Annotated in this window: 56 protein-coding genes and 1 pseudogene (2 of these 57 running past the window's edge); 24 read left to right on the plus strand and 33 right to left on the minus strand. The window is 59.5% G+C overall.

The window, feature by feature from the left end; genetic code table 11:
- Nucleotides 1–297: the 5' end (the start) of an anti-sigma factor family protein gene (locus ASC74_RS06640; protein ID WP_056740284.1), read on the minus strand. 456 nt of this gene lie to the left of the window's left edge; the window shows 297 of its 753 coding nt (coding positions 1–297); the start codon lies at nt 295–297; its stop codon lies beyond the left edge, outside the window.
- Nucleotides 294–800 carry an RNA polymerase sigma factor gene (locus ASC74_RS06645; protein ID WP_056740286.1) on the minus strand — a complete coding sequence of 169 codons (507 nt, stop codon included), beginning with the start codon at nt 798–800 and terminating at the stop codon, nt 294–296. Before ASC74_RS06645 ends, ASC74_RS06640 begins: the two co-directional genes overlap by 4 nt.
- Before the next feature lie 160 nt (nt 801–960).
- Between ASC74_RS06645 and ASC74_RS06650 the strand changes: the two genes are divergently transcribed.
- Entirely contained in the window at nt 961–2,049 is a 1,089-nt protein-coding gene (locus ASC74_RS06650; protein ID WP_056740287.1) for a catalase family peroxidase, read from the plus strand.
- Nucleotides 2,046–2,591: a cytochrome b gene (locus tag ASC74_RS06655; protein WP_056740290.1), complete on the plus strand. Its 546-nt coding sequence runs from the start codon at nt 2,046–2,048 to the stop codon at nt 2,589–2,591. Before ASC74_RS06650 ends, ASC74_RS06655 begins: the two co-directional genes overlap by 4 nt.
- A 617-nt stretch (nt 2,592–3,208) precedes the next feature.
- Here ASC74_RS06655 and ASC74_RS06660 read toward each other — a convergent pair.
- From ASC74_RS06660 to ASC74_RS06670, 4 genes and pseudogenes are all read right to left on the minus strand, one after another.
- Nucleotides 3,209–4,189: IS110 family transposase (locus ASC74_RS06660; protein WP_082555779.1), on the minus strand; the 981-nt coding region annotated here is incomplete at its 5' end.
- 81 nt (nt 4,190–4,270) lie between these two features.
- Nucleotides 4,271–4,419 (minus strand): annotated as a pseudogene (locus ASC74_RS32575) (IS110 family transposase); the annotation flags it as partial.
- 240 nt (nt 4,420–4,659) lie between these two features.
- Nucleotides 4,660–5,811 carry a M14 family metallopeptidase gene (locus ASC74_RS06665; protein WP_046047550.1) on the minus strand — a complete coding sequence of 384 codons (1,152 nt, stop codon included), beginning with the start codon at nt 5,809–5,811 and terminating at the stop codon, nt 4,660–4,662.
- Nucleotides 5,812–6,294: 483 nt separating this feature from the next.
- Entirely contained in the window at nt 6,295–6,636 is a 342-nt protein-coding gene (locus ASC74_RS06670) for a DUF6124 family protein (RefSeq protein WP_056740294.1), read from the minus strand.
- Nucleotides 6,637–6,765: 129 nt separating this feature from the next.
- Here ASC74_RS06670 and ASC74_RS06675 point away from each other — a divergent pair, with 129 nt between their 5' ends.
- The gene (locus ASC74_RS06675; protein WP_056740295.1) at nt 6,766–7,416 is read left to right on the plus strand and encodes a LexA family protein; all 651 of its coding nucleotides are present in this window, start codon (nt 6,766–6,768) and stop codon (nt 7,414–7,416) included.
- Nucleotides 7,417–7,455: 39 nt separating this feature from the next.
- On the opposite strand, the gene ASC74_RS06680 is transcribed toward ASC74_RS06675, so the two are convergent.
- From ASC74_RS06680 to ASC74_RS06695, 4 genes are read right to left on the minus strand one after another with little or no spacing between them, the layout of a single operon-like run.
- Nucleotides 7,456–9,411, minus strand: a complete 1,956-nt coding sequence (locus ASC74_RS06680; protein ID WP_056740297.1) for an acetyl/propionyl/methylcrotonyl-CoA carboxylase subunit alpha — start codon at nt 9,409–9,411, stop codon at nt 7,456–7,458.
- Nucleotides 9,411–10,226: a gamma-carboxygeranoyl-CoA hydratase gene (locus ASC74_RS06685; protein WP_056740299.1), complete on the minus strand. Its 816-nt coding sequence runs from the start codon at nt 10,224–10,226 to the stop codon at nt 9,411–9,413. The genes ASC74_RS06680 and ASC74_RS06685 overlap by 1 nt, the downstream gene beginning before the upstream one ends.
- Nucleotides 10,227–10,239: 13 nt before the next feature.
- Nucleotides 10,240–11,847: a carboxyl transferase domain-containing protein gene (locus ASC74_RS06690; RefSeq protein WP_056740300.1), complete on the minus strand. Its 1,608-nt coding sequence runs from the start codon at nt 11,845–11,847 to the stop codon at nt 10,240–10,242.
- 12 nt (nt 11,848–11,859) lie between these two features.
- Nucleotides 11,860–13,023: an isovaleryl-CoA dehydrogenase gene (locus tag ASC74_RS06695; protein ID WP_046047545.1), complete on the minus strand. Its 1,164-nt coding sequence runs from the start codon at nt 13,021–13,023 to the stop codon at nt 11,860–11,862.
- Between the two features lie 204 nt (nt 13,024–13,227).
- Between ASC74_RS06695 and ASC74_RS06700 the strand changes: the two genes are divergently transcribed.
- Nucleotides 13,228–14,925 (plus strand): AMP-binding protein, encoded by a 1,698-nt coding sequence (locus ASC74_RS06700; protein ID WP_056740302.1) that lies wholly within the window; start codon nt 13,228–13,230, stop codon nt 14,923–14,925.
- A gap of 674 nt (nt 14,926–15,599) precedes the next feature.
- Here the strand turns inward: ASC74_RS06700 and ASC74_RS06705 are convergent.
- The 3 genes from ASC74_RS06705 to ASC74_RS06715 form a co-directional block, all read right to left on the minus strand.
- A complete protein-coding gene (locus ASC74_RS06705) occupies nt 15,600–16,499 on the minus strand; it encodes a hydroxymethylglutaryl-CoA lyase (RefSeq protein ID WP_056740304.1) in 900 nt (299 codons plus the stop codon).
- A gap of 25 nt (nt 16,500–16,524) precedes the next feature.
- Entirely contained in the window at nt 16,525–16,926 is a 402-nt protein-coding gene (locus ASC74_RS06710; protein ID WP_056740306.1) for a MerR family transcriptional regulator, read from the minus strand.
- 189 nt (nt 16,927–17,115) lie between these two features.
- Nucleotides 17,116–18,045: a LysR family transcriptional regulator gene (locus tag ASC74_RS06715; RefSeq protein WP_046047541.1), complete on the minus strand. Its 930-nt coding sequence runs from the start codon at nt 18,043–18,045 to the stop codon at nt 17,116–17,118.
- A 165-nt stretch (nt 18,046–18,210) separates the two neighbouring features.
- Here ASC74_RS06715 and ASC74_RS06720 point away from each other — a divergent pair, with 165 nt between their 5' ends.
- Nucleotides 18,211–19,440, plus strand: a complete 1,230-nt coding sequence (locus ASC74_RS06720) for an acyl-CoA dehydrogenase (RefSeq protein WP_033057213.1) — start codon at nt 18,211–18,213, stop codon at nt 19,438–19,440.
- A 42-nt stretch (nt 19,441–19,482) separates the two neighbouring features.
- Here the strand turns inward: ASC74_RS06720 and ASC74_RS06725 are convergent, their stop codons facing one another.
- The gene (locus ASC74_RS06725; protein ID WP_056740309.1) at nt 19,483–20,289 is read right to left on the minus strand and encodes a TatD family hydrolase; all 807 of its coding nucleotides are present in this window, start codon (nt 20,287–20,289) and stop codon (nt 19,483–19,485) included.
- Between the two features lie 235 nt (nt 20,290–20,524).
- Here ASC74_RS06725 and ASC74_RS06730 point away from each other — a divergent pair, with 235 nt between their 5' ends.
- The 3 genes from ASC74_RS06730 (at nt 20,525) to ASC74_RS06740 (ending at nt 23,040) form a co-directional block, all read left to right on the plus strand.
- Complete coding sequence (locus ASC74_RS06730) at nt 20,525–21,946, plus strand: transglycosylase SLT domain-containing protein (protein ID WP_056740311.1); 1,422 nt, start codon at nt 20,525–20,527, stop codon at nt 21,944–21,946.
- A gap of 103 nt (nt 21,947–22,049) precedes the next feature.
- Nucleotides 22,050–22,484, plus strand: a complete 435-nt coding sequence (locus tag ASC74_RS06735; RefSeq protein ID WP_046047537.1) for a DoxX family protein — start codon at nt 22,050–22,052, stop codon at nt 22,482–22,484.
- 247 nt (nt 22,485–22,731) lie between these two features.
- Entirely contained in the window at nt 22,732–23,040 is a 309-nt protein-coding gene (locus tag ASC74_RS06740) for a hypothetical protein (protein ID WP_056740313.1), read from the plus strand.
- An 18-nt stretch (nt 23,041–23,058) separates the two neighbouring features.
- On the opposite strand, the gene greB is transcribed toward ASC74_RS06740, so the two are convergent.
- Genes greB through ASC74_RS06755 form a run of 3 tightly spaced genes read right to left on the minus strand, consistent with a single transcriptional unit; the run spans nt 23,059 to nt 26,778 of the window.
- The gene (greB, locus tag ASC74_RS06745; RefSeq protein WP_033057207.1) at nt 23,059–23,556 is read right to left on the minus strand and encodes a transcription elongation factor GreB; all 498 of its coding nucleotides are present in this window, start codon (nt 23,554–23,556) and stop codon (nt 23,059–23,061) included.
- Between the two features lie 34 nt (nt 23,557–23,590).
- Nucleotides 23,591–26,095, minus strand: a complete 2,505-nt coding sequence (locus ASC74_RS06750) for an ABC transporter permease (RefSeq protein ID WP_056740315.1) — start codon at nt 26,093–26,095, stop codon at nt 23,591–23,593.
- The gene (locus ASC74_RS06755; RefSeq protein ID WP_056740318.1) at nt 26,095–26,778 is read right to left on the minus strand and encodes an ABC transporter ATP-binding protein; all 684 of its coding nucleotides are present in this window, start codon (nt 26,776–26,778) and stop codon (nt 26,095–26,097) included. The genes ASC74_RS06750 and ASC74_RS06755 overlap by 1 nt, the downstream gene beginning before the upstream one ends.
- A gap of 10 nt (nt 26,779–26,788) precedes the next feature.
- Here ASC74_RS06755 and ASC74_RS06760 point away from each other — a divergent pair, with 10 nt between their 5' ends.
- From ASC74_RS06760 to ASC74_RS06770, 3 genes are all read left to right on the plus strand, one after another.
- The gene (locus ASC74_RS06760; protein ID WP_056740320.1) at nt 26,789–27,394 is read left to right on the plus strand and encodes an arylesterase; all 606 of its coding nucleotides are present in this window, start codon (nt 26,789–26,791) and stop codon (nt 27,392–27,394) included.
- A 56-nt stretch (nt 27,395–27,450) separates the two neighbouring features.
- Nucleotides 27,451–27,744 carry a hypothetical protein gene (locus ASC74_RS06765; RefSeq protein ID WP_003226812.1) on the plus strand — a complete coding sequence of 98 codons (294 nt, stop codon included), beginning with the start codon at nt 27,451–27,453 and terminating at the stop codon, nt 27,742–27,744.
- A 102-nt stretch (nt 27,745–27,846) separates the two neighbouring features.
- Nucleotides 27,847–28,818 carry a L,D-transpeptidase family protein gene (locus ASC74_RS06770; protein ID WP_056740322.1) on the plus strand — a complete coding sequence of 324 codons (972 nt, stop codon included), beginning with the start codon at nt 27,847–27,849 and terminating at the stop codon, nt 28,816–28,818.
- Between the two features lie 124 nt (nt 28,819–28,942).
- Here the strand turns inward: ASC74_RS06770 and oprI are convergent, their stop codons facing one another.
- A complete protein-coding gene (gene oprI / locus ASC74_RS06775) occupies nt 28,943–29,194 on the minus strand; it encodes an outer membrane lipoprotei OprI (RefSeq protein WP_002553018.1) in 252 nt (83 codons plus the stop codon).
- A gap of 641 nt (nt 29,195–29,835) precedes the next feature.
- Between oprI and ASC74_RS06780 the strand changes: the two genes are divergently transcribed.
- On the plus strand, nt 29,836–30,123 hold the full coding sequence (locus ASC74_RS06780; RefSeq protein ID WP_008057026.1) for a GNAT family N-acetyltransferase: 288 nt from the start codon (nt 29,836–29,838) through the stop codon (nt 30,121–30,123).
- A gap of 71 nt (nt 30,124–30,194) precedes the next feature.
- Here the strand turns inward: ASC74_RS06780 and ASC74_RS06785 are convergent, their stop codons facing one another.
- Both ASC74_RS06785 and ASC74_RS06790 read right to left on the minus strand, forming a co-directional pair.
- The gene (locus ASC74_RS06785) at nt 30,195–31,271 is read right to left on the minus strand and encodes a 3-deoxy-7-phosphoheptulonate synthase (RefSeq protein ID WP_056740324.1); all 1,077 of its coding nucleotides are present in this window, start codon (nt 31,269–31,271) and stop codon (nt 30,195–30,197) included.
- A gap of 128 nt (nt 31,272–31,399) precedes the next feature.
- Nucleotides 31,400–31,843 (minus strand): PilZ domain-containing protein, encoded by a 444-nt coding sequence (locus ASC74_RS06790; RefSeq protein ID WP_056740326.1) that lies wholly within the window; start codon nt 31,841–31,843, stop codon nt 31,400–31,402.
- Here ASC74_RS06790 and ASC74_RS06795 point away from each other — a divergent pair.
- From ASC74_RS06795 to cysB, 5 genes are all read left to right on the plus strand, one after another.
- Nucleotides 31,842–32,228, plus strand: coding sequence for a thioredoxin family protein (locus ASC74_RS06795; RefSeq protein ID WP_056740327.1), 387 nt, complete (start codon nt 31,842–31,844; stop codon nt 32,226–32,228). The two genes, ASC74_RS06790 and ASC74_RS06795, sit on opposite strands and share 2 nt — an antisense overlap.
- The gene (locus ASC74_RS06800; protein ID WP_056740329.1) at nt 32,225–33,181 is read left to right on the plus strand and encodes a putative 2-dehydropantoate 2-reductase; all 957 of its coding nucleotides are present in this window, start codon (nt 32,225–32,227) and stop codon (nt 33,179–33,181) included. The genes ASC74_RS06795 and ASC74_RS06800 overlap by 4 nt, the downstream gene beginning before the upstream one ends.
- Before the next feature lie 25 nt (nt 33,182–33,206).
- Nucleotides 33,207–34,112 (plus strand): 5'-nucleotidase, encoded by a 906-nt coding sequence (locus ASC74_RS06805; protein ID WP_056740331.1) that lies wholly within the window; start codon nt 33,207–33,209, stop codon nt 34,110–34,112.
- A 94-nt stretch (nt 34,113–34,206) separates the two neighbouring features.
- Nucleotides 34,207–34,710: a universal stress protein gene (locus tag ASC74_RS06810; RefSeq protein ID WP_056740333.1), complete on the plus strand. Its 504-nt coding sequence runs from the start codon at nt 34,207–34,209 to the stop codon at nt 34,708–34,710.
- 149 nt (nt 34,711–34,859) lie between these two features.
- Entirely contained in the window at nt 34,860–35,834 is a 975-nt protein-coding gene (gene cysB, locus ASC74_RS06815; RefSeq protein WP_008148549.1) for an HTH-type transcriptional regulator CysB, read from the plus strand.
- 16 nt (nt 35,835–35,850) lie between these two features.
- Here cysB and ASC74_RS06820 read toward each other — a convergent pair whose 3' ends face one another.
- Nucleotides 35,851–36,333 carry a GreA/GreB family elongation factor gene (locus ASC74_RS06820; protein ID WP_056740335.1) on the minus strand — a complete coding sequence of 161 codons (483 nt, stop codon included), beginning with the start codon at nt 36,331–36,333 and terminating at the stop codon, nt 35,851–35,853.
- A gap of 14 nt (nt 36,334–36,347) precedes the next feature.
- Nucleotides 36,348–36,758, minus strand: a complete 411-nt coding sequence (locus ASC74_RS06825; protein ID WP_056740336.1) for a hypothetical protein — start codon at nt 36,756–36,758, stop codon at nt 36,348–36,350.
- A 124-nt stretch (nt 36,759–36,882) separates the two neighbouring features.
- Between ASC74_RS06825 and earP the strand changes: the two genes are divergently transcribed.
- A complete protein-coding gene (gene earP / locus ASC74_RS06830; RefSeq protein ID WP_056740337.1) occupies nt 36,883–38,025 on the plus strand; it encodes an elongation factor P maturation arginine rhamnosyltransferase EarP in 1,143 nt (380 codons plus the stop codon).
- Between the two features lie 48 nt (nt 38,026–38,073).
- The gene (locus tag ASC74_RS06835; protein WP_028619992.1) at nt 38,074–38,643 is read left to right on the plus strand and encodes an elongation factor P; all 570 of its coding nucleotides are present in this window, start codon (nt 38,074–38,076) and stop codon (nt 38,641–38,643) included.
- A gap of 180 nt (nt 38,644–38,823) precedes the next feature.
- Here the strand turns inward: ASC74_RS06835 and ASC74_RS06840 are convergent, their stop codons facing one another.
- The 4 genes from ASC74_RS06840 to ASC74_RS06855 form a co-directional block, all read right to left on the minus strand.
- Nucleotides 38,824–39,840 (minus strand): alpha/beta hydrolase, encoded by a 1,017-nt coding sequence (locus ASC74_RS06840; RefSeq protein ID WP_056740338.1) that lies wholly within the window; start codon nt 39,838–39,840, stop codon nt 38,824–38,826.
- A gap of 34 nt (nt 39,841–39,874) precedes the next feature.
- Nucleotides 39,875–40,294: an organic hydroperoxide resistance protein gene (locus tag ASC74_RS06845; RefSeq protein WP_027925717.1), complete on the minus strand. Its 420-nt coding sequence runs from the start codon at nt 40,292–40,294 to the stop codon at nt 39,875–39,877.
- Between the two features lie 346 nt (nt 40,295–40,640).
- Nucleotides 40,641–41,102: a MarR family winged helix-turn-helix transcriptional regulator gene (locus ASC74_RS06850; RefSeq protein ID WP_056740460.1), complete on the minus strand. Its 462-nt coding sequence runs from the start codon at nt 41,100–41,102 to the stop codon at nt 40,641–40,643.
- A gap of 69 nt (nt 41,103–41,171) precedes the next feature.
- Nucleotides 41,172–42,128, minus strand: a complete 957-nt coding sequence (locus ASC74_RS06855) for a LysR family transcriptional regulator (RefSeq protein WP_056740339.1) — start codon at nt 42,126–42,128, stop codon at nt 41,172–41,174.
- 112 nt (nt 42,129–42,240) lie between these two features.
- On the opposite strand from ASC74_RS06855, the gene ASC74_RS06860 reads away from it, so the two are divergent.
- A complete protein-coding gene (locus ASC74_RS06860) occupies nt 42,241–42,990 on the plus strand; it encodes a sulfite exporter TauE/SafE family protein (protein WP_056740340.1) in 750 nt (249 codons plus the stop codon).
- Here the strand turns inward: ASC74_RS06860 and ASC74_RS06865 are convergent.
- The gene (locus ASC74_RS06865; RefSeq protein WP_056740341.1) at nt 42,980–43,834 is read right to left on the minus strand and encodes a LysR substrate-binding domain-containing protein; all 855 of its coding nucleotides are present in this window, start codon (nt 43,832–43,834) and stop codon (nt 42,980–42,982) included. The genes ASC74_RS06860 and ASC74_RS06865 overlap by 11 nt on opposite strands.
- A gap of 95 nt (nt 43,835–43,929) precedes the next feature.
- Here ASC74_RS06865 and ASC74_RS06870 point away from each other — a divergent pair, with 95 nt between their 5' ends.
- Together ASC74_RS06870 and ASC74_RS06875 are read left to right on the plus strand one after the other, a co-directional pair.
- Nucleotides 43,930–44,145 carry a DUF1127 domain-containing protein gene (locus ASC74_RS06870; RefSeq protein ID WP_033057173.1) on the plus strand — a complete coding sequence of 72 codons (216 nt, stop codon included), beginning with the start codon at nt 43,930–43,932 and terminating at the stop codon, nt 44,143–44,145.
- Between the two features lie 64 nt (nt 44,146–44,209).
- A complete protein-coding gene (locus ASC74_RS06875; RefSeq protein ID WP_056740342.1) occupies nt 44,210–45,439 on the plus strand; it encodes a winged helix-turn-helix domain-containing protein in 1,230 nt (409 codons plus the stop codon).
- A gap of 104 nt (nt 45,440–45,543) precedes the next feature.
- Here ASC74_RS06875 and ASC74_RS06880 read toward each other — a convergent pair whose 3' ends face one another.
- Nucleotides 45,544–46,890, minus strand: coding sequence for a class II 3-deoxy-7-phosphoheptulonate synthase (locus tag ASC74_RS06880; RefSeq protein WP_056740344.1), 1,347 nt, complete (start codon nt 46,888–46,890; stop codon nt 45,544–45,546).
- Between the two features lie 149 nt (nt 46,891–47,039).
- Between ASC74_RS06880 and ASC74_RS06885 the strand changes: the two genes are divergently transcribed.
- Complete coding sequence (locus tag ASC74_RS06885) at nt 47,040–47,795, plus strand: spermidine synthase (protein WP_046047519.1); 756 nt, start codon at nt 47,040–47,042, stop codon at nt 47,793–47,795.
- A gap of 94 nt (nt 47,796–47,889) precedes the next feature.
- Here ASC74_RS06885 and ASC74_RS06890 read toward each other — a convergent pair whose 3' ends face one another.
- Nucleotides 47,890–48,681, minus strand: coding sequence for a crotonase/enoyl-CoA hydratase family protein (locus ASC74_RS06890; protein WP_056740346.1), 792 nt, complete (start codon nt 48,679–48,681; stop codon nt 47,890–47,892).
- A gap of 421 nt (nt 48,682–49,102) precedes the next feature.
- Here ASC74_RS06890 and ASC74_RS06895 point away from each other — a divergent pair, with 421 nt between their 5' ends.
- Nucleotides 49,103–50,776 (plus strand): DEAD/DEAH box helicase, encoded by a 1,674-nt coding sequence (locus tag ASC74_RS06895; protein ID WP_008146183.1) that lies wholly within the window; start codon nt 49,103–49,105, stop codon nt 50,774–50,776.
- Between the two features lie 235 nt (nt 50,777–51,011).
- On the opposite strand, the gene ASC74_RS06900 is transcribed toward ASC74_RS06895, so the two are convergent.
- The 4 genes from ASC74_RS06900 to ASC74_RS06910 all read right to left on the minus strand — a co-directional run.
- Entirely contained in the window at nt 51,012–53,171 is a 2,160-nt protein-coding gene (locus ASC74_RS06900) for a mechanosensitive ion channel family protein (RefSeq protein WP_056740348.1), read from the minus strand.
- Nucleotides 53,172–53,249: 78 nt separating this feature from the next.
- Nucleotides 53,250–53,426, minus strand: a complete 177-nt coding sequence (locus ASC74_RS31820; protein WP_177338837.1) for a hypothetical protein — start codon at nt 53,424–53,426, stop codon at nt 53,250–53,252.
- A 149-nt stretch (nt 53,427–53,575) separates the two neighbouring features.
- Nucleotides 53,576–54,865: a M18 family aminopeptidase gene (locus ASC74_RS06905; RefSeq protein ID WP_056740350.1), complete on the minus strand. Its 1,290-nt coding sequence runs from the start codon at nt 54,863–54,865 to the stop codon at nt 53,576–53,578.
- 106 nt (nt 54,866–54,971) lie between these two features.
- On the minus strand, nt 54,972–55,674 hold the 3' portion of the coding sequence (locus ASC74_RS06910) for a hypothetical protein (protein ID WP_056740352.1). Its footprint extends 140 nt past the window's final position; the window shows 703 of its 843 coding nt (coding positions 141–843); its start codon lies off the right edge, out of view; its stop codon occupies nt 54,972–54,974.

The following is a 55,674-nucleotide window of genomic DNA, read 5'->3' on the forward strand; positions in this document are numbered from 1 at the left end:
GAACCCGCCGACGCTGACCGCGATCAGCAACACGGCAGCGCTGGCCAGGTGACGGCGAGATTGTCGTTTGAGGCGTTGGCGAATCAGCGCCGGGTCGAGGTCCGGATTGGCCGGTTGCTGCAGGGCACCGCTCAATGCCGCGCGCAATTGCTGGGCGTCCTGCTGCCAGGCACGCACTTGGGCAGCCACCTCAGCGTTGCTGGCCAGAAAAGTTTCCATCAGACGTCGGTCGGCATCGCTGAGTTGCTGGTCGACATAAGCGTGCAGGTCACGCTCGCTTGGGGGCAGGCTGATCATTTGAATCTCCGCAGAGAAGGGCGGGTGATTTCGCCGTCGCTCAACTGGCGCAAGGCTTGGCGGGCACGGGACAGGCGGGACATTACGGTGCCGGTGGGGACGTCGAGAATCTCGGCGACCTCTTTGTAACTCAAGCCTTCGACCGAGACCCAGAGCAGCAGGGCACGTTGTTCAGTGCTGAGTTGATCGAAGGCTTTCAGGGTCGATTGGGCGATCACGGTGCGTTCCACCGACGGCTGTGAATCGTCACGACCGGTAAAGAATTCGAGCATCCGCGCATAACGCCGGGAGCGCCGGTGAGCATCGAGAAACTGTCTATACAGAATCGAAAACAGCCAGGCGCGCAAGTCGCCCTCGGGGCGTTTGTCGCCCCAACTCGACAGCGCGCGCTCAAGGCAAGACTGCACCAGGTCGTCGGCGCTGCTGGGATTGCGCGTCAACGACACGGCAAACCGGCGCAATCTGGGAATGATTTCTCGCAGTTGTTCGTCGATATCGTTCATGAAGTTCTGGCTAGTCACTACGCTTGAGTGTCTAGGAAGACGCCCGGCAGTCGAGGTTATTCCACGCCTGAAAAAATAAATACCGGGCGAGGGAATAAACCAGCGCGGGGTGCGTCTGCTTGATCCTTCTCACTTGTGGCCGATGGCCCTGGAGTCTTTCATGGTAGATCGCTCATCACCGCCAACCCGGCCACCCTTGAGTGCCGCGAGCCTGACGTTACGTCTGGCCGGTATCGCTGTGGTGGTTGCCGCCCTGGCCGGGGCTTTTGCCTACGTCAACGGCACCTTTGACCCACAGCGCCTGACCCCGAAAAAACTGATCAATGTGCTGGAAACCAACAACGGCGTGCACCCGGGCTTCCGGCGTAACCACTCCAAAGGCGTGTGCGTGATCGGACATTTCGAGAGCAGCGGTGAGGCGCGCAGCTATTCCAGCGCTCAGGTGTTCAATGTAGCGCGGACCCCGGTGGTCGGGCGTTTCGCATTGCCGGCCGGTAATCCTTATGCGCCAGACAACAGCGTGCCAATCCGCAGCCTGGCACTGCGCTTCACCCAGGCCAACGGCCAGCAATGGCGCACCGGGATGAACAGCATGCCGGTGTTCCCGGTGGGCACGCCCGAAGCGTTCTACCAATTGCAGCAGGCCCAGTCGTCGGATCCGGCCACCGGCAAGCCGAACCCGGCTGCCGTGCCAGCGTTCTTCGGTTCGCATCCGGAAGCTGCACCGTTCCTGGCCTGGATCAAAACCGCCAAGCCGTCGGCCAGCTACGTGACGGAAACCTACAACAGCGTCAATGCGTTTTACCTGGTGAACGCTGCGGGACAACGGCAGGCGGTGCGCTGGAGTATGGTGCCCGTCGCTCAGGATGCAGCGGGTGCTACGGCGCCTGAAGGGGGTGAATTCCTGGAGAAAGACCTGGTTCAGCGTATTTCCGCAGGGCCGCTGCGTTGGCAGCTGAACATCACACTGGCCAACCCTGGCGATCCGGTCAACGACGCCAGCAAGGCTTGGCCCGACGGTCGCAAAGTGTTGAACGCCGGCACGTTGGTGCTCGAAAGCACCCAGCCACAACTCAATGGCGAATGCCGGGACATCAACTACGACCCGCTGGTACTGCCCGCTGGTATCGAAGGTTCCGACGACCCTTTGCTCGCCGCTCGTTCAGCGGGGTACGCCACTTCCTACTTGCGTCGTACCAGCGAAGTCAGCCAGTTGCCCGTCGATAATAAACAGGAGTCTCGTCAATGAGCGCTCAACCGAACCATTTCGCGCCGTTAGCGCGATTGCTGCACTGGCTGATGGCGCTGATGATCATTGCCATGCTGTTTATCGGCGCGGGCATGGCCGCTTCGGTGTCCGAGCGTCATGAGTGGCTGATTCATCTGCACAAACCCTTGGGCGTCGCGATTCTGCTGCTGGTGATCGTGCGCCTGGCCGTGCGATTTTCCACTCAACAGCCACCGCTGCCAGCGGATCTGCCGGGTTGGCAAGCGCTGGCGGCCAAGGCTTCGCATGTGTTGCTGTACGCCTTGATGCTGATTCTGCCGCTGCTGGGTTGGGCGATGATTTCGGCGGCGGGGGATCCGGTGATGCTCAGCAGTTCGTTACAGTTGCCATCGATCGTACCGGCGAATGCGCAGGTGTTTGCGTTCCTGCGCAAGGCTCACGGGTATCTGGCGTATTTGTTGTTCTTGACGGTGCTACTGCATTTGGCGGCGGCGTTGTTTCACGGTTGGGTGCGCCGCGATGACGTGCTGGACAGCATGTTGCGGGGCAAGGATCGCGGCTGATCCCCTGTAGCAGCTGGCGAAGCCTGCGTTCGGCTGCGAAGCAGACGTCAATCGATTCACCACGGTTTAACTGAATGACCGAGGCGTTTGATTTTGCGACTGCTTCGCAGCCGAACGCAGGCTGCGCCAGCTGCTATGTATGGACTCGCCCCCACTGTCTACCCGCTTTTGAAAAACCGCCGCCCCGTTGCATCTATGTATCAGGCCTATTCGAAGAAGCCGTCTTCGGCTTCTGGCCAAAATTGGAAGAGCTCGTGGTATGCCGATTACAGTCAGGCCTCGAAGGCCAGTAGCAGCTTAGGCATCAATCCACGCCGGTCTTACCTGGGGTCAATTTTTTTTCAGCAAAGGGTCGGACAGTTAGTACCTCGGTGAGCCCGTGAATCAGGGCCAGCCCGGCGAATACCAGCGGTACACTGCACAACGGCGCTGAATCTTCTCTTCCACCGTGCCCCTGGCAATCATCTTGTNTGGAAGAGCTCGTGGTATGCCGATTACAGTCAGGCCTCGAAGGCCAGTAGCAGCTTAGGCATCAATCCACGCCGGTCTTACCTGGGGTCAATTTTTTTTCAGCAAAGGGTCGGACAGTTAGTACCTCGGTGGCAGAACTCTGTCGCTCAGTGGCTCATCGTCGCTTGCTGGCCATCACCCGTCTGGCGACGATAAGTCTGGTCATTCTGTAGAAGCACCCAGACGATTCGCAGGTTGCGGTTGGCTAGCCTGACCGCAGCCTCCTTACGGCCCAGCCGGCTCATCCAGCGCAACAAGCGGCGGTCATCGGGTTGCTGGGAATCAGGTCGTAGTTGTTGCAGCACCGCATGGGCTCCCTGGATCATCAGGCTGCCTAGATAAACATCGCCTCGCTTGGTCATGTCTCCCAGCCGGACCGTCTGCCCGCTGCTGTGCTGGTCAGGCACCATGCCAAAGTACGCGGCAAACTTGCGGGCATTGGGAAATCGCTCAGGCTTGGTTTCCTTGGCCACCAGTGCCGTGGCAGTGACTGGGCCGATGCCGCGCACAGTCATCAGTCGCTTCGCCGTCATGTCGGCGTTGGCGGCCACTTCCAGGCGCCCCGTCAGCACGCTGATGCGCTCGCCCAAATGGCGCCACTCGGCCAACAGTTCGTCGATCAGTTCACGCAGCAGGCCCGGCACCGGCTGGGTGGCATCTTCCAGTACCCGCGGAATTTTCTGGCTGATTGCAACATCGCCCTGCGCCAAGGCCACGCCGTGCTCAAGCAGCAGGCCGCGCATCTGATTACTCACCGCCGTGCGTCGACGCACATAACCCTGGCGGGCGCGATGCAACGCCTGCATTGCCAGCGCCGCAACGCTTTTGACCGGCACTGCGCAGATCTTTTCATCGCGACCAGCCCGCAGAATCGCCAGCGCATCGTTGCGGTCATTTTTAGGCCCGCTGCGATGTGCGGCCACCAAGCCGGCTGGAAGAATCCGCACCAGATTGCCTTGGTCTTGCAGCTGTCGGGCCCAAGCTTGAGCTCCCGGACCGGTCTCCATCAGAACCACGACATGAGGCGGCAACTGGCGGAGAAACTCATAAAACGCCTCGCGCGACTTGATCCGCTGCTCGTAGTGCACNAGAATCCGCGCCAGATTGCCTTGGTCTTGCAGCTGCGGGCCCAGGCTTGAGCACCCGGACCGGTCTCCATCAGAACCACGACATGAGGCGGCAACTGGCGGAGAAACTCATAAAACGCCTCGCGCGACTTGATCCGCTGCTCGTAGTGCACTTGGCCGAGGACGTCTTCGCCGGCGACCTGAAAGACCTGCTTGGCCAGATCGACCGCCACGGTTGTGCAGACCGACAAATCGGAAGAAGACACGGATTGATCAATCGAAGTATGCTTTTTCATGGACTCGCCCTCGCTGTCGTTGGCTGTTTAGACTGCCACCGTGGCGCATTGACGCCTCGGCGTGGGCGNGGATTGATCAATCGAAGTATGCTTTTTCATGGACTCGCCCTCGCTGTCGTTGGCTGTTTAGACTGCCACCGTGGCGCATTGACGCCTCGGCGTGGGCGAGTCCATCCAATTACATGGATCGGGCCGTCAGCGCAAGGTGTTGACCATATCCGCAACGGTCGTCAGCACATCCTTTCCCAACTGCTTCGAACGCTTGCCGGACCAGCCGGTCAGCGCATTCGGCGCATCGTTGTTGTCCTTGAAGGGCATTTCCAGGGTCAGCGACAGGCAGTCGAATTTCTCGCCGACGCTGTTGCACGCCAGGGTCATGTTGGCTTTGCCCGGTTCGTCGCGGGTGTAGCCGTGCTTGGTCTGGAAGTCCTTGGTCAGGTGCTTCAGATGACTGCGGAAATGCTCTTCGAGTTTTTCGATTCGTGGCGTGTACCCCGGATTGCCTTCGCAACCGGCGGTGAACACGTAGGGGATTTCTTCATCGCCATGGATGTCGAGGAACAGGTCCACGCCGTACTTTTCCATCTGCTGCTGAACGAACAGCACTTCCGGGCTGATTTCCTGGCTGGCGCTCTGCCAGGCGCGATTCAGGTCCTGGCCCATGGCGTTGGTGCGCAGGTGACCGTGGAACGCGCCGTCCGGGTTCATGTTGGGAACCAAATACAGATCGGCGCTGGTCAGCAGTTTGTTCAATACCGGATCGTCGTGTTTTTCGAGACGTTCGATCACACCTTCCATGAACCACTCGGCCATGTGTTCGCCGGGGTGTTGCTGGGCAATGATCCAGACCTTGCGCTGACCTTCGGCGCCAGTGCCTTTACGCAGCAGCTGGATGTCTCGACCTTCGACGCTCTTGCCGGTGGCCAGCAGTTCGGTGCCGGCCTTGGTCAGCGCTTGCTCGATCAACCAGTCATGGCGACCGCGGCTGTAGGGTTCGAAGTAAGCAAACCAGGCGTGGGTGGCGGTGGCTTCAAGGCTGAAGCGCAGGCAGTCACCTTCGAAAATGGTCGGCACCCGGAACCAGTTGACGTGGTCGTAGGACGCCACCGCCTGATAACCATCCCAGGCTTTGTTGTAGGAGGACTTGCTGGCATTGTTCAGACGAAACCAGTGTTCCTGACCGACGTGCAGACCGCTGGCCTTGAAATGGAACCACTGAAAGTGTTGGCTGCGGGTGTCTGGCTTGATGGCCAGCAGGGCTTGCAACGGATTGCTGATGTCCAGCACTTCAATGTTGCCACTGTCGAAGTTGGCACTGATGTCGAAAGAGGATTTAGCCACGGCCATAGTCGATTCCTGAATATGATTTTATGGCTGCTACTTTACACGCTGGGAAGGGAAAAACCGGGGGAAATTCTGGGCTGAAGCGGGGGGCGTCCTCCTTGACGCCGACGCAGCTTAGAGACTGTGCGATTGATTCTCAAGCGCTATTTTTTATTAGTTTGGGCCAATGATGCCGGGCTTCTCTTGCCAACGGATATTCTTTTGATATCATCCGCGCCATTCGAATTTGCAGCACCTAAAGACTTCATTAGCCTGAAGGTAAAGCCAGAATAACTGGCAAAAAAAAGACCCGGCAAAAAGCCGGGTCAAAAACCGTGATTAGCCTGATGAGGAGATAGTCCAGGAGACCGACCTAAGGTCACTTGGACAATCGACTGATCTCGCGACCAGCTGCATGCAATAATAATCATTCTCGTTTGCAAGTCAAATGCTTTTATCTGCGCGATTGGAAAAATCTTTCCTGTCCTCCTCGCAAGCACCCGTGTCTCACCCGTTCTGATCGCCCTCCAGGGATCGATCTACCATCGCCCTGGCCATGTCGATCATGTGCACCGCCGAAAACGCCAGGTCCCGACTTGCGCCCTGTAAATTGCTGGCTGACTCGTACGCGATGGCGGCGGCACAACGTAGCAAATCCGTGGCATGGACCAGCGCCTCTTCGCAGCTGATGTTGCGGTTTACGTCAAAGAAACGTTCTTCGATCACTTCTTCTGAAACAGCTGGTTTCAAGTAATAGTCCAGCGCTCGTTGCGCGGCGGCAGAGCCTTTTGGCGAGGTGAGGGACGTGTCGATTTGCATGTCAGGCAGGTCGTTGCTGGGAATGGACATGGCGATGGCAAGCTCCGTGATAGATTCAGATCCGTGAACCAATCCTAGTACGTACTGTATTTATGACGAGAGATTAAATACTACAATTTGTGTTTTGATGGCCGGAGGCGCCCACGTATCGTGCCGCACATGGATAAATGGATTGAATTGGTCAAGGCCAAGATGAGTGAACTCAAAGTCACTCAAGAAGAACTCGCAGATCGCCTCGGGATGTCCCAGGGCGGCGTCGGCCACTGGCTGAACAAACGCCGCGACCCCGGCGTCGTCAACATGAACCGTGTGTTGAAGGCGCTGGGCATGGACTTTCTCGAAGTGGTGCTGGTGATCCGCGAACCACTCATCCTGGAAGAGGAGGAGATGCCTCTGGCGCTGAAGTACAACCCGTACTTCCGCTACCCGGTCAGTGACTGGAAGGAGCCGGCGCAGCTGCGCGATGGTGAGCTGACGGTGTATCGCAAGGAGGAACGCTTCGAGCTGACCGACTACCACGCCCAAGGCCCGGCCTTCTGGCTGAGTGTGGTGGGCGATGCGATGACCGCGCCCACGGGTATCAGCATCGCCGAGGGCATGATGATCCTGGTGGACCCGGCCATCGTGCCGGAACCCGGAAAACTGGTGATCGCCCAATGGCCCGACAGCGCCGAGGCGACCTTTCGCAAGCTGATCGAAGAGGGCGGGCAGCGTTACCTGATCCCGCTCAATCCGACGTATCCGAAAGCCCTTTACACCGAAGAGTGCCGAATTATCGGCGTGGTGGTTCAGGCGACAGCCAGGTTCTGATCAGATCGGTCCTCGCAAGACGTAGGACCGATCTTCATTTCATGCTTCTTCAAACTCGACCAACGCACTGCCTTCACTGACCATCTCGCCTTCCTGGCAATACAGCGCCTTGATCACCCCGGCGTGTGGCGCACGAATGCTGTGCTCCATTTTCATCGCCTCCAGCACCACCAACTGCGCCCCGGCTTCTACCGTTTGCCCGGCTTCCACCAGTACCCGCACGATGCTGCCATTCATGGGCGCGGTCAGCCCGCCGTGATGGCTGTGACTGGCTTCGACGGCACTGATCGGGTCGTAGGACTCGATGCGGCGCAATTCACCTTCCCATTGCAGATACAGAACGTCGCCACGGCGGATTGCCCGATGCTGGCGGCGCAGGCCGTTGAGCTCGATTAGCAGTTGCTCGCCCTTGAGTTGAGCGGTGTGGGCATCAGCGTCGCCCAACGTCAGCGCGCAATCCTGGCCTTCACAACTCAAATGCAGGGTGATTTCTGTCGGCAGTCCGGCACGGAAACCATTGCTGTTGGCCCAAGGCGAAACCGGGTCATCGGCACGAGGAGAGCTCGGCTGGCTTTGGGCAAACGCCTGGGCGGCGGCTTGCCAGAATTCGTCACTGAGGTCCGAGGCGACTGGCAGCAGTTCTTCCTGATAACGCGGAATGAACCCGGTATCCAGTTCAGCCGCAGCAAACGCCGGATGGCCGACGATCCGGCGCAGGAAGTTGATGTTGGTCTTGAGCCCGCCAATGGCAAACTCATCGAGCATGCTCAGCAGCCGCAGTCGCGCCTGTTCACGATCCTCGCCCCAGGCAATCAGTTTGCCGAGCATCGGATCGTAGAATGGAGAGATCTCGTCGCCTTCTTCGACGCCACTGTCCACCCGCCGTCCCGGACCTTGCGCGGATTCGCGATACAGCTCCAGTCGACCGGTAGCCGGCAGGAAATCATTGCCCGGGTCTTCGGCATACAACCGCACTTCGATGGCATGCCCGATCAGCGGAACCTCGGCTTGAGTCATCGGCAGCGCTTCGCCACGGGCCACACGAATCTGCCAGGCCACCAGATCGAGGCCGGTGATGGCTTCGGTGACCGGGTGTTCGACTTGAAGGCGTGTGTTCATCTCCATGAAGAAGAACTCACCGCGAGAGTCCAGCAGAAACTCCACGGTGCCGGCGCCGACATAGCCGATGGCTTGTGCCGAACGCACGGCGGCTTCGCCCATGGCGCGACGCAGTTCCGGGCTCAAGCCTGGAGCGGGTGCTTCTTCAACGACTTTTTGGTGCCGACGCTGAATCGAACAGTCACGTTCGTTGAGGTACAGGCAGTTGCCGTGCTGATCGGCAAAGACCTGGATTTCCACGTGGCGCGGTTTGAGCAGGTACTTCTCCACCAGCATCCGAGAATCGCCGAACGAGGATTTCGCTTCACGCTGGGCCGAGGCCAGGGCTTCGGCCAACTGGCTGACGTCCTCGACCACTTTCATGCCTTTGCCGCCACCGCCCGCGGTGGCCTTGAGCAGCACTGGATAACCGATGCGTTCGCAGGCGTCGCGGAAGGTGTCGAGGTCCTGAGCTTCGCCGTGATAGCCAGGCACCAGCGGCACGCCGGCGGTTTCCATCAAGGCTTTGGCGGCGGATTTGCTGCCCATTGCATCAATGGCTGAGGCGGGCGGGCCGAGGAAAATCAGGCCAGCTTCTTCAATCGCGCGGGCGAACCCGGCGTTCTCGGAAAGAAAGCCATAACCCGGATGAATCGCCTGAGCGCCGCTGGCCTTGGCCGCGGCGATCAGTTTGTCGATTTGCAGGTAGCTGTCGGCGGCTTTGCTGCCACCGAGATCGACGCGGATATCCGCTTCGCGGCTGTGTCGGGCTTCACGGTCAGTGGCGCTGTGCACGGCCACGGTGGTCAGGCCCAGGGCTTTGGCGGTGCGCATCACCCGGCAAGCGATTTCGCCGCGGTTGGCCACCAGCAGGGTGGTGAGAACAGGTGCGCTCATCAACGCGGCTCCTTGGTGGTGGTTTCGGCTTGCCAGCTCGGCGGACGTTTTTGCAGAAAGGCCCGCAGGCCTTCCTGACCTTCGGGGCTGACGCGAATTCGGGCGATGGCATTTTCGGTGTAGCGGCGTAGTGCCGGGGTCAGCGCGCCGTGGCCGACTTCGCGCAGCAAGTCCTTGCTGGAGCGCATGGCGGCCGGGCTGTTGAGCAACAGGTTGTCGATCCACTGCTCGACTTTCTGTTCCAGCTCAGCGATCGGATAACTCTCCGATAACAAGCCGATTTCTCGCGCTCGTTGTCCGCCGAAACGCTCGGCAGTCAGCGCATAGCGACGTGCCGCGCGTTCGCCGATGGCTTGCACCACGAACGGACTGATCACCGCCGGGGCCAGGCCGATGCGCACTTCCGACAGGCAGAACTGCGCGTCATCGGCGCCGATGGCCATGTCGCAGCAACTGATCAGGCCCAGCGCGCCACCGAATGCAGCGCCTTGCACCACTGCCAGCGTCGGGACCTTCAGCTTGGCGAGGTTGTACATCAACTCCGCCAGTTCCCGGGCGTCGTCGAGGTTGGTGTGGTAATCGAGTTCGGCCGATTGCTGCATCCAGGCCAGGTCCGCGCCGGCACTGAAATGCTTGCCGCGTCCACGCACTAACAGGAAACGCAGACTGGCATCGCTCGACACTTTGTCCAGCGCGAGGATCAGTTCGCGGATCATTTCGGCGTTGAACGCGTTGTTCTTTTCTTCACGGCTGAGCCACAGGGTGGCAAAACCACGCGGGTCGGTCAGTAGTTCGAGGGTGTTGAAGTCGCTCATGATTTTCTCCCGATCACATCCGGAACACGCCGAAGCGGCTCTGTTCGACAGGCGCATTCAGCGACGCCGACAAGGCCAGGGCCAATACATCGCGGGTTTGCGCCGGGTCGATGACACCGTCGTCCCACAACCGGGCGCTGGAGTAGTAGGGATGACCCTGTTCTTCATATTGGTCGAGGATCGGTTGCTTGATCTCGGCTTCCTGCTCGGCGCTGAAACTTTGGCCACTGCGCTCGGCCTGCTCGCGTTTCACCTGCACCAAAACACCCGCGGCCTGCTCGGCGCCCATCACGCCGATGCGTGCATTCGGCCACATCCACAGGAAACGTGGATCGTAAGCCCGGCCGCACATGCCGTAGTTACCGGCACCGAAACTGCCACCGATGATCACGGTGAACTTCGGCACCTTGGCGCACGCCACAGCGGTTACCAGTTTCGCGCCATGCTTGGCGATGCCGCCGGCCTCGTATTTCTGGCCGACCATGAAACCGGTGATGTTTTGCAGGAACAACAGCGGAATGCCGCGCTGACAGGCCAGCTCGATGAAGTGCGCGCCTTTCTGCGCCGCTTCGGCGAACAGAATGCCGTTGTTGGCGAGGATCGCGATCGGGTAACCGTGCAAGTGGGCAAAGCCGCACACCAGGGTCGTCCCGAACAGTGCTTTGAATTCGTCGAACACCGAACCGTCCACCAACCGCGCAATCACTTCACGCACATCGAACGGCTGCTTGGCATCCGCCGAGACCACGCCGTACAACCCGTCGCTGTTGTAGAGCGGGGCGATGGGCGTGCGCTGTTGCACTTCGCCGAGTTTGCGCCAGTTGAGGTTGGCGATGCTGCGTCGCGCAATGGCCAGGGCGTGTTCGTCGCTCTCGGCGTAGTGGTCGGCCACTCCGGAAATCTTGCAGTGCACATCGGCCCCGCCGAGGTCTTCGGCGCTGACCACTTCACCTGTGGCGGCTTTCACCAGTGGCGGGCCGGCGAGGAAAATCGTCGCTTGCTCGCGCACCATGATCGCTTCGTCGGCCATGGCTGGCACGTACGCGCCACCGGCGGTGCAGGAACCCATGACCACCGCGATTTGCGGGATGCCCATGGCGCTCATGTTGGCTTGGTTGAAGAAGATCCGTCCGAAGTGCTCACGGTCCGGGAACACTTCATCCTGACGTGGCAGGTTGGCGCCGCCAGAGTCCACCAGGTAAATGCACGGCAAGCGGTTCTGCTGGGCGATGGTTTGGGCGCGCAGGTGTTTTTTTACGGTCAGCGGGTAATACGAGCCACCTTTTACGGTGGCGTCGTTGGCGACGATCATGCATTCGACGCCTTCCACACGGCCGATCCCGGCAATCACGCCAGCGGCCGGAACGTCTTCGCCATACACCTCGTAGGCCGCCAATTGGCTGATCTCGAGAAACGGTGAACCCGGATCGAGCAGACGATTGATCCGTTCACGCGGCAGCAGTTTGCCCCGCGAGGTGTGGCGCTCTTGCGCCTTCGGGCCGCCACCTTGCTGCACTTTAGCGAGCAGGGTGTGCAGGGCGTCGACCTGTTTGAGCATCGCCGCGCTGTTGGCCGCGAACTCCGCCGATCGGGGGTTGAGCTGGGTATGCAGGATAGCCATGGACAGCTCCGTTTAGCGGGTTTCGTTGAACAGTTCGCGACCGATCAGCATGCGACGGATCTCACTGGTGCCGGCACCGATTTCGTACAGCTTGGCGTCACGCAGCAGACGACCGGCCGGGAATTCGTTGATGTAGCCATTGCCACCGAGAATCTGGATCGCATCGAGGGCCATTCGGGTCGCGCATTCGGCGCTGTAGAGGATGACTCCAGCGGCGTCCTTGCGGGCGGTTTCGCCACGCTCGCACGCCTGGGCCACCGCATAGAGGTAGGCACGGCTGGCATTGAGTTGGGTGTACATGTCGGCGACCTTGCCCTGGATCAGCTGGAATTCGCCGATGCTTTGGCCGAACTGCTTGCGGTCGTGGATGTACGGCACGATCAGGTCCATGCAGGCTTGCATGATCCCTGTCGGGCCGCCGGACAGGACAACGCGTTCGTAATCGAGGCCGCTCATCAGCACCTTCACGCCGCCGTTGAGCACGCCGAGGATGTTTTCTTCCGGCACTTCCACGTCATCGAAGAACAGCTCGCAGGTGTTGGAACCGCGCATGCCGAGCTTGTCGAATTTGTTGCTGCGGCTGAAGCCTTTGGAATCGCGTTCAACGATGAACGCGGTGATGCCGTGGGGGCCTTTTTCCAGGTCGGTCTTGGCGTAGATCACGTAGGTGTTGGCGTCCGGACCATTGGTGATCCAGGTTTTGCTGCCGTTCAGGACGTAGTGATCGCCGCGTTTGTCGGCGCGCAGTTTCATCGACACCACGTCAGAACCGGCATTCGGTTCGCTCATGGCCAGGGCGCCGATGTGCTCGCCGCTGATCAGCTTCGGCAGGTATTTGGTTTTCTGTTCGTGATTGCCATTGCGGTTGATCTGGTTGACGCAGAGGTTGGAGTGCGCGCCGTAGGACAGGGCGACCGAGGCCGAACCGCGGCTGATTTCTTCCATGATCACCACGTGGGCCAGGTAACCCAGGCCAGCGCCGCCGTACTCTTCCGGTACGGTCACGCCCAGCAGGCCCATGTCGCCGAATTTACGCCACAGGTCGGCGGGGAACAGGTTGTCGATGTCGATCTGAGCAGCGCGTGGTGCGATCTCTTTGGCGACGAAGGACTGAACCTGATCGCGCAGCATGTCGATGGTTTCACCGAGGGCAAAGTTCAGGGATGGGTAGCTCATGGGTCACCTTTTGGCTTTTTTGTAGGGTAGGGAGGGCCGTGATATGGTTCTCACCTTTACGTTAACGTAAGCCTGTGACGAATGGCTGTCAATCACCCTTTACGTTAACGTCAACTTGAGCGAGAGTAGAGCCAGTTCTGAATGATCGGGGCTAGCCATATGCCTCGTTCCAACAACCCACTAATAAAGACAATAGGGGTCGTCATGGATCAACCCAGTGCAAGCCCGCAGCGCAGCTATACCCGCGGTTCCCAGGACAAAGCCTTGCTGGCGATGACCATCGGCCAGGCATTCGATAACACCGTCGCGAAGTATCCGACCGGGGAGGCGCTGGTCGTGCGCCATCAACAGTTGCGCTACACCTGGCAGCAACTGGCCGAAACCGTGGATCTGCATGCCAAAGCGCTGTTGGCGTTGGGTTTGCAGACCGGTGATCGTCTGGGTATCTGGGCACCGAACTGCGCCCAATGGTGTATCAGCCAGTTCGCCAGCGCGAAAATTGGTGTGATTCTGGTCAACATCAACCCCGCCTACCGCAGCTCCGAACTTGAATACGTGTTGAAGCAATCCGGTTGCCAATGGCTGGTCTGCGCTGGCGCCTTCAAGTCCTCCGACTATCACGGAATGCTGCAAAGCCTCGTTCCCGAGCTGGCTGAGCAATCCATCGGAAAGTTGCAGAGCGAACGACTGCCGGAGCTGCGCGGTGTCATCAGCCTTGATCCTCAGCCGCCATCGGGCTTCCTGCCGTGGTCGCAATTGACCGATCTCGCGGGGAGCGTGTCGGCCGAGCAGTTGAACGAACGACAGCACAGCCTGCATTTCGACCAGGCGGTAAATATCCAGTACACCTCCGGCACCACCGGTTTCCCGAAGGGTGCGACCCTCAGTCACTACAATATTCTGAACAACGGTTACATGGTCGGCGAAAGCCTCGGCCTGACCGCGAGTGATCGTCTGGTCATCCCGGTGCCGCTTTATCACTGCTTCGGCATGGTCATGGGCAACCTCGGCTGCATGACCCACGGCAGCACCATGATTTACCCCAATGATGCCTTCGATCCGCTGCTGACGTTGACCACTGTCGCTGAGGAACAGGCCACCGCGCTCTATGGTGTGCCCACCATGTTCATCGCCATGCTCGATCAGCCCAAACGTGCTGAATTTGATCTGTCGAGCCTGCGCACCGGGATCATGGCCGGGGCGACCTGTCCGATCGAAGTGATGCGTCGGGTCATCAGTGAAATGCACATGAGCGAAGTGCAGATTGCCTACGGCATGACGGAAACAAGTCCGGTGTCGTTGCAGACCGGTCCGTCAGACGAACTGGAATTGCGCGTCACCACCGTCGGCCGAACTCAGCCGCAACTGGAAAGCAAAATCATCGACGAGGCGGGCAACCTCGTGCCGCGCGGCACTATCGGTGAGCTGTGCACCCGCGGCTACAGCGTGATGCTCGGTTACTGGAACAACCCGCAAGGCACCGCGGAAGCGATTGACCAGGCCGGCTGGATGCACACCGGTGATCTGGCGAGCATGAACGACGAAGGCTACGTATGCATTGCCGGACGTAACAAGGACATGATCATCCGCGGCGGTGAGAATATTTACCCGCGGGAGTTGGAAGAGTTCTTCTTCACCCACCCGGCTGTCGCCGATGTGCAAGTGATCGGGATTCCGTGCTCGCGTTATGGCGAAGAGATTGTTGCGTGGATCAAGTTCCATCCGGGCCACAGCGCCACCGAGCAAGAGCTGCAAGCGTGGTGCAAGGAGCGCATCGCGCACTTCAAGACACCGCGTTACTTTAAGTTCGTCGATGAGTTTCCGATGACCGTGACCGGGAAGATTCAGAAGTTTCGGATGCGTGAGATCAGTATCGAGGAGTTGCGCGGTAACCAAGACTGACAACAATCCCCTTGTGGGAGCGGGCTTGCTCGCGAAGGCGGTGGATCAGTCGACACATGCAGTGACTGACACGCCGCCTTCGCGAGCAAGCCCGCTCCCACAATTTGATCGAGGAAAACCTGAATGCCAGAAAGCACAAAGGGGAGCCGAAGCTCCCCTTTAATTTTGTCGTTGCGCGTGCTCTTTTTTTATTATTGAGGGGCGGTCTGTTGTTGTTTTTTGAAACCGTGGCCCTTTACCGCTGTTTTTGTCGATCCCCATCCGGGATCAAGAGCAAACGTATTTTTTTGAGCGCTGATCTACTTTTTCGCTAAGCGATCCAACCAGTTCGGGAGCTACCTGAAGGTAGTTTTATTGTTCTCTGCCCGGTTGCGGGTTACTCCGAAAAGCACCCTGAAAAGCACATCCTCTCCAAAAAAATCTGTTAGCTGCGTCTCTGCCGTGTTGTTTTTGTTATGTCAGAGTCGTTACGTCTTATTTTTATTAGGTTTGCCGCTTTTTTTGTTCTTGTTATGCAATAGAGATAGCAGAAGGCGTGCCAACTTTTAAAAAGCCTTTAAAATCAACGTCTTAAGTTTTTGTCGGGTTTTTCGTTCAGTCAAAATCCGACAATTTGTTTCCGTGTTACTCGCTTGTGCCCCACGTTTCAGACGCAGCGGTAACACCCGGACGCCTCACTGTGCGCTACGAGCCTTGGCCACGCGCGAACCGGTCGGTCGCCCCAGCACCGTGCAAATCTGCTGACCGGCCAGAATCAAGGCGTCCAGGTCGATACCGGTCTCGATGCCCAGGCCATTGAGCAGGTAAACCACGTCTTCGGTAGCGACGTTACCGCTGGCGCCCTTGGCGTACGGGCAGCCGCCGAGGCCGGCGATGGAGCTGTCGAACACCGAGATGCCTTCCAGCAGACTGGCGTAGATGTTGGCCATGGCCTGGCCATAGGTGTCGTGGAAGTGCCCGGCCAGTTTTTCACGTGGCACATCGGCCGAGACCACTTCGAACATCTTGCGGGTCGCGCCAGCGGTGCCGGTGCCGATGGTGTCGCCCAGGGAAACTTCATAGCAGCCCATCGCGTAGAGCTCGCGAGCGACTCGAGCGACTTGCTCGGGTGCGACGTTACCTTCGTAAGGGCAGCCCAGCACACAGGACACGTAACCGCGCACGCTGACACCGTGTTGCCTGGCGGCGTCGATGATCGGCACGAAGCGCTCCAGGCTTTCGCTGATCGAGCAATTGATGTTGCGTTGGGAAAACGATTCCGACGCGGCGGCGAACACCGCGACTTCCTTGACCCCGGCCGCAATGGCGTCTTCAAACCCGCGCAGGTTGGGGGCGAGTGCACCATAGGTTACGCCCGGTTTGCGCTGGATCTGCGCGAAGACGTCGGCGGAACCGGCCATTTGCGGTACCCATTTGGGCGAAACGAAACTGCCGACTTCTATATAGCCGAGACCGGCGGCGGTCAGCGCGTCGACCAGTTGCACCTTGTCCGCAACGCTGATGGGTTGGGCTTCGTTTTGCAGACCGTCGCGTGGGCCGACTTCGACCAGGCGTACGTGGGCGGGAAGGGACATAAGCAATTCACCTGTGGATTAAGGACTACTGAACGGTCTGTTGATTCTTGATGGTCTGTTCCAGCGCCTGTGTGCAACGCTCCTGCGCGGTGTCCAGTTCCAGCTTCATCTGTTCGATGTCGAGCATTTGCTGCTCGAGCTGTTCACGACGTTCGGCGATTTTGGTCAGCATGGTTTGCAGCTGTTTCTGATTGCCACCGGTGGGGTCGTAGAGTTCGATCAACTCGCGGCATTCGGCCAGGGAGAAACCAATGCGCTTGCCCCGCAGAATCAGCTTCAGGCTGACTTTGTCACGGGGTGAGTAGATGCGTTCCTGACCGCGTCGCTCGGGGCTGAGCAGGCCTTGCTCTTCATAAAAGCGAATAGCCCGCGTGGTGATGTCGAGCTCGCGAGCGAGGTCGGAAATGCTATAGGTCTGGCTGCTCATGGAAGCGCTCGAAAAAGGTCATAGCGCTAAGCTAAAGGCAGGTTGACGTTTACGTCAAGGGGCGCTGATCTTCGGTGTTCATACGGGCCTCTTCGCGAGCAAGCCCGCTCCCACATTGGTCGTGCGAACACTGGAGATCAAATGTGGGAGCGGGCTTGCTCGCGAAGAACGATAACTCGGTAAAAAGCCCTACACCTTATCGAGCTTCTTCTCATGTGCCGTCACCTGCTGGCACAACTCGATCATCTGCTCGCGCATCCAGCGGTTGGCCGGGTCCTGATCAGTGCTTTCGTGCCAATAGAGGTGGGTTTCCACCGGTGGCACATCGTTGACCGGCAGGTTCACCGAGTATAAATCGTGGCGACGGGCAAAGCGTTCCGGCACGGTCATGACCATGTCGGTCTGTTGCAACACCTGGGATGCCATCAAGTAATGCTGGGATCGCAGGGCGATCTTGCGCTGGATGCCCATTTTGCCCAGGGCCAGGTCGACATGGCCCAGACCGCTACGGCGGCTGGAGATATGGATGTGGGTCAGCGACAGGTAATCATCGAGGGTGAACTTCTCTTTACCCGCCAGCGGATGGCCTTTGCGCATGGCGCACACGTAACGGTCTTCCATCAACTTGACGTGGCGCACTTGCGGATCAGTGTTAAGCGGCGCATCGACGGCGAAATCGAGACGCCCGGCCGCCAGTTCCTTGGTGGTTTCGCGGCGCTTGGACAGAAAGCTTTCGATGATCACCGTCGGCGCCAGGCGCCGCAGGCGCTGGAACAGTGCCGGCAGGATCACCGCTTCGGTGAGGTCGGTCATGCTGATGCGATACGTTTTGACCGCCTGCAACGGGTTGAAAATACGGCTTTCCTGCACCGACACCCGCAGCAGGGAGAGGGCGTTGCGCACCGGTCCGATAATGTTCTGCGCCATGGGCGTCGGGACCATGCCCTGAGCGGTACGCACGAACAACGGGTCATTGAAGGTCTCGCGCAGACGGGCCAGAGCGTTCGAGACCGCCGGTTGAGTAATGCCGACAATCTGCCCGGCGCGGGTCAGGTTCGCTTCGGTGTAGATCGCGTCGAAGACGATGAAAAGGTTGAGGTCGACCTTGCTCAGATTCATTGCGCTGCACTCTTATTGTTGGGCTCTCGATCAGCCGATCATATATCGGTGATGAATGTTAATACACGCCGAGAATAGGCTAGGTAAATTTTCGTAGCTGTTCTAGCATCGATTGCATGACCTGAACAACTCATCAAAACCCTCCGTTAAAAGGTAGAGCTGCCCATGGATTTCGCTTATTCGCCCAAGGTGCAAGAACTGCGTGAGCGCGTGACCGCGTTCATGGACACCTACGTTTATCCCGCTGAAGCGGTGTTTGAGCGCCAGGTCGCCGAGGGCGATCGCTGGCAGCCGACCGCAATCATGGAGGAGCTCAAACTCAAGGCCAAGGCTGAAGGTTTGTGGAATTTGTTTCTGCCGGAGTCCGAACTCGGCGCCGGCCTGACCAACCTCGAATACGCGCCGTTGGCCGAAATCATGGGTCGCTCGCTGCTGGGCCCTGAACCGTTCAACTGCTCGGCGCCAGACACCGGCAACATGGAAGTGCTGGTGCGTTACGCCAACGAAGAGCAGAAACAGCGCTGGCTCGAACCGCTGCTGCGCGGCGAGATCCGCTCGGCGTTCGCCATGACCGAACCGGACGTGGCCTCGTCCGACGCCACCAACATGGCGGCCCGCGCCGTGCGTGATGGCGACGAGTGGGTGATCAACGGCAAAAAATGGTGGACCTCAGGCGCTTGCGATCCACGCTGCAAGATTCTGATCTTCATGGGGCTGAGCGATCCTGATGCGCCGCGTCATGCCCAGCACTCGATGATTCTGGTGCCGGTGGATGCCCCGGGCGTGAAGATCGTTCGTCCGCTGCCAGTGTTCGGTTACGACGACGCACCTCACGGCCACGCCGAAGTGCTGTTCGAAAACGTCCGCGTGCCGTACGAAAACGTCCTGTTGGGTGAAGGCCGCGGCTTCGAAATCGCTCAGGGTCGCCTTGGCCCGGGTCGGATTCACCACTGCATGCGTTCAATCGGCATGGCCGAACGTGCATTGGAACTGATGTGCAAACGGGCGGTAACCCGTACTGCGTTCGGTAAACCTTTGGCACGTCTGGGCGGCAACATCGACAAGATTGCCGACTCGCGGATGGAAATCGACATGGCACGCCTGCTGACGTTGAAAGCGGCGTACATGATGGACACCGTGGGCAACAAGATTGCGAAGAGCGAAATCGCTCAGATCAAGGTTGTCGCACCGAACGTGGCCTTGCGGGTAATTGATCGGGCGATCCAGATCCATGGCGGGGCAGGGGTGTCCAACGATTTCCCGCTGGCCTACATGTATGCGATGCAGCGTACCCTGCGCCTGGCCGACGGCCCGGACGAAGTGCACCGCGCGGCGATCGGCAAGTTCGAGATCGGCAAGTACGTGCCTAAAGAAATGATGCGCAGCAGCCACTGATAATGTGGGAGCGAGCTTGCTCGCTCCCGCAGGTTCGGTTCGTCAGTCGACCATTGGCAAGCCGTAGAACGCTCGCGCACACGCCGTGCTGTGAGCGGCCAGATCTTCCTCGCTCTCCCCACGATGTAACGCCACTTCCCGCAACACTTCGGTCAGATACGCCGGTTCGTTGCGACCATTCTTCGGCTTGGGTCGCAGACTGCGCGGCAACAGATACGGCGCATCGCTTTCCAGCATTAGCCGTCCCCGCTTGATCTCTTTCACCAACGGATGCAGGTGTGTGCCCCGGCGCTCGTCGCAGATCCAGCCGGTGATGCCGATGTGCAAATCCAGATCGAGGTAACTGAACAGCGCCTTCTTTTCGCCCGTGAAGCAATGCACCACGGCGGCCGGCAACTGATCACGGTAATCGCGAAGGATCTCCAGCAAGCGCTGACTGGCATCACGCTCGTGGAGGAACACCGGCAATTGCAGCTCGACTGCCAACTCCAAGTGTTTTTCCAGGACTTTTTCCTGTTGTGGGCGCGGCGAGAAATCACGATTGAAATCCAGCCCGCATTCACCCACCGCCACGACGTTCGGCTCTTTGAGCAAACTGCGCAGACGCTGGGCGCTGTCGGCGTTCCAGTCGCTGGCGCAGTGGGGATGAATGCCGGCGGTGGCGAACAGCCGTTGAGCCGTTTCGTCCAGTTGCCGGCACAATTCCAGCGCCTGCTCGCTGCCCTCGACACTGGTGCCGGTGAGCACCAATTGGCAAACCCCGGCAGCGTAGGCGCGGTCGAGTACAACCTGGTGTTTGTCGGCAAAGCTGGGGTTGGTCAGGTTGACGCCGATATCGATGAGTTGCATGGTGCTACCTCGGACCAAAGGCCGGAAAGCATATCAGAGCTGTAGATTTATAAGAAAAGCCAAGAACTACAACGAGTTAAAGCTGTCTCTTGATGCCGCGAGACAGGTCAGGGTGGCTAAGGTGCCATCACTGTGCCAGTCTTTCGCACTTTGCCAGCGCTCACGGCGCTCTGTTTCTGTCGTTCGATTTCATGAAAATTATTGAGATCGGCCCAGTATTCTTTCTGGAGAGTGGATGATACGTCCCTCGGTTCTGCTACTGCTGTGTTGCTCGTTGCTGCTGCCGATGCCGGCGGTTGCGCGTCTGGCCGGGCCGCTGCAAGCCGTGCCTTCGACCAAAGTGCGCGACTTGGCGGAAATCCGCAGCAGTCGCGTGCTGCGCGTGTTGGTCAACCAGAGTCGCAACAGCTCCGGCGAAGTCCAGGGCCAGGCCATCGGTGTTGAATATCACCGCTTGCGTGCCTTCGAGCAGTACCTCAATGGTCACGCCCGTGACGGTCAGGAAATTACCCTCAAGATCATTCCCAAGGGCAAGGATCAACTGATCGGCGCTTTGCAGCGCGGCGAGGGTGATCTGGTCGCACCGGGGGAATTGCTGGACCTGCAACCGGGTCACGCGATCAGCACCAGTGAACCGATTGCCAGCAACGTCCCGTTGATATTGGTCGGGATCAAAGGCGAACGACGTTACACCCGTCTCGAACAACTCTCTGGCAAGACCCTGGCGTTGCCCACCGGCAGTGCCGCCGGGGACGCGGTCAGTCAGATCAATCAAAAACTCGCGCTACTTAAACTGCCACCGGTGACCATCGAGTGGGTCGATCCCAGTCTGGCGGTCGAGGATGTGCTGGAGATGGTCCAGGGCGGAATCTTTCACCTGACGATCGTCGAACAACCCATTGCCGAGCGCTGGGGCAAGATTCTGCCCAAGTTGCGTTTCGATCGGCAGGTGCTCATCAGTGAGCCGGGCGAAGAATTCTGGTTCGTGCGCCGCGACGCCTCAATGTTGCGCGCGAGCATTGATCGCTTCCTGACCGGTTACAAAAAACCATCGGATCAGGATGCCGCGTTCCTGCGGATCTATCGACGTCTGTATCAAGTGCACTATCCATTGGCCAAGGCTGATCGCCAGCGCCTCGAGAAACTTCGACCGGTGCTGCAGAAGCACGCCGAAGCCCAAGGTATGGACTGGCTGAACCTGGCGGCCCTGGCGTTCAAGGAGTCAGCCCTGCAACCCAATGCCCGCAGTGGCAGCGGTCCTACCGGCCTGATGCAGATCACCCCGTCCGCCGCGCAGCGGGTGGGGGTCAACAACATTCAGGATCTCGACGCCAATGTGCAGGCCGGGGCCAAGTACCTGGCGATGATTCGTCGCAAGTTCTTTGCCAGCCCCAAACTTAACGAGCGCGAGCGCATGGCGTTCGTGCTGGCGGCCTACAACATGGGGCCGGAGCGGGTTCAGGGCATGCGTGCCGAGGCTCGTCGGCGCGGTTTGAATCCCAATCAGTGGTTCTTCCAGGTCGAGCGCATTGCCATGGAGCAGGTGGGAATGGGCGCCGTCAGCTATGTTAATAGCGTGAACAAGTATTACTTGGCGTTCGATCGGGAGCGGGAGTCGTTGGAGCCCCAGGGGCAGAAAGTTGCCTCACGTAAGTGATCGAATAAACTGATTGTTATGGCGAATTTATTGCGCTTTTAACATGAAATTTACTGATTAATATAGCGGCCAACCAACACACACTGACAACGGATGACACAGCATGAGCACACTGATCAACAAGGTACTGTTTACCCGCGCTGGCTACGGCCTGACCCTTCTGCGGATCTTCGTCGGCATCATCTTCGCAGCCCACGGCTCGCAGAAACTTTTCGGGGCGTTCGGTGGTTACGGTCTGGCGGGCACCGCGCAGTACATGGAAAGCATTGGCCTGACGCCGGGTTACCTGATGGCGACGCTGGCCGGTGGTACCGAGTTCTTCGCCGGTCTGGCCTTGATCATCGGCTTGTTGGTTCGCCCGGCAGCCCTGGGCCTGACCATCCTCTCACTGGTGGCGATCTTCTCGGTGCATCTCCCTCACGGTCTGTTCATGGTCAACAACGGTTATGAATTCGCCCTGGCCCTGCTCGGTGGCACTATCGCGGTGTTGATCGAAGGCGCCGGCAAGCTCTCGGCTGACCGCGCTATCGCTGGCTGACCGCTCTGGTTCAATGAAAAGGCCCGCATTGCGCGGGCCTTTTTTGTGCTCGTCATTCTTGACACTGTCCGGTCAGCTTCTCTAGGATGCTGCCTATGCGCCGATTTAAACAGCTACTTGCGGGGCGCCAGGTGACTCATTCAGTTGCCGATAGAAGCTTGAAACAGGCTTCGAAATACCGCTAAAGCGCTGGTTCGGTGTTGCCTCTCACCTGCCATGCAGACTTTTGAGGCAGAGACACGACACAATGAATGCACTAAGCCCCGTTATACGCCCCGCGCCGATCACGGCACACCTGACCCAGCGCAATCCAAAAATCCTGCTTGGCGGCAAACATCAGCCGACACTTTTGCGTTATCTCGATGGCTGGCCACGTCGCACCGGTGGGCCTGCGGCCTTCCTGATCCAGTTTGTCGAAGAGGGTGAATCGCTGGCTCGATTTGCCAGCGGCAGTTTCGATCTGGCGGTGATTCAATCGCCCAGCCTCGAGGACGCCCCCGAAGTGATCAAGCAATTGATTCGCGTTGCCCGACAGGGGCTGATTACCCGCCGTTGAGGCGTTGAACGCTGCGGCTCAAAGATACTCGATCGCGACGATATACACGCACTGCTCACCGGTCGGTGTCTGGACCCGAACCTCGGCGTCCAGCGCCTTGCCGATCAGGGCACGGGCCAACGGCGAATCGATGCTGATCAGGCCCAGTTTCAAATCCAGTTCATCCGGCCCGACGATGCGGTAGCGCGACTCCTTCCCGTCCTCGTCTTCAATCGTGACCCAGGCGCCAAAATAGACCTTGTTTGGATCGCTCGGTTTTTCGCTGACGACTTTGAGCGCTTCCAGCCGCTTGGTGAGAAAGCGTACGCGACTGTCGATCTCGCGCAGCATTTTTTTGCCGTAGGTGTATTCGGCGTTCTCCGAGCGATCTCCCTGTGCCGCGGCCTCGCTGACCGACTGTGTCACCTGCGGCCGGCGCACATGCCAGAGCTCATGAAACTCGGCCCGCATCCGCGCTTCACCTTCGGGGGTGATCAGCGCGGTGCCAGCGGTGCGGGGAGGGCGATAACGGCTCATGGCAACTTCTTGTGGTGGAGAGAGCTTGAGTCTATCAACCCTCGCGCAAGACTGTCAGGGGGCTGGCGTTCAGCGCGCGACGTGTGCCGAACACGCCAGCACCGCCGATCAGCACCGCGCCGATCAGTGGCAACACCAGCAACCACGGATGCGGGTGCCACGGCAGGTCGAAGGCGTAGCGGTAGAGCACCAGACTCACCAGTTCCGAACCCAACGCTGCCAACAATCCGCTGACCGCCCCAAGCAAACCGAACTCGATCCGCCGCGCCTTGACCAACAGTTGCCGCTCGGCCCCCAGCGCTCGCAACAAGGCGCCTTGGCGTATGCGCTCATCGAGCGTCGCCTGCAAGCCTGAAAACAACACCGCCATCCCCGCCGCCAACACGAACAACAGCACGTATTCCACCGCCAGGGTGACTTGGGCGAGGATGCTGCGCAGTTGTTCGAGCAAGGCTTCGACTTGCAAGATGGTCACCGCCGGAAACGTCCGGGACAGATCCACGATCTGCTGATCATGACCGGCCGCCAGATAAAAACTGGTCAGGTAGGTTGCCGGCAGATCCTTCAGTGTGCCGGGCTGGAAGATCATGAAGAAGTTAGGCTGGAAGTTGTCCCAGTTGATCTCTCGCAGGCTGGTGACTTTCGCTTCGCGATTGACGCCGCCCACGGTAAACACCATGTGATCGCCGAGCTTGAGCTTCAGGCTTTCGGCGACTTTGCCTTCCACCGATACGCCGGGAATCTCGTCTGGCGTCTGTTCGGTCCACCAGTTACCCGCCGTGAGTTTGTTGCCCGCCGGCAAATCCGCCGCCCAGGTCAGGCTCAGGTCGCGCTGGATCGCTCGATCACCGGCCGAATCCTTGCTGACGATTTCCTGTACCGGCTCGTCGTTGACGCTGATCAGCCGTCCCGGTACCACCGGGTACAGCGGCGCCGATTGCGCCGACAGTTTGATCAGGCGATCGATGAACGCCTGTTTGTCCGCCGGCAGAATGTTCAGCGCGAAATAGTTGGGCGCGTTTTTCGGTAGCTGGTTCTGCCAGGTGTCCAGCAACTCGCCGCGCAGTAATGCGATCAGCGCCATGGACAGCAGAATCAAACCGAAGGCCAGGGATTGCCCCGCGGCCGCCAGTGGGTGACGCAGCAATTGACCTAGCCCGAGGCGCCACGGCAAAGAGGCGCGCGCCAGCATTCGACGCAGGCTCTTCAGAAGCAGCAACAGCAAGCCGCCAAGCATCAATGCTGCGATCACACCGCCACCGAGCAGGGCGAAGGTCAATATCAGGTCCAGGCTCAGGCGCCACATGATCAGCCCGAGGGCGCCCAATGCCGCTCCGTAAACCATCCAGGTGCTGGAAGGAATCGGCAGCATGTCCCGACGCAATACCCGCAATGGCGGAACCCGGCCCAGTGCCGCCAGTGGTGGCAAGGCAAAACCGGCCAGCGCCACCAGCCCGGTGCCGATCCCGGCGATGGCTGGAAACAGACCGCCCGGTGGAACGTCGGTCGGTAATAAATCATGCAGCAGCGCGAACAGTCCCAGCTGCGCGAACCAGCCGATCAGTGCGCCGCTGATGCTGGCGAGCAGCCCGAGCACCGTCAGTTGCAAACTGAACAGCACCATGGTTTCCCGTCGGGACAGCCCCAGACAACGCAGCAATGCACTGGCATCGAATCGGCGGGTGGCGAAGCGCGTCGCCGACAGCGCCACCGCCACACCCGACAACAGAACCGCCACTAGACTGGCCATGTTCAAATAACGCTCGGCCTTGCCTAGGGCGCCGCCGATCTGTCGGTTGCCATCGCGGGCATCCTGCAAACGCTGGTTGGCGGCCAGGCCGGGTTTGATCAATTGACGATAGGTTTCCAGCGCCTCGGCTTTACCGCGCCAGAGTTCGCGGTAACTGACCCGGCTGCCGGGTTGCACCACGCCGGTCGCGGCGAGGTCGCTGAGGTTGATCAGCACCCGCGGCGTGAGGCTATAGAAGTTGCCGGCACGGTCCGGTTCGTAGGTCAGCACTCGCGCCAGTTTGAGGGTTCGCATGCCGACGTCGATGCTGTCGCCGATCTTCAGGTCCAGCGCGGTCAACAGTCGTGCTTCGACCCAGGCTTCACCGGGTTTCGGTCCGCCACCGGGTTCTTCCGGGGCGAAGGGCGCCGGGGCACTTTTCAGTTCGCCGCGCAGTGGGTAGACGTCATCGGCAGCTTTGATGCTGGACAGCTGAATGCCATTGTCAGTGGCGATGACGCTGGAAAACTCCACCACTTGAGCGTGTTCGAGGCCCAGCTCCGTGCCGCTTTTAATCTGTTCGGGCCGTGCCGGTGAACTGCCTTCGAGCAACAGGTCGGCACCGAGAAACTCGGTGGCGCGCAGCATCATGGCGCCGTTCAGGCGGGCGCCGAAGTAGCCGATGGCGGTACTCGCCGCCACGGCCACCAGCAAGGCAAAAAACAACACGCGCAACTCACCGGCGCGGGCGTCGCGCATTAGTTGGCGGAAGGCAAGACTGAACAGGCGCAACAGCGGCAGGCGTGCCATCAAGGCTCCAGAGGGGCGACCAGCAGGCCGGCTTCAAGGCGGATCAGGCGTCGGCAGCGATGTGCCAGGCGTTCGTCGTGGGTTACCAGCACCAGGGTTGTGCCGCGTTCCTGGTTGAGTTCGAACAGCAGATCGCTGATGCGCTCGCCGGTGTGGCTGTCGAGGTTGCCGGTGGGTTCGTCGGCGAACAGCACATCGGGTTCTGCGGCAAACGCGCGGGCAATCGCCACGCGCTGCTGTTCGCCACCCGAAAGCTGGCGTGGCGAATGGGTCAGTCGCTGGCCCAGGCCGACCCGTTGCAGCAGCTCGGTGGCGCATTCGCGGGCGTCTTTGCGGCCATCGAGTTCCAGCGGCAGCATCACGTTTTCCAGGGCGTTGAGGCTGTCGAGCAGCTGAAAGGACTGAAACACAAACCCGACATGCTCGGCCCGGATACGGGCGCGCTGGTCTTCATCGAGATTGCTCAGGGCTTGCCCGGCGAGGGTGACGTCGCCGCTGCTCGGCAGGTCGAGGCCAGCGAGCAAGCCGAGGAGGGTGGACTTGCCGGAACCGGAGGCGCCAACGATGGCCAGGCTGTCGCCCTTGTTCAGTTCCAGGCTGAGTTCGTGCAGGATAGTCAGTTCACCTTCCGCGCTGGGAACCACTTTGCTGAGGTTCTTCGCGGTGAGAATGCTTGCGCCCATGGAGAATCCGATGCGTGTGTGGTTTTTGAGTGCTGGCCTGGCCTTGATGTGCATGGCCCAGAACGCAGCGGCGGGTACAGTCCTGATCGTTGGCGATAGTATCAGCGCGGGTTTCGGGCTGGATACCCGGTTGGGGTGGGTGTCATTGCTCGAGCAACGGCTCAAGCGCGAAGGTTTCGACGATAAGGTGGTCAATGCGTCCATCAGCGGCGACACCAGCGCCGGAGGCCAGGCGCGCCTGCCCGCGCTGCTTGCAGAGCATAAGCCGGAGCTGGTAATCCTCGAGTTGGGCGGCAACGATGGCCTGCGCGGATTGCTGCCAACGCAATTGCAACAAAACCTTGCAGCAATGATCGACAGCTCCCGCGCGAGTGGCGCCAAGGTGCTGCTGCTCGGCATGCAATTGCCACCTAACTACGGCGTTCGTTATACCGAGGCCTTTGCGAAGGTCTACAGCACACTGGCCAACGAGAAAAACATCCCGCTGGTGCCGTTTTTTCTCGACGGCGTGGGCGGTCATCCGGACTTGATGCAAGCCGACGGCTTGCACCCGGCTGCCGGGGCTCAGGGCAAGTTGCTGGAAAATGTCTGGCCTACACTGAAACCGCTGCTTTGACGCTTTTCTAGCGGCGGTGTTTCGGCTAAGGTGGCGCCCCCGATTTGGAGCCCCCGATGCCGCGTCCTGCCTGGTCACTTTTTGCCTACCAACTGATCGAGCCTGACGAACAGCTGGATCTGTTCGCCTGCCAGGAAGTGCGGGTACATCTGGTGACCCGTCAACTGGAGTTGGGCGGCTCGGCGGACCGGACCTTGTGCGGCAGCCTGTTGCCAGCACAACCGCGCTGGTCGAGCGTCGATCGCCGTGTGTTCCAGGATCAGCGCCTGTGCTCGCTGTGCCGGGCCATTCTGGAATCGCAAAAACGCGGCACATCGCCGATCTGGCCGGAACTGCGTTTCGAGCTTTAGACGCTGATAGATTGCTTGCTATCGGTCAACTCCCCGATTTTCCAGATGCCGGTGTACAATCTCGTTTTTATACCCTTGTCGATCATGCGAAGGATTTTCCGGATGTTGCCGCGCTTTCCTGCCGTCACCCGCTACCTGTCTCTCGCCGCCCTCTGTGTGGCGGGTCCCGTAGCAGCATTGGAGCTGCCCCTGCCACCGCCCGGTGAAGACATCGTCGGTCAGGTCCAGGTGATCAAGGCCAAGTACGAAGATACCTTCGCCGACCTTGGCACCACCTACGATCTGGGCTATTCGGAAATGGTCGCGGCCAACCCTGGCGTCGATCCATGGCTGCCGGGAGCTGGCACCGAAGTGGTGCTGCCGACACGCTTCATCCTGCCGCCGGGCCCGCGTGAAGGCATCGTCATCAACCTGGCCGAGTACCGCCTCTATTACTTCCCGAAAGGCCGGAACGTGGTGTACACCTTCCCGCTGGGTATCGGCCGTGAAGGCTGGGGCTCGCCGATTGCCCATACCAGCATCACCGCCAAGACGCCGAACCCGACCTGGACCCCTCCAGCGTCGATCAAGGCCGAGCACGCCGCCGATGGCGATCCACTGCCGAACGTGGTGCCGGCTGGCCCGGACAACCCGCTGGGGCCGTTCAAGTTCACGCTGGGCACGCCGGGCTACCTGATCCACGGTTCGAACAAGAAGTTCGGCATCGGCATGCGCACCAGCCACGGTTGCTTCCGCATGTTCAACAACAACGTGCTGGAAATGGCGAGCATGGTGCCGGTAGGCACGTCGGTGCGCATTATCAGCGACCCGTACAAGTTCGGTGTCAGTGGCGGCAAGGTGTATCTGGAAGCGCACACGCCGCTGGACGACAAGGGCAACCCTTCTGTGGTCGACAAGCACACCGCGGTAATCAACGCGATGCTCAAGCGTGAGGACATCACCAACAACCTGCGCATGAACTGGGATGTGGTTCGCGACGTGGTTGCCGCTGAAGATGGCCTGCCGGTGGAAATCGGAGTGCCGAACTCCTCGGCGCCGATGGTGACGAGTGCGCCGATCGACCCGTTGCAGTAATGCTTGAAAGGAGCCCGCCGATGCTGACCGCATCGGCGGGTTTTTTATTGCCTGTACGAAATAGCGGGCAATAAAAAAGCCGACCCAAAAAATGGGTCGGCTTGATAACAATCCCGAGGGATTATTACTTGCGGCTAGCTTTGTCCAGCATGCGCAGAGCACGCTCGTTAGCTTCGTCAGCAGTCTGTTGTGCTTTTTGAGCAGCAGCCAGAGCTTCATCAGCTTTACGGTAAGCTTCGTCTGCACGAGCCTGGGAGCGAGCTGCTGCGTCTTCAGTAGCAGTCAGACGTGCTTCGGTTTCTTTCGATACGCTGCTGCAACCGGTAGCCAGAACTGCGGCCAGAGCCAGAGCAGAGAATTTCAGAACGTTGTTCATCGTGTTCCCCTTCAAGGACTTTCTATTAAGTTAGCTGTCTCCTCAGATTGAGGAAATAGCCGGCGTACATACTACCCATTACTTGTCGTAAGTAAACTGACGTAAAGCAAGAAGCCAAAAAAATTGTAGGCGTTGATTCTTTTTCGAGCAACTTTTAACTGCATTGTTTAAAAAATATCCAGCTGGGAGGCCCGAGCTGAGCGAGCCGCCGAAGAAAAGTTCCGCGCGCTCACAGCTCTTTTCCGAGTCTTGGCTAAAGTCTATCTAGATGGATTCGTCTACACTTTTGTTCGGATTCTGCGTGGCGCCTCTCATATCTTTCTCCATGTTCAGGTGACTTTAACAAAGGGCGCTCGTCTTAAGTCTCAACATCCGGCAATGTTCAGGCTGTCGACCTTCAGATATCCTGGTCGAGCCGTCTCTGCGTAACCCGGAGCAGCACCCCCGCCCCCCAGCGTGATGACGAGCGTACCTTGAGCATTTCTGCCTAATGGTGCCTACTATTTGATACGTGCTCGGTTGCGCGAGATGGGTGCAGTTCTTCTCGGTGTCCATTCAGGCACGGGGTGGCGTAGATGTTCCTTCGCCGGAAAAACATCGGTAAGGTAGGGGTCAGAATTCCAGACCCGCGAGGAGTAGTGATGAGCGAGGCGTTGTCCATCCACCATGACCAGGCTGGTCATCAGTTCGAGACCAATGTGGACGGTCATCGTGCCTACCTGACCTATATGGATCTGGGGAAACAGACCCTGGATATCTATCGCACCTTTGTGCCCAACGCGCTGCGTGGTCGCGGCATAGCGGCCGCCTTGACCGAGAAGGCGTTGGAGTACGCTGAAGAAATGGGTTACACCGTCATTCCATCGTGTTCCTACGTGGAACGCTACATGGAGCGTCATCAGCGGCACGCGGCCAAGCTGAGCCAGTAACCTTTCAAAGAATCGAACGCATAAAAAAACGCCGGGTCAAGCCCGGCGTTTTTTTGTGCGGCGAAAAGTGATCAGCTGCGATCGCGTTTCGGCAGCACGTCCTTGAGCTTGGCATGCATGCTGCGCAAGGTGTTTTCGGTGGCGGACCAGTCGATGCAGGCATCGGTGATCGACACGCCGTATTGCAGGTCGGCGAGGTCTTTCGGGATCGCCTGGCAGCCCCAGTTCAGGTGACTTTCGACCATCAGGCCGATGATCGACTGGTTGCCTTCGAGGATCTGGTTGGCGACGTTCTCCATCACCAGCGGTTGCAGGGCCGGGTCCTTGTTGGAGTTGGCGTGGCTGCAATCGACCATGATGTTCGGCTTGATCTTCGCTTTGTTCAGCGCTTGCTCGCAGAGCGCGACGCTGACCGAATCGTAGTTCGGCTTGCCGTTGCCACCGCGCAGTACCACGTGACCGTAGGCATTGCCCTTGGTGGTGACGATCGACACGCCACCTTCCTGGTTGATACCCAGGAAGCGGTGAGGGCTGGAAACCGATTGCAGGGCGTTGATAGCGACCGTCAAGCCGCCGTCGGTGCCGTTCTTGAAGCCGACTGCCGAGGACAGGCCGGAGGCCATTTCACGGTGAGTCTGGGATTCGGTAGTGCGCGCACCGATGGCCGACCAGCTGATCAGGTCCTGCAGGTACTGCGGGGAGATCGGGTCGAGGGCTTCAGTTGCGGTCGGCAGGCCCATCTCGGCCAGGTCCAGCAACAATTGACGACCGATGTGCAGACCGTCCTGAATCTTGAAGGAATCGTCCAGGTACGGATCGTTGATCAAACCTTTCCAGCCGACGGTGGTGCGTGGCTTCTCGAAATACACGCGCATGACCAGATACAGGGTATCGGACACTTCGGCCGCAAGCGCCTTCAGGCGTTCGGCGTATTCGTGGGCAGCCTTGATGTCGTGGATCGAGCAAGGCCCGATGACAACAAACAGGCGGTGGTCGGTGCCATCAAGAATGTTGCGAATGACTTCGCGGCCCTTGGTGACGGTGCGCAGGGCAGCGTCGCTCAGAGGGATATCACGCTTGAGCTGATCGGGAGTGATCAGCGTCTCGTTGGAAGCGACGTTTAGGTCGTTGATCGGTAAATCAGCCATCGTTTACTCGTCAGGTCACGGGTGCCGGCCGCCAGCGAACCCGCGCGGCGGAGCACAGCAAATTAAGCGCGTCGGGGAGCAGAACCTTAGCGCGTTACACCGTGGCTCGACAATGGGCAGACACCGGTTTAATCCAGTACAACCTGCGCAAATGCCTTGCGAACCGTCTCGTGAGAGAACTCGTCGGCATGCTCCTGAACCCATTCGAGGGCCAGGGCCTGGGTTTCCTGCAGATCGTCATGCGCGTCATGCAGGCGGCAGTAACGTTCGATCTGGCACACCTGCTCGCCCATCCGGGCACTGAACATCATCTGCTCGTCAACGAAGGCAATGCCTACCAGATAACCGCGTTTTCGTCGCAGGCACCAGGCCACATAGCCCAGAAAACGCATGTCGGGGTTCAAGGTCGGCATGCGAATTTCCAGCGCCGTACCGTGGCGCCACGCCCGGTGATAATTGCAAGCCATGCCCCCGAGGCTGATAGTGTGCAGCTGTTGCCGTGAAATACACTCAGGTTTGAGCAACGTTAATTCGACGGGCACATCGTCAGGGTGAGGAATAAAACGTCCCATGAACACGGACTCCATGTGTCGGCCATCTGACATTGTTCCACCCAGTATAGTGGTCGAATTGGAACTGACTGATTTCGACGCCGACCAACGGCTGCTGGCGATGAGCGGTGTGTCGCTGGTTATTTTCACCAGCGTCGGCTGCGCCAGTTGCCGTTTTGCCCGTGAGCAATTGCCACGACTCGACCTGGACGTCGATCGGTTGTGCTGGATCGATGCCGGGAACAATGGCGGGGTGGTCGAGCGATATCAGGTTTTTTATTTGCCGGCGCTGTTTGTGGTACGCGACGGTGAATTTTTCGGGGCATTAAAATCGCGCCTGACCGGCACCGAGCTCAATGCAGCCGTGGCTCAGGCGTTGAGTCGAATTGCAGAGGAGTTGCCATGATGGGGGCAGTGACCAAACCGACAATCGGTATTATCGGCACCGGTGCGATCGGCGGTTTCTACGGGTTGATGCTGGCGCGTGCCGGTTTCGATGTGCATTTTCTGTTACGCAGTGAATTCTCAGCGGTGGCCGAGCGCGGGTTGCAGCTCGACAGTGCGGTGCACGGCGCGCTGACGTTGAATCCGGTTCAGGCCTATTCGACGGCCGAAGACATGCCGCCCTGTGACTGGTTGTTGGTGGGCGCGAAAACCACCAGTAACGCGCAACTGGCACCGACGATCATTCAAGCCGCGGCACCGAATGCCAAAGTGTTGTTGCTGCAAAATGGCCTGGACGTTGAAGACAGTCTGCGAGCGTTGCTCCCCGATTCGCTGCACGTGCTCGGTGGGCTCTGCTATATCTGCGTTCATCGCGACGGACCAGGCGTCATCACTCATCAGGCGCTCGGCGCGGTGAATGTTGGCTATCACAGTGGCCCGGCAACCGATGAGCAGGCGCGCATGGCGATTGTCGAGGAGGGCGCCGGGCTGTTCCGTACCGCCGGCATCGACTCCCAGGCCATGGCGAACCTGCATCAGACACGCTGGCAAAAACTGGTCTGGAATATTCCCTACAACGGTCTGTCGGTGCTGCTCGGGGCAAGCACCACACCGTTGATGGCCGATGCCGACAGTCGGGAACTGATCAAGGCTCTGATGGCGGAAGTGGTTCAGGGAGCAATCGCCTGCGGTCACGACGTACCGGCCGGTTATGCCGATCATCTGTTCATGGTGACCGAGAAGATGCCGGACTATTGGCCGAGCATGTACCACGATTTTCTGCACAAACGACCGCTTGAGCTGGATGCGATTTACGCCCGGCCACTGGCGGCAGCCAAGGCCGCAGGGTGCGAGTTGCCGCGAATCGAAGCCTTGTATCGCAGTTTGAGTTTTATCGATCGACGTAACACCTGAGTCGATCATCCTGAGGGGGAAGGGCATGGCAAAGACTATCGACGACAAACTGGTGCTGGCGATTTCTTCGCGTGCGCTGTTCGACCTGAGCGAAAGTCATAAGGTTTATGAGTCGAGCGGCGTCGAAGCCTATCGGCAGTATCAGATCGAACACGAAGACGAAATCCTCGAGCCCGGTGATGCATTCCCGTTGGTGCAGAAACTCCTCAACCTCAATACCAGCCTTGGCCGCGCCCGGGTCGAGGTGATTCTGGTGTCGCGCAACAGTGCCGATACTGGCCTGCGGGTGTTCAATTCGATCCACCACTATGGCCTGGCGATTTCCCGCGCGGCGTTTGTCGGCGGACGCAGTCCTTATCCGTACCTGAAGGCATTTGGCTGCGACCTGTTTCTCTCGACGCATGCCGAAGACGTGCGCAGTGCACTGGATGCCGGGTTCGCCGCAGCGACCATTCTGTCGGGTGGCGCCAGCCGTGCGGCCAGTGATGAATTGCGCATTGCCTTCGATGGTGATGCGGTGCTGTTTTCCGACGAATCAGAGCGCGTCTATCAGTCCGGTGGTCTGGAAGCGTTTCAGGCCAGCGAGCGTGAAGCCGCCCGCGAGCCATTGCGCGGTGGGCCGTTCAAAGGCTTCCTCGCCGCCCTCAATCTGTTGCAGCGCGAGTTCCCGGAAGACGCCTGTCCGATCCGCACCGCGCTGGTGACCGCGCGATCGGCGCCGGCCCATGAGCGAGTGATTCGTACCTTGCGCGAATGGGACATTCGTCTGGACGAGTCGCTGTTTCTCGGCGGCCTGACCAAGTCGGCGTTTCTTGAAGCCTTTGCCGCCGACGTGTTTTTCGACGATCAGGCCGGTCATTGCGAGCTGGCCCGCGAGGTGGTCGCCACTGGCCACGTGCCGCATGGCATAAGCAACGAGCAAAAGGTTTAAGCCCACGGTTCAACGCGTTACGCGAAACGTCGTACTCGCCAAGGCACTGCTAAGCTGAATCAATCTCCGCCATGTCGGCACTCGAGGAGGTCATATGATTCGTTCTATGTTGTACGCCACTGACCTCGGCCTGTACGCACCTTTGGTAATGCATCATGCCTTGGCGCTGGCGCGAACTTTCAATGCCGATCTGTACGTGGTGCACGCCGTTGAACCGATGGGGCTGTTCGCCGAATCGGTGCTTCAGAGTTACCTCGATGAGCAAGCATTGAACGAGTTTCACAGTCAGGGCCTGAATACGGTGATTGCCAATATCGAGCAGCGGGTGCTCGACAGCTTTCGTGACGAATTGGGGGAGGACGGGGCGCAGGATCTGGAGCGGATTCAAGCGGTGCGGGTGCTTCAGGGCGATCCGTCACAGGTGATTCTCGACCAGGCGCAGAAACTCTCCGTGGATTTGTTGATCGTAGGTAGTCATAGCCATGGTGCTGGCGCGGAAACGCCTTTGGGCCGGACTGCCGCGCGGGTGCTGCAACTGTCTCGGGTGCCAGTCTATCTGGTGCCGCTGGTGGAACGTCGTCGCCAAGGGGATCGTTAGTGTCCTGCCTCGCGTATTCACGAGGCCGGACACCAGAACACGAATAGTGGCCGTTTGATAAAAAAGTTCTAGATTTATTCTTCAAACCATTAATATAGTTATATACCGTCGCTGATGCCCGTGGCGTCTACCTGCTTTGAGGGATTCATATGAAGCTTCAACAATTGCGCTACATCTGGGAAGTGGCGCACCACGACCTCAACGTTTCCGCTACAGCCCAAAGCCTTTACACGTCGCAACCGGGCATCAGTAAGCAGATCCGTCTGCTGGAAGACGAATTGGGGGTCGAGGTTTTCGCTCGCAGCGGCAAGCACCTGACCCGCGTCACCCCGGCCGGCGAGCGAATTATCACCACCGCCGGCGAGATCCTGCGCAAGGTTGAAAGCATCAAGCAGATCGCCCAGGAATTCTCCAACGAGAAGAAAGGCACCCTGTCGATCGCCACCACGCACACCCAGGCGCGTTATGCGTTGCCACCGGTGATCAGCAATTTCATCAAGCAATACCCGGACGTTGCCCTGCACATGCACCAGGGTTCGCCGATGCAGATCGCTGAAATGGCCGCTGACGGCACCGTGGATTTCGCCATCGCCACCGAAGCGCTGGAACTGTTCGGTGATCTGGTGATGATGCCGTGCTATCGCTGGAACCGCTGCGTGGTCGTGCCCCAGGGCCACCCGCTGACCAAGCTGTCGAAGCTGACCCTCGAAGCCCTGGCCGAATACCCGATCGTGACGTACGTGTTCGGTTTCACCGGCCGTTCGAAGCTCGACGAAGCGTTCAGCCATCGTGGCCTGACACCGAAAGTGGTGTTCACCGCCGCCGACGCCGACGTGATCAAGACTTACGTTCGCCTGGGTCTGGGCGTGGGCATCGTGGCGAAAATGGCGGTCGATGCCAAACTCGATAGCGACCTGGTCATGCTTGATGCCAGCGACTTGTTCGAATCCAGCATTACTAAAATCGGTTTCCGTCGCGGCACGTTCCTGCGTGGCTTCATGTGCGACTTCATCGAGAAGTTCGCCCCGCACCTGACCCGCGAAGTCATGGCCAAGGCCATTCAGTGCCACAACAAGCAGGAACTGGAAGAGCTGTTCGACGGCGTCGAACTGCCGGTGCATTAATCGTTAAACGTCTTGCCTAGACCACCTCGGTAACAGAAAACTGTTGCCGAGCACCCGCCACCAGAATCTCCACCTCGTCCCCTTCGAACTTGCCCAGCAGACTCTTGCCCAGCGGTGAGCGAGGGGTGATGACGGTAATCCATTGCCCCACCAGGTCGACTTTCAAACCCGCCGCGTCGGGGGCCAGAAACAACCATTGCTCACGACCCTTTTCGTCTTCCAGACCGAGCAGGGCACCGACTTCGATGCCGCGCTGATCGTCGTAAGGCCGCAGCGTCAGGTTCTGGCAAAGCGTCAGTGACTGCCTGATTTCCTCCACCCTTTTGGCTTGCCCGGCTGCCAGGTAAGAAGCCTCCAGACCCAGCGTGTCGTACTTGTTTTCGGCGATGTTTTCTTCGTGGGTCGCGGTTTCGTAAGCGGTTTGTGCGGCACGCTCGGCGATGTCGAGGTCGATCCGCAGCTTGTCGAGAATCAGTTGGTGGACGGTCGGCTTGTGCATAAAGAGCTTCTTGATCAATCGCAGAATTGCAGGACGTTGGCGCGGCTTTTTTCGCTCGGCGCAGTCTGGTCCTGTTGCAGCCAGAACTGGCATTTCGGGTTGGACAGATTGCGGCCGGTGCTGCGGGCCTGATCCATTCGTTGCTGCTGCTCGTTCTTGCGCAGGTTCTCTTCGTACCGTTCGAACAACGGGCTCTGAGGCGGAATGTCCGGCACCGGTTGCACCACCACCGGTGGTTTGGCCAGTTGCTGCACGGCCTCTGCCACGGGCGCCAGCTGCTCGCTGAACAACAGTCGGGAGGCGAGCCAGCACGTCAGCGCGATCGCGATAAACCCCAGCCACACACCCAGGGCAATGCTGCCGGTCAGTTGCAAGGCGTTGAGCTGGATCGGCAACGGGCGGCGCGGGTTGGGACGGTAGGGCATGGCTGCCTCCTGGCGGGTGGTCGCGGGCGAGTGGCGATTGTCGCATGAAGATTAATCGCCGTCGGCTCTTCTGCACGGGGTAATTTATGAGGACAATCGGCGCCTTTGCCAACGGGAGCCTGGAATGCGTGAAATGAAAGCCCGCTGGGATATTTTCTGCGCGGTGGTCGACAACTTTGGCGACATCGGCGTGACCTGGCGTCTGGCCCGACAACTGGTGGCCGAACATTCGGTGACGGTGCGTTTGTGGGTCGATGATTTGCGAGCCTTCGAGCGCTTGTGCCCGGAAATCGACATCAACGCCTCACAGCAATGGCAGCAGGGCGTCGAAGTGCGCCAGTGGACGGCCGACTGGCAGCCCACTGAAGCCGCTGATGTGGTGATCGCCGCGTTCGCCTGCCAATTGCCGAGTGCTTACATGGAGGCCATGGCCGAGCGGGAAAAACCGCCGCTGTGGATGAATCTCGACTATCTGAGTGCCGAGGACTGGATCGTCGGCTGCCACGGCTTGCCGTCGGTGAAGTACAAGAGCGTACAAAAATTCTTCTTCTTTCCGGGGTTTCAGAAGGGCACCGGTGGCTTGCTGCGTGAAAGCGGATTGCTTGAGCGTCGTCAGCAGTTTCAGCAAAACCCCGAGGCTCAACGAGAATTCCTGCAAGGTTTGGGGATTGATCGCGCGCAAGGTGCGCAGTTGATCTCGCTGTTTGCCTACGAAAATAACGGGCTGGCCAGTTGGCTCAAGGCAATGGCTGCCGACTCGACGCCCACTCATCTGCTGGTGCCTGAAGGTCGGATTCTTGGGGATGTCGAACGTTGGCTCGGTGTGGACGGTCTGGTGGCCGGCGCGGTGCATGTGCGCGGTGAATTGACCGTGCAAGTGCTGCCGTTCGTCCGACAGGATCAATACGATCACCTGCTCTGGTGCTGCGATTTCAACGCCGTGCGCGGTGAAGATTCCTTTGTCCGCGCTCAATGGGCGGGCCGGCCGCTGCTCTGGCACATCTATCAGCAGGACGAAGACATCCATCTGGACAAGCTCGACGCCTTCCTCGCTCTGTACACCAAAGGCCTGTCCGAGCCTGCCCGCGAGGCGATCAGCGGTCTTTGGCGAGCATGGAATGCGGGTGACAATATGAGCGGGCACTGGCAATCGACCCGAAAACACTGGCCAGAACTGCAAAAACACGCCGAAGCGTGGTGTCTGGAACAGGCTTTGCAGGCAGATCTTGCCGCAGCGCTGGTACAGTTTTATGTAAATTGGATATGATACGCGGCCTAGATTTTTGTAAATCCCATCCAAATTCGGATATTCGCAATGAAAACTGGTAAAGAACTGAAACCCGGTACCGTGATCCGTCTCGAAAACGATCCTTGGCTGGTTCAGAAAGCTGAATTCACCAAGTCTGGTCGTAACAGCGCGATCATGAAGACCAAGCTGAAAAACCTGCTGACCGGTTACAAGACCGAGATCGTTTACAGCGCTGACGACAAACTGGACGACGTAATCCTCGACCGCAAAGAAGCGACCCTGTCCTTCATCAGCGGCGACACCTACACGTTCATGGACACCACCGACTACACCATGTACGAGCTGAACGCTGAAGACATCGAAGCCGTTCTGCCTTTCGTTGAAGAAGGCATGACCGATGTTTGCGAAGCGATCTTCTTCGAAGAGCGTCTGGTTTCCGTAGAACTGCCGACCACCATCGTGCGCGTAGTTGACTACACCGAAGGTTCGGCTCGCGGCGACACTTCCGGCAAGGTGATGAAGCCTGCCAAGCTGAGCAACGGCACTGAGCTGCAAGTTGCTGACTTCATCGAAATCGGTGACAAGATCGAGATCGACACCCGCGAAGGCGGTTCCTACAAAGGCCGTGCTAAATAAGCACAGCTTCAGGAATGAAAAGGCCCGACCATTGAGTCGGGCTTTTTTGTACCTGCATTTCAGGTCCAGCAATGAACCCTTGTGGGAGCGGGCTTGCTCGCGAAGGCGTTGTGTCAGGCAACATTTATGTCACTGACAATCCCTCTTCGCGAGCAAGCCCGCTCCCACATTTTTACTGCGTTATTTCTTCAGGTGTTGCTTGAGCTCTTCGGACGCTTGCAACATCGCCGAACGCACCGCCGGCACCTGGCTCACAACGTTAAGCAAACCATAGTCGTGAATCATGCCGTTGTAGCGCACGGCCGTGACCGGCACCCCAGCTTCGTCGAGTTTGCGGGCGTAGGCTTCACCTTCATCGCGCAACACATCGGCGCCGGCAGTTTGCACCAGTGCAGGTGGCAGACCCTTGAGTTGCGCGGTGGTTGCCCGCAATGGCGAGGCGTAGATCTCATTACGCTGTTTGGCATCGGTGGTGTAGTTGTCCCAGAACCACTTCATCATGTTTTTGGTGAGGAAGTGCCCCTCGGCAAACTGGTTGTAGGACGCCGTCTCGAAGCTGGCGTCAGTCACCGGCCACAGCAGCACCTGGAACCTGATCGCCGGCGTGCCCTTGTCTTTGGCCATCAGCGCAACCACTGCCGCCATATTGCCGCCGACGCTGTTGCCGGCCACGGCCAGACGTTTGCCGTCGACGTTGATCTCTTTACCGTGCTCGGCCACCCATTGGGTTGCGGCGTAAGCCTGGTTGATCGCCACCGGGTAATGCGCTTCCGGTGACGGGGTGTAATTGACGAACACCGCCGCCGCCCCCGAACCGGTAACCAAGTCCCGAACCAGACGTTCATGGGTCGGGAAATCCCCCAGCACCCAGCCGCCGCCGTGGAAGAACATGAACACCGGCAGCGGACCTTTGACTCCGGCCGGCCGGACGATGGTCAGGCTGAGCGGTTGGCCGTCGACTTGAATGGTTTTCTCGCTGACATCAGCTTTTGGCAGCGTCAGTTTCACCCCGGCCTGCGCGCCGACCAGCACGGCGCGGGCTTCTTTAGGCGTGAGTTGTTCCATCGGTTTGCCGGTGCCGGCGTTCAGAACGTCGAGGAACGCTTGGGTGTTGTGTTCAACACCCTCACCTGCAAACGCGCTGTGGATGGACAAGGCGAGAAGGGTGCCGGTCAAGACTTTACTGAAAGTGCTCATGTTCGTTTCCTGGTTCGGGCCTGGGAATCAGCGGTTAGACGGTAACGTGCAGGCGCACATCGACATTGCCACGGGTGGCGTTGGAGTACGGGCAGACCTGGTGGGCAGCGTCGACCAGGCTTTGTGCATCGGCTTGTTCAAGCCCCGGCAGGCTGATGTGCAGGTCGATGTCCAGGCCGAAACCGCCAGGGATCTGGCCGATGCCAACGTGGGCGGTGATCGAGGCGTCGTTCGGGATGGTGCGTTTGGTCTGGCTGGCCACGAATTTCAGTGCGCCGATGAAGCAGGCGGAGTAGCCGGCGGCGAACAGTTGCTCAGGGTTGGTCGCTGCGCCGCCGGCACCGCCGAGTTCTTTGGGTGTGGCGAGTTTGACGTCGAGGATGTTGTCGCTGGAAACCGCACGACCGTCACGGCCGCCGGTGGAGGTTGCGATAGCGGTGTAGAGAGTTTGCATGGTGTGAGCCTCATTCGGAGTTGGGTGTTTTGCGCTAAATGTTTGCGCGCTAAGTAAGTGCGAAGTAAATGTAGCTCGCGAATATTTAGCGCGCAAGATAAATTTTTGAAAAAGTTTTGGTTTGGGGAGGGGGCGCTGATTGGATGTATTGAGTTAGAGCCGTTGCAGCAGGATTTTCAGCGAGGAATTTTTTTACGGGGGGGAATGAAGCAGAAGGCACACCACAAAACAAATGTGGGAGCGGGCTTGCTCGCGAATGCGGTGTGTCAGTCAAGATCAATGTTGCCTGACACACCGCATTCGCGAGCAAGCCCGCTCCCACAGGGGATGTGTGGTGGTTTGGGGATTAGAGACTGTTCTGCAGATTACTGCGCAGCGCTTGCAGCTCCGCTTGCAGTTTCTGCAGTCTCTCCAGCGTCATCCCGCTGGCGCCGAGGATGCACTGGGGAATACCGCGCGCCCGCTCCCGCAATGCACGACCCTGTTCGGTGAGTTCGACAATCACCACCCGCTCGTCTTCACGGCTGCGGGTGCGGCTGAGTAAACCTTCGACTTCCAGGCGTTTGAGCAACGGCGTCAATGAGCCAGGATCGGTCAGCAGGCGCGTGCTGATTTCGCCTACGGTCAAACCGTCCTGTTCCCACAACACCATCATCGCCAGGTATTGCGGATAGGTCAGGCCCAGTGCTTGCAACAGCGGCTTGTAGACTTTGGTCATCAGCAGCGAGGTGGAATGCAGGGCGAAGCAGGCCTGATTATCCAGCAGCAGGTCGTCGCAGTTATCCGGGGTCTTGCGCTCGGTGGTCATTTCGAAGCCTTGATCAGTGATCGTCATAAATCTAGCGGGCGAATCTTTAATGCACCAGACAATTCTAGCCTAGTGTCGGTCGAGGGTACTTTGCAGCGCCAGATCCCACGGCGGGATCGGGCTGAAGCGGGTTTTCAGGTATTCGAGCAACAAGCGACTGCGGGGATTGGGTTGTTGCTCAAGGCGCAAGGCATAAATACCGGTCGTTTCCGGTGGTGGCAGGCCGTGTTCGCAGAACAGCGGAAGCAGTTCACCGCGTAACAGGTATTCGCTGGTCAACCAGGTGGGCAAGTGCGCGATACCCAGGCCGGCCAATGCGCCGCAGACCAAAGCCTCGGCGTTATTGGCACTCATGCGGATGCGCGCCGGGCGGTGCAAGTGCATCTGCCCGTCCCGTTCGAAGCGCCAGGCGAACGGCGGGGCCAGGCCATCCCAGTCGAGCCCGTCGTGTTCAATCAGCTGCGCCGGATCGGTCGGCACACCACGTCGTTGCAAATACTCCGGGCTGGCACAGGCAATGCGCACCATGCTCGCCAGCGGCGTGGCCACCAGCCGGGTATCGGCCATTTGCCCGGCGCGAAGCACCAGATCGACCTTGCCCAGATTCAAACCCTGCATGTCGACGAAACTGTCGATCAGGTGCAACTGCACGTCGAGGCCGGGGTAGAGCATCAGAAAATCGGCAATCACCGGCGCCAGATGCCGTCGTCCGAACGCTGCCGGTGCATCGATCCGAATCAAGCCTTCCGGTGCGTTGCTCAAGGATACCGCCTCAGCCCGGGCCAGCCGCAGTTCAGCCACGATCCGCCGCGCGCGCTCGGCAAACGCCAAACCCGCCGGGGTCGCGCGCACCGCGTGGGTGCTGCGAATGAACAACTGGCTGCCGACGGCGTTTTCCAGGCTGTCGATGCGCCGGGCCACCGCCGAAGGGGTCAGCGGGTGCCGGCGGGACGCGGCGGAAAAACTGCCGGTTTCCAGCACGTCGAGGAACAGACCCAGCTGTTCGGTCAATTGATTGGGGTTCATGGTGTTGTCAGCGCTTGTGCGAAATTGGCATAGCCATTGTGCGTTGCTGTGCGTTTCCCCGCCAGCGCCGACTGCGTAGGATGAATAGCCTGACGTGAAGGGAAAATCGCCTGTGATTGAGTTTTTGATGTACCTGATGTTTGGCGCCGCCCTCGGAACCCTCGGTGGGTTATTCGGCATTGGCGGCGGGTTGATCGCGATCCCGTTGCTGGGCGTGTTATTCGGCCTCGATCAGCAGATTGCCCAGGGCACGGCGCTGGTGATGGTGGTACCCAACGTGATGTTGGCGCTGTGGCGTTATCACCAGCGCAACCGGATTGAATTGCGCCATGCGCTGCCATTGGCGTCGATGGGGTTCTGTTTTGCCTGGATCGGCTCGATCTGGGCGGTGGGCATTGATGCGCAAACCATGCGGGTCGGATTTGTTGCGTTCCTGATTGCCTTGTCGGCCTACAACCTGGTGCGAATGTTCGTCGCCAACGCGCCGGCGTCTGCGCAGATGAATTATTCATGGCCATGGCTGGGCGTGCTCGGCGCCGCCTCCGGGACCATGGGCGGGTTGTTTGGCGTGGGCGGGGCGGTGGTGGCAACGCCGGTGCTGACCAGCCTGTTCGGCACCAGTCAGGTGGTTGCGCAGGGTTTGTCGCTGGCGCTGGCGTTGCCGAGTACGGGCGTCACGCTGGTGACTTACGCGGTGCACCATCAGGTGGACTGGATGGTCGGCCTGCCCTTGGCGGTCGGCGGTCTGATGAGCATCAGCTGGGGCGTGAGGATCGCCCACGCACTGCCGGAGCGACTGCTGCGTGGGTTGTTCTGCGGCTTTCTGGTGCTCTGCGCGGTGATGCTCGCCCTTAAAGTTTGAAGCCTTCGACGATGTGTTCGGCCAGGCACTCAGTGATCGGCGACGGGTTGTGCAGGTTGCGCACCAGCATGATGCTGGCCTCGGGTAGAGTCGGTAGGTCTTCGGCTTCACCGAGAATGCGCATGTCCGGGGTGACCAGGCTTTCCAGCTGTGCGGTCACCGCCAGGCCGGCGCTGACCACCGCCATGATTGCCGACAGGCTGTCGCTGTTGTACGCCACGCGGTAATCGCGACCCATGGCATCCAGTGCATTGCAGGCCCATAAGCGGCAGAAGCAATCACTGTTGAACATCGCCAGCGGCAGCGGCGTTTGCTCATGGGCACTGAAACATTGGGCTTCGGCCCAGACGAAATGCTCCTTGCGCAATAGTTGGCCAATCTCGTTGCCTGGTTCACGGGTGACGATGGTCAAGTCCAGGTCCTGGCGCAGCAGCAATTGTTTTGATGATTCGCAGTGCACCTCAATCTGGATCAGCGGATACGTCTGGGCAAATCGCCGCAGAATCCCCGGCAAAAAACGCATCACGTAATCGTCCGGCGTACCGATGCGCACCATGCCGACCATGTGCGGCTCGCGCAAGGTGTTGAACACCTCGCTGTGCAGCTTGAGGATGCGTCGGGCATAACCCAGCAGTACCTGGCCCTCAGCCGTCAGGCGCACCTGCCGACCGTCGCGCTGGAATAGTTGACGCTGCAACACATCCTCTTCCAGCCGCTTCATCTGCATGCTCACGGCGGACTGAGTGCGGTTGACCAACTCGCCAGCCCGGGTAAAACCGCCCTGGTCAGCGATGGCGACAAAGGTGCGCAGCACTTCGGTGTCGATACTTGGGAAGGCGGACATTCATCAATCTCCGAGATGTGTTACATCAGAAACATTCGTTGGATTGATCTTAGCCCCAGCGCGACACTTGAGCCATCCAAACGGAGGGCAACAAGATGAAAGGTCAACATGAGTATCCAGCAGTAGAAAAGCACTCGATCCACCTGGTATCCGATCTGCTGCACAAATTCAGTCGCTGGTACGAACTTCACCGGGAACGCGAGTTGTTGGCGAGTCTGAGCGATGAAGCACTGAAGGACATCGGCATGAGTCGTGCGGATGTGGAGTTCGAGTCGGTCAAACCGTTCTGGAATGACCCGATGCACAAATGAGTAATGCACAACTACACAAACCGTCTCCCAGTGAGGTAGGTTGCGAGCAGACAAGGAGATGCTCATGCCCGCAACACTGTCCTTTTCCATCAAACAGGCTCGGCGTCTGGCGCTGGCCGCCCAAGGATTTAACGGGCGCCAGCCGCCAGCGGCGATCAAACCGGTTCAGCTCAATCGTCTGATCGAGCGGCTGGGCATTCTGCAGATCGATTCGGTCAATGCATTGGTGCGTTCGCACTACCTTCCCTTGTTTTCCCGCCTCGGCAATTACTCATCCGACTTGCTCGATCAGGCTGCCTGGAGTTCGGGCCGGCGGCGCACGCTCTTCGAATATTGGGGGCATGAAGCCTCTTTGCTGCCCTTGTCGATGTACCCGTTGATGCGCTGGCGCATGCTGCGTGCGACCCGTGGTGAAGATATCTACCAGCAACTGGCACGTTTCGGGCGTGAGCAGCAGGACACGATTCGCCGGGTGTTGGCCTCGGTTCAGGACCTGGGCGCGCTGGGTGCCGGAAGCCTGTCGACCCGTCAGGAACGGGCAGGGCCCTGGTGGGACTGGAGCGCGGAAAAGCATGCGCTGGAATGGTTGTTCGCCGCCGGTGAAGTGACCGTGGCCGGGCGTCGCGGGTTCGAGCGGCTTTATGATCTGCCGGAGCGGGTGATTCCTTCGGCGATTCTTGCGCAGCCGCTGTTGAGTGAGGCCGAGGCCCAGCGCGGCCTGTTGCTGCATGCCGCGACAGCGTTGGGCGTCGGAACAGAAAAAGACCTGCGGGATTACTTTCGCTTGAGTCCAGGTGATGCCCGTCCGCGCTTGGCGGAACTGGTGGAAGCGGGTGAATTACTGAGCTGTGAAGTCCAGGGCTGGCGGCAACCGGCCTATTGTCTGCCGGAGCCGAAAGTGCCGCGCAAGGTTGAGACTAGCGCTTTGCTTTCACCCTTCGACTCACTGATCTGGGAGCGCAGTCGCACCGAGCGCCTGTTCGATTTCCGCTATCGGCTGGAGATTTATACGCCGCCGGACAAGCGGGTCTACGGCTATTACGTGTTGCCGTTTTTGCACAACGAACGGATTGCCGCGCGGGTGGATCTGCGCGCCGAGCGGGCGTTGGGCAGGCTGGCGGTGCATGCTGTGCATGAGGAAGAGCCGGGGCTGGATGAGGAGGGGATGCTGGCGTTGGCGGTCAATCTGCGGCGGATGGCGGATTGGCTGGGGCTTGAGCGGGTTCAGTTGAATTGCCCGCGGGCGAGTGCGGCGCGGTTGCGGGTGGCATTGGCCATTATTGGTGGTGACTGAGCTGACGCCTTCGCGAGCAAGCCCGCTCCCACAGTTGACCGAGCTGTCCAAACGGACGCGGTCTAATGTGGGAGCGGGTTTGCTCGCGAAGGGGGCGCTGCGATTTAACGGCGGACTTGCTTCAACGTCTCGGCAATGAGAAACGCCAACTCCAGCGACTGATCGGCATTCATCCGCGGGTCGCAATGGGTGTGATACCGATCCGACAACCCATCTTCGGTAATCGGCCGCGCCCCACCAATGCACTCGGTGACATTCTGCCCGGTCATCTCGATGTGGATGCCGCCGGCATACGTGCCTTCCGCTTCGTGAACCTGGAAGAACTGCTTCACTTCGCCAAGGATCTGCGCAAAGTCGCGGGTCTTGTAGCCGCTGCTGGCCTTGATGGTGTTGCCGTGCATCGGGTCAGAACTCCACAGCACTTGCTTGCCTTCGCGTTGCACGGCACGGATCAGTTGCGGCAGGTGATCGCCGACCTTGTTCGCACCCATCCGCGCAATCAGGTTCAGACGACCCGGATCGTTGTCCGGGTTGAGCACGTCGATCAGGCGAATCAGGTCTTCGGGGTTCATGCTCGGGCCGACTTTGACCCCGATCGGGTTGTTCACGCCACGCAGGAACTCGACGTGAGCGCCGTCGAGTTGACGGGTGCGGTCGCCGATCCACAGCATGTGCGCCGAGCAATCGTAGTAATCGTTGGTCAGGCTGTCGCGGCGTACGAAGGCTTCTTCGTAGTTCAGCAGCAACGCTTCGTGGGCGGTGAAGAAACTGGTTTCGCGTAGTTGCGGCGAGCTGTCCATGCCGCAGGCACGCATGAAGGCCAGGGTTTCATCGATGCGATCGGCCAGGTGGCTGTACTTCTCGGCCAGCGCCGAGTTGGCGATGAAGTCCAGGTTCCACTTGTGCACCTGATGCAGGTCGGCAAAACCGCCCTGGGCGAAGGCGCGCAGCAGGTTCAGGGTCGCGGTGGACTGGTGGTAGGACTGGAGCAAGCGCTCCGGGTCCGGCACGCGGCTTTTTTCGTCGAAACCGATGCCGTTGACGATGTCGCCACGGTAGGCCGGCAGGGTCACGCCGTCGATGGTTTCGTCGTTGGCCGAACGCGGTTTGGCGAACTGCCCGGCCATGCGCCCGACCTTGACCACCGGGCAACCGGCAGCGAAGGTCATGACGATCGCCATTTGCAGCAGGACTTTAAAGGTGTCGCGGATTTTCGCGGCGGAGAACTCGGCGAAGCTTTCGGCGCAGTCGCCGCCCTGCAGCAGAAACGCGCGGCCCTGGGTCACTTCGGCAAACTGACGGCGCAACTCCCGGGCTTCACCGGCAAACACCAGCGGCGGATAACTGGCCAGCGTTTGCTCGACGTGCAGCAAATGCGCTGCGTCGGGGTATTGGGGTTGTTGCTGGATCGGCAGGGCGCGCCAGCTGTCAGGGCTCCAGGGTTGGCTCATCACGGTCTCTAGTGTTTTACGCTCGGACGGTCATGTTATCAGCAATTAGTGCGTGACCTGTTCCCGTCGCTTCGCGGACAATCGCGCTTTTGCCGCGCCACTCCGCGGTTTTATTGCGTTGCCGGGCCCGGTGACGATCAGGAGACGAAATGACTGAGGAGCGCGTCGAGCATCTGCTCGCCGAGGTACAGGATGAGTTCGGCGTGATTCGCGTGCTGGAAGTGGCCGATTACCGTTTTCTCGAGTTCGGTGATGCCATCGAACAGAGCTGCGTGTTCACGGCTGACCCGAGCTGGCTCGAATACGATTACACCCGGGCGATGCTGATTGGCGCGTTGTGCCACGAGCAGCCGGAAAGCGCGCTGTTCCTCGGCCTCGGTGCTGGCACTCTGACCCAGGCCTGCCTCAAGTTCCTGCCGCTGGAGGACGTCGAAGCCATCGAGCTGCGCCCCGACGTGCCACGCCTGGCCATTGAATACCTTGGGCTGGATGACGATCCGCGGCTGTACATCCGGGTGGGCGATGCGCTGGAACTGCTCGATACCGCTGAGCCGGCGGACCTGATTTTCGTCGACCTCTATACCGATGTCGGGCCGGGTGTCGGGCATCTGGCGTGGAATTTCCTGGAAAACTGTCAAAAACGCCTGAACCCAGGTGGCTGGCTGGTGATCAATCAGTGGGCCACCGATGATGGCAAACCGTTGGGCGCCGCATTGTTTCGCGGGCTCTATCACCGGCATTACTGGGAACTGCCGGTGAAGGAGGGCAATGTGATTCTGCTCGTGCCTTCGGAGCTGGATCAGGAACTGGACATGGACGGCTTGATCGCCCGCGCCGAAGGGCTGGCGCCGCGGTTGGGGTATTCGTTGCAGTCGTTGATCAAGGCAATCCGCCCGGCGACTTGAGTGGAAGTCTGTGACGGCCCCTTCGCGAGCAAGCCCGCTCCCACAAGGGATAGCGGGTGAAGACTGAAATCAGGGACTGGCCCCGAACACAAAACTAAAGCCCTTTGAAGACACCCGGTCGCTTCTCGATCATCGACCGCACGCCTTCCTTGGCATCCTCACTGGCCAGCAACTTCTTCACCAGCGGCGGCAAAGCCCGCGTCGCCGCTGTTTCCCCTTCATAACGCGCCTGTCTTGCAGACATCAACGTCGCCTGAACCCCAAGCGGCGCCTGCCGGGCAATCCGTTCGGCCAACTCCATCGCCCGTGGCAGCAGATCCTCGCTGGCCATGACTTCCTGCACCAAGCCCAGGTGCAACGCCTCATGGGCATCGAATTCATCGCCAGTCAGCAGCCAGCGCATGGCATTGCCCCAGCCAGCAACCTGATGCAGGCGCAACGTGGCGCCGCCGAACGGGAAGATCCCGCGTTGCACTTCTTTCTGGGCGAAACGGGTGTTGCTGGCGCACAGGTTGATATCGGCGGCCAGCATCAATTCGATCCCGACGGTCAGGCAGTAGCCTTGCGCGGCGACAATCACTGGTTTGCTGACCCTGGGGCCGGCGAAAACACCCCATGGATCGCAGCCGCCGGGCGGTGCCTGCCAGCCTTCGGCCAGGGCCGCACTGGCACTGACCAGATCCAGCCCCGCGGTGAAATGCTCACCATGGCCAAACACCACCGCCACCCGCGCCTCGCTGTCGGCCTCGAACTCGCCATAGGCCAGGCTCAGTTCGTTGAGCAGGTCGAGATCGAAGGCGTTGCGTTTGGCCACCCGATCCAGGCCGATCATCAGGACATGACCGTGCCGTTCACGGCTCACACGACTGGAGCAGGGCTGATTCATGGAGCATTTCCTCGGGCGGGAAGGGGGTGTCAGACAGCAGGTCTGCCTGAAAACGATGAACCGTTTTAGCGCCATCGCCAGCAGGGCCGGGCCTTTGAAAAATAGACCGTTGCACGATTATCCGCAAAGCCTGTGACACAACGGTGTATCCGTCAGTTTTCCGACAAATAATGCTCCCTTTTTGGGCTAATTCCGGTATAGTGCGCGCCGGCCTTTAACCGGGCCGCGTTTAGGTAGCGCAATTCCCCGAAGTCAGCTTCGGCTGCACGTCCGTACAGCGGACTCTCCCTTGACGAATCTTTTTCATTCATTCGTTTTCGCAAATCCCCGCCGACAAAGCAGCCAGGGCGACTCTTGAGTCTTACACGGCATGCGCAGCTTTGGAGCATGGGTCTTTGCGGATGCACTTAGAGGCAGACCCATGACCCAGGAAACCGGCGGCTTCGCCGCTTTTAATCTTAATCCGAATATTCTTGCAGCCGTCATTGCGACTGGCTACGAAGAGCCTTCGGCTATTCAGCAGCAATCGATCCCGATCATCATGGCCGGCCACGACATGATTGGTCAGGCGCAAACCGGTACGGGTAAAACCGCTGCGTTCGCCCTGCCGATCCTGCATCGCATCGATCCTGCCAAGCGCGAGCCGCAAGCCCTGATCCTGGCGCCAACCCGTGAGTTGGCGCTGCAAGTAGCAACCGCTTTCGAAACCTACGCCAAGCAAATGCCGGGCGTTACCGTTGTGGCCGTTTACGGCGGCGCCCCTATGGGTCCACAACTGAAAGCAATCCGTAATGGCGCACAGATCGTTGTCGCCACTCCGGGCCGTCTGTGCGACCACCTGCGTCGCGACGAAAAAGTTCTGTCGACCGTGAACCACCTGGTTCTCGACGAAGCTGACGAAATGCTCAAACTGGGTTTCATGGACGACCTCGAAGTTATCTTCAAGGCTCTGCCTCCAACCCGTCAGACCGTATTGTTCTCGGCCACCTTGCCGCAGTCGATCCGTGCCATTGCCGAACGCCATCTGCGCGATCCGCAACACGTGAAGATCCAGACCAAGACTCAGACCGTTACCGCGATCGAACAGGCTCACCTGTTGGTTCACGCTGACCAGAAGACCTCGGCTGTATTGAGCCTGCTGGAAGTTGAAGACTTCGATGCCCTGATCATGTTCGTGCGCACCAAGCAAGCGACCCTGGACCTGGCCAGTGCCCTGGAAGCCAAAGGCTACAAAGCCGCTGCGCTGAACGGTGACATTGCTCAGAACCAACGTGAGCGCGTGATCGAATCCCTCAAGGATGGCCGTCTGGACATCGTTGTGGCGACCGACGTTGCTGCTCGTGGTCTGGATGTTCCGCGCATCACTCACGTGTTCAACGTTGACATGCCGTACGATCCAGAGTCCTACGTTCACCGTATCGGCCGTACCGGCCGTGCCGGTCGCGAAGGTCGTGCACTGCTGCTGGTGACTCCACGTGAGCGCCGCATGCTGCAAGTGATCGAGCGTGTAACCGGTCAGAAAGTTGCCGAAGTTCGCCTGCCGGACGCTCAGGCTGTTCTCGATGCCCGCATCAAGAAACTGACCAACAGCCTGTCGCCGCTGGTGGCTGATGCCGAATCGACTCACGGTGATCTGCTGGATCGCCTGACTGCCGACATCGGTTGCACCCCGCGTGCACTGGCCGCTGCTCTGCTGCGCAAGGCAACCAACGCTCAAGCGTTGACCCTGGCTGCCATCGAGAAAGAACGTCCACTGGTGCCGAACAACGCACCGCGTGGCGATCGTCCAGAGCGTACCGGTGATCGTCCGGACCGTGGTGATCGTGAGCGTCGTGCTCCGGTTCCATTGGCCGAAGGTCGTGCTCGTTGCCGTACCGCGCTGGGTGCGCGTGACGGTATCGCTGCCAAGAACCTGCTGGGCGCTATCCTCAATGAGGGTGGTCTGGCTCGCGAAGCAATCGGTCGCATCCAGGTGCGTGACAGCTTCAGCCTCGTTGAGCTGCCGGAAGATGGTCTGGAGCGTCTGCTGACCAAGCTGAAGGACACTCGCGTTGCTGGTAAGCAGTTGAAGCTGCGTCGCTATCGCGAAGATTGATCCGCTCTCGGGCTGATTGATCGAACATAAAAAATCCCCGACTGGTTCGGGGATTTTTTTTGCCTGCCGTTTGTAGCAGCTGTCGAGCCTGCGAGGCTGCGTTCGGCGGCGTAGCCGTCGCCAATCCTGTCACCGCGGTGTATCTGAAAGAGCAAGGTGTCTGGTTTTACGACTGCTTCGCCCGAGCGCGGACCGAGCCGAACGCAGCCTCGCAGGCTCGACAGCTGCTACAGATTTAGTCCGTCACTTGGCCGCCACCTGCCGTGATCACTTGCACGCTCATGCGTGGTGTCGCCAGGTCGAGCCCGGCTTCGTCCAAGTGCCGCTTGAGTGACAGGTTGAACGCTCGGGACACTTCCCACTGCTTGATCGGCGCGGTCTTGAACCGGGCACGAAGAATCGCGTTGCCTGACTCGAAACTCTCGACCCCCTGAATCTCCAGCGGCGACCAGATGTTGCGCCGTTGCAGTGGGTCGCTGCGCATCTTCTGACCGACGTCGCGCATCAGTTTGATCGCGTTATCGATGTCCATGCCGGAGGGGATCGCCACCCGGAAAATCGCGTAGCCGAATTCCCGGGAGTAGTTCTTGATGCTTTTGATTTCGCTGAACGGAATGGTATGGACGATGCCGTCGATGTCCCGCAGGCGCACGGTACGAATGGTCAGCCCTTCGACGGTGCCCAGGTGGCCGCCAACGTCCACGTAGTCGTCGATGGCCAGCGAGTCTTCGATGATGATGAACAGCCCGGTGATCAGGTCCGCCACCAGCGACTGCGCACCGAAACCGATGGCCAGACCGATCACACCGGCACCGGCCAGCAGTGGTGTGACGTTCATGCCCATGTTCGCCAGGGCGACGATCAGCGCAATGATGAAAATCGCCACGAACAACACGTTGCGGATCAGCGGCATCATTGTCTGCGCGCGGGCATTTGCCAGGCCTTTGCGCGAGCGGGTGAGGGCGTGGTGCACGGCGGTGTCGCTGAGAATCCATATCAGCCAGGCAAAAATCAGTGTGCCGCCGAGGCTGAACAGTTTGACGCTGACTTCATGGCCTTCGCCTTCGGTGAAGCGGATCAGCGACATGCCCCAGACCCGCAGGCCGAGTTCGATGAACGCCAGCCACACCACCAAATGAGCGAGTGTGTAGAAGAAGCTTTTCAGGCGCTCCGAATACAGCGCATGACGCTTCACGCTGCGCTGTGGTTTGAGTGAATGGCGGCGCACCAAGCCGTTGATGACCATGCACAACACCAGCAGCACGGTGCAGATCAGCGACTGACGCAGCGCGGTGCTGGTATCGCCGGCGGAGACGAACGTGGCGAACAGCGAAATACCCACCAGCACCAGCACCAGCGCCGGCATGTACCAGAAGGTCCCGAGAATTTCGATCGTGTCGCTGAGGGCGCGGCGGGTCAGGCGCCGGGACAGCGGTTGGTTGCGGATCAAGTGGGCGATGGGGCGACGGAACCGCAGGATGAACAGCCCCGTGGACAACGCCGCCAGTACGTTGGCGACTGTCGAGGCGGTGTGCGCCAGATGACTGCCAAGGCTTTCGACCAGCCGCGGATCGCTCAGGGCTTCACCGAAGGCGGCGAAACTGCCGATCAGCCACAGCGGCCGAAAGGCTTGATGCCGCAGGATGTACAGGGCGCGGTGGCGGTGTGGGCCGTCGAGCAGCGAAAAGGCGATCACGCAGATCGCCGAAAAACAGGTGCCGACCACCAGCGCATAAGCCAGCACCATGGCCAGGCTTTTGCCCAGTGACGAGGGCAGGGCGTAGCTCATGTAGACCGTCATGACCAAGGCAATCAGCCACGGCCCGAGTTTGCGCAGGGCGAAGCGCAACATGTCCAGGGCCTTGGGGTGCTGCGGCAGTTCTTCGGTCAGGCCGAAGCGCATCCGCACCCGGTGGCTGACCCAGATCAGCGCAGCGGCCAGCAAACTCCAGAGCATCAGGATCATGGCAAAGGCAAAGATGATCGGCAGCCATTCATTGGCCGGCAGCACCAGCGCTGTCAGTTCATCTTCAGCGAGTTTGAACTCTTCGGACCAGCGAGTGAGAGGGCTGTCGGCGCCTGAAAACTGTTTTTCGAAACTGGCCAGGGTGCCACCGATCAGTCCCAGGACGCCTACTTCGGTGACCGGCTGGGCCTTCTTGGTGACATCGCGCAGCTTCTTCAAATCCGCCAGCAATTTGGTGCGTTGCTGATCGTTCTCCAACGACTTGATGACTTCGTCCAGGGATTGCCCCAAGGGCTCTTGCGCCTCTGGCTGTTTTGCAGAGCTGTTGAGCAGGCCAGGCAAGCCGACCGCCTGGGCAGGCGCCATCGGCAGCAGCGTCATGAGGCAGACAAGGAATAAACACGGCAGGGCAAAAAGACGAGCGAACACTAGGCGGTCAACCTCGGGATGAGCGGATCGACCGAGTGTACGAGCCCGTCAAAATCAATGCGAGCCAGGGGGGAGGATTTATTCGTTGAGTTTGGCGAGGATCTTGAAAATCACGGTGGCGAGGATCATCAACATGCCGATCCACATCGCGAACACGCCGATGTTCTTGTCGCGAAAATTGAAGCCGATTGCCAGCATGATCATCCCGGAAAGAATCGGGATCAGCATGGCGTGAAACGAAGACAACGAGATCATGAGCGACTGCCTTGTCGAAAGAGGTATTGAAAGTGTAGGAGTTGTCGAGTGAAACGAGGCTGCGATCTTTTGACTTTGCTATTAAAAAAACAAGATCAAAAGATCGCAGCCTCGTTTCTCTCGACAGCTCCTACCCGCTCCTACACGGATTACGGCAGCTCGTGGCAGGCGTAAAACGCGCTCAACACTTTGACCAGGTGCGCCAGGTCATGGCTGCCGCACAGTTCGCGGATCGAGTGCATGGCGAAGGTTGGCAGGCCGATGTCCACGGTGCGCACGCCCAGGTGGCTGGCGGTGATCGGGCCGATGGTCGAGCCGCAACCCATGTCGCTGCGCACCACGAAGCTCTGTACCGGCACTTCTTCGGCCATGCACAGGTGGCGGAAGAACCCGGCGGTTTCGCTGTTGGTGGCGTAGCGCTGGTTGCTGTTGACCTTGATCACCGGGCCGGCGTTGAGTTTCGGACCGTGATTGGCATCGTGCTTGTCGGCGTAGTTGGGGTGCACGCCGTGGGCGTTGTCAGCCGAGACCAGCAGGGATTTCTGAATGGTCCGTACGAATTCATCACCTTCAGGCAGCAGGCGACGCAGTGTTTGCTCGAGCATTGGGCCGTCGGCGCCGCAGGCCGAGCAGGAACCGACTTCTTCGTGATCGTTGCAGACCAGCACGCAGGTTTCGTCAGTTTCGGTGGTCAGCAAGGCTTGCAGGCCGGCATAGCACGACAGCAGGTTGTCCAGGCGCGCCCCGGCAATGAAGTCGCCATGCAGGCCGATGACCGCAGCGCTTTGGGTGTCGTAGAAGCTCAGCTCATAGTCGAGCACCACGTCAGCGTTCAGGCCGTGTTCGCGGGCGAGTTGATCGGTGAGCACGGCGCGGAAGTCCACGCGCTCGTCACCGGCAAATTGCGCAAGGATTGGCGGCAGTTCGGTCTGGGCGTTGATCGCCCAGCCCATGTTGGCTTCACGGTTCAGGTGAATGGCCAGGTTCGGGATGATGGCGATCGGCGCCTTGAAGTCGACCAGCTGGCTCTCGACCTTGCCGTCACGGCGGAAGGTCACGCGGCCGGCCAGGGACAGATCGCGGTCGAACCATGGCGCCAGCAGTGCGCCGCCATAGACTTCGACACCCAGCTGCCAGAAGCCCTGACGTTGCAGTTCCGGCTGGGGTTTGACGCGCAGGCACGGGCTGTCGGTGTGCGCGCCAACCAGGCGAATGCCGCCGTGCAGGGGCGAATGACGGCCCATCTTGAACGCGACGATCGACGAGTCGTTACGGGTGACGTAGTAACGACCGTTGGCTTCGGTGACCCATGGCTCGCGCTCGTCAAGGCGTTGATAGCCCGCCGCTTCCAGGCGCTGAACAAGGCTGGCGGTGGCATGGAATGGGGTAGGGGAGGCCTTGAGGAAATCGATCAGGCCTTGGTTCAACTCTTCGCGCATAAGTAGCTCCAGACAGCAATGGCGCAAGTTTAACGTATTGGCTCGCGGCATTGCAGAGACAATGCCGTTCGGCGTGCGCCAGCTGCCGGTTGGCAACGAGGATGAGTCAGCCGGTGATCAGGTTGCCATTGAGGAACACTTCGCGACGTTGCTTGCGGCCCACATATTCATGTTTGCTCGCGAGGTACACCTCGTTGAATTTTTCCTTGGAGATACCCGGGATCTGTCGAATGTAGTCGTCCACCAGTCGGTCATAGGCGGCTTCGGTGATGAGCTTGTAGATGTCCCGGCGATAGAAGAAGCCCAGTTGAAAACCCAGGGTTTCGCTTTGATGGTTTGTCTGGCCGGCAAAGCAGTTTTCAAAATCAATGGCTTTGAGTGGGGTCCGCAGCGTTTCCGGGATCATGATGTTGCCGGCCCAGAAATCCATGTGCGTGATGTTCTTGCGCGACAAGGAGCTCAGCAGTTCGAAGGCATCGAGAATGAATGTTTCGACGTTGTCCGGGTTGCGTTTAAGCCATTGCACACCGTCGACATGATCGTCGAGCAGGCGCGTGATAATGAAATACTCCTGGGTCAGCCCCAGTCGGTCTTTGGTGTAACCGAACCCTTGCAGCGGTGGCATTTGCACGCCACGGCGCTGCGCTTCTAGCGTGTTGATCAGCTCTTCCAGCGGCCAGTCGAATCGACCATTGCGCTGCGGTTTGCCAAAGGTCACGCGCACTTTTGCCTTCAAGGTATCCAGCGGCTGGACCTTGGCAAACAGCGGCGTATCGCCGGAGGCCAGCGGCGCACTCGCACGGGTGAGC

It is taken from the genome of Pseudomonas sp. Root329 (assembly GCF_001424925.1).
GTDB classification, from domain to species: domain Bacteria; phylum Pseudomonadota; class Gammaproteobacteria; order Pseudomonadales; family Pseudomonadaceae; genus Aquipseudomonas; species Aquipseudomonas arabinosi.

Coding starts and splice junctions, on each gene's coding strand:
- ASC74_RS06645 (WP_056740286.1), bottom strand. CDS start 800: ATGAACGATATCGACGAACAACTGCGAGAAATCATTCCCAGATTGCGC.
- ASC74_RS06650 (WP_056740287.1), top strand. CDS start 961: ATGGTAGATCGCTCATCACCGCCAACCCGGCCACCCTTGAGTGCCGCG.
- ASC74_RS06655 (WP_056740290.1), top strand. CDS start 2,046: ATGAGCGCTCAACCGAACCATTTCGCGCCGTTAGCGCGATTGCTGCAC.
- ASC74_RS06665 (WP_046047550.1), bottom strand. CDS start 5,811: ATGGCCGTGGCTAAATCCTCTTTCGACATCAGTGCCAACTTCGACAGT.
- ASC74_RS06670 (WP_056740294.1), bottom strand. CDS start 6,636: ATGTCCATTCCCAGCAACGACCTGCCTGACATGCAAATCGACACGTCC.
- ASC74_RS06675 (WP_056740295.1), top strand. CDS start 6,766: ATGGATAAATGGATTGAATTGGTCAAGGCCAAGATGAGTGAACTCAAA.
- ASC74_RS06680 (WP_056740297.1), bottom strand. CDS start 9,411: ATGAGCGCACCTGTTCTCACCACCCTGCTGGTGGCCAACCGCGGCGAA.
- ASC74_RS06685 (WP_056740299.1), bottom strand. CDS start 10,226: ATGAGCGACTTCAACACCCTCGAACTACTGACCGACCCGCGTGGTTTT.
- ASC74_RS06690 (WP_056740300.1), bottom strand. CDS start 11,847: ATGGCTATCCTGCATACCCAGCTCAACCCCCGATCGGCGGAGTTCGCG.
- ASC74_RS06695 (WP_046047545.1), bottom strand. CDS start 13,023: ATGAGCTACCCATCCCTGAACTTTGCCCTCGGTGAAACCATCGACATG.
- ASC74_RS06700 (WP_056740302.1), top strand. CDS start 13,228: ATGGATCAACCCAGTGCAAGCCCGCAGCGCAGCTATACCCGCGGTTCC.
- ASC74_RS06705 (WP_056740304.1), bottom strand. CDS start 16,499: ATGTCCCTTCCCGCCCACGTACGCCTGGTCGAAGTCGGCCCACGCGAC.
- ASC74_RS06710 (WP_056740306.1), bottom strand. CDS start 16,926: ATGAGCAGCCAGACCTATAGCATTTCCGACCTCGCTCGCGAGCTCGAC.
- ASC74_RS06715 (WP_046047541.1), bottom strand. CDS start 18,045: ATGAATCTGAGCAAGGTCGACCTCAACCTTTTCATCGTCTTCGACGCG.
- ASC74_RS06720 (WP_033057213.1), top strand. CDS start 18,211: ATGGATTTCGCTTATTCGCCCAAGGTGCAAGAACTGCGTGAGCGCGTG.
- ASC74_RS06725 (WP_056740309.1), bottom strand. CDS start 20,289: ATGCAACTCATCGATATCGGCGTCAACCTGACCAACCCCAGCTTTGCC.
- ASC74_RS06730 (WP_056740311.1), top strand. CDS start 20,525: ATGATACGTCCCTCGGTTCTGCTACTGCTGTGTTGCTCGTTGCTGCTG.
- ASC74_RS06735 (WP_046047537.1), top strand. CDS start 22,050: ATGAGCACACTGATCAACAAGGTACTGTTTACCCGCGCTGGCTACGGC.
- ASC74_RS06740 (WP_056740313.1), top strand. CDS start 22,732: ATGAATGCACTAAGCCCCGTTATACGCCCCGCGCCGATCACGGCACAC.
- greB (WP_033057207.1), bottom strand. CDS start 23,556: ATGAGCCGTTATCGCCCTCCCCGCACCGCTGGCACCGCGCTGATCACC.
- ASC74_RS06750 (WP_056740315.1), bottom strand. CDS start 26,095: ATGGCACGCCTGCCGCTGTTGCGCCTGTTCAGTCTTGCCTTCCGCCAA.
- ASC74_RS06755 (WP_056740318.1), bottom strand. CDS start 26,778: ATGGGCGCAAGCATTCTCACCGCGAAGAACCTCAGCAAAGTGGTTCCC.
- ASC74_RS06760 (WP_056740320.1), top strand. CDS start 26,789: ATGCGTGTGTGGTTTTTGAGTGCTGGCCTGGCCTTGATGTGCATGGCC.
- ASC74_RS06765 (WP_003226812.1), top strand. CDS start 27,451: ATGCCGCGTCCTGCCTGGTCACTTTTTGCCTACCAACTGATCGAGCCT.
- ASC74_RS06770 (WP_056740322.1), top strand. CDS start 27,847: ATGTTGCCGCGCTTTCCTGCCGTCACCCGCTACCTGTCTCTCGCCGCC.
- oprI (WP_002553018.1), bottom strand. CDS start 29,194: ATGAACAACGTTCTGAAATTCTCTGCTCTGGCTCTGGCCGCAGTTCTG.
- ASC74_RS06780 (WP_008057026.1), top strand. CDS start 29,836: ATGAGCGAGGCGTTGTCCATCCACCATGACCAGGCTGGTCATCAGTTC.
- ASC74_RS06785 (WP_056740324.1), bottom strand. CDS start 31,271: ATGGCTGATTTACCGATCAACGACCTAAACGTCGCTTCCAACGAGACG.
- ASC74_RS06795 (WP_056740327.1), top strand. CDS start 31,842: ATGAACACGGACTCCATGTGTCGGCCATCTGACATTGTTCCACCCAGT.
- ASC74_RS06790 (WP_056740326.1), bottom strand. CDS start 31,843: ATGGGACGTTTTATTCCTCACCCTGACGATGTGCCCGTCGAATTAACG.
- ASC74_RS06800 (WP_056740329.1), top strand. CDS start 32,225: ATGATGGGGGCAGTGACCAAACCGACAATCGGTATTATCGGCACCGGT.
- ASC74_RS06805 (WP_056740331.1), top strand. CDS start 33,207: ATGGCAAAGACTATCGACGACAAACTGGTGCTGGCGATTTCTTCGCGT.
- ASC74_RS06810 (WP_056740333.1), top strand. CDS start 34,207: ATGATTCGTTCTATGTTGTACGCCACTGACCTCGGCCTGTACGCACCT.
- cysB (WP_008148549.1), top strand. CDS start 34,860: ATGAAGCTTCAACAATTGCGCTACATCTGGGAAGTGGCGCACCACGAC.
- ASC74_RS06820 (WP_056740335.1), bottom strand. CDS start 36,333: ATGCACAAGCCGACCGTCCACCAACTGATTCTCGACAAGCTGCGGATC.
- ASC74_RS06825 (WP_056740336.1), bottom strand. CDS start 36,758: ATGCCCTACCGTCCCAACCCGCGCCGCCCGTTGCCGATCCAGCTCAAC.
- earP (WP_056740337.1), top strand. CDS start 36,883: ATGCGTGAAATGAAAGCCCGCTGGGATATTTTCTGCGCGGTGGTCGAC.
- ASC74_RS06835 (WP_028619992.1), top strand. CDS start 38,074: ATGAAAACTGGTAAAGAACTGAAACCCGGTACCGTGATCCGTCTCGAA.
- ASC74_RS06840 (WP_056740338.1), bottom strand. CDS start 39,840: ATGAGCACTTTCAGTAAAGTCTTGACCGGCACCCTTCTCGCCTTGTCC.
- ASC74_RS06845 (WP_027925717.1), bottom strand. CDS start 40,294: ATGCAAACTCTCTACACCGCTATCGCAACCTCCACCGGCGGCCGTGAC.
- ASC74_RS06850 (WP_056740460.1), bottom strand. CDS start 41,102: ATGACCACCGAGCGCAAGACCCCGGATAACTGCGACGACCTGCTGCTG.
- ASC74_RS06855 (WP_056740339.1), bottom strand. CDS start 42,128: ATGAACCCCAATCAATTGACCGAACAGCTGGGTCTGTTCCTCGACGTG.
- ASC74_RS06865 (WP_056740341.1), bottom strand. CDS start 43,834: ATGTCCGCCTTCCCAAGTATCGACACCGAAGTGCTGCGCACCTTTGTC.
- ASC74_RS06870 (WP_033057173.1), top strand. CDS start 43,930: ATGAAAGGTCAACATGAGTATCCAGCAGTAGAAAAGCACTCGATCCAC.
- ASC74_RS06875 (WP_056740342.1), top strand. CDS start 44,210: ATGCCCGCAACACTGTCCTTTTCCATCAAACAGGCTCGGCGTCTGGCG.
- ASC74_RS06880 (WP_056740344.1), bottom strand. CDS start 46,890: ATGAGCCAACCCTGGAGCCCTGACAGCTGGCGCGCCCTGCCGATCCAG.
- ASC74_RS06885 (WP_046047519.1), top strand. CDS start 47,040: ATGACTGAGGAGCGCGTCGAGCATCTGCTCGCCGAGGTACAGGATGAG.
- ASC74_RS06890 (WP_056740346.1), bottom strand. CDS start 48,681: ATGAATCAGCCCTGCTCCAGTCGTGTGAGCCGTGAACGGCACGGTCAT.
- ASC74_RS06895 (WP_008146183.1), top strand. CDS start 49,103: ATGACCCAGGAAACCGGCGGCTTCGCCGCTTTTAATCTTAATCCGAAT.
- ASC74_RS31820 (WP_177338837.1), bottom strand. CDS start 53,426: ATGATCTCGTTGTCTTCGTTTCACGCCATGCTGATCCCGATTCTTTCC.
- ASC74_RS06905 (WP_056740350.1), bottom strand. CDS start 54,865: ATGCGCGAAGAGTTGAACCAAGGCCTGATCGATTTCCTCAAGGCCTCC.